General features: G+C 67.7%; 54 protein-coding genes, 4 tRNA genes and 2 pseudogenes. 39 read left to right on the top strand and 21 right to left on the bottom strand.

Annotated elements, in window-relative coordinates; translation table 11 throughout:
• Positions 1–123 precede the first annotated feature (123 nt).
• From AC4D2R_RS06065 to AC4D2R_RS06045, 5 genes are all read right to left on the bottom strand, one after another.
• Positions 124–200, bottom strand: a tRNA-Gly gene (locus AC4D2R_RS06065).
• A 272-nt stretch (positions 201–472) separates the two neighbouring features.
• Positions 473–1,195: a hypothetical protein gene (locus AC4D2R_RS06060; RefSeq protein ID WP_490938500.1), complete on the bottom strand. Its 723-nt coding sequence runs from the start codon at positions 1,193–1,195 to the stop codon at positions 473–475.
• A 207-nt stretch (positions 1,196–1,402) separates the two neighbouring features.
• Positions 1,403–1,474, bottom strand: a tRNA-Val gene (locus AC4D2R_RS06055).
• Positions 1,475–1,500: 26 nt separating this feature from the next.
• A tRNA-Cys gene (locus tag AC4D2R_RS06050) sits at positions 1,501–1,574 on the bottom strand.
• A gap of 51 nt (positions 1,575–1,625) precedes the next feature.
• Positions 1,626–1,699: transfer RNA gene (locus AC4D2R_RS06045), tRNA-Gly, on the bottom strand.
• 162 nt (positions 1,700–1,861) lie between these two features.
• Here AC4D2R_RS06045 and AC4D2R_RS06040 point away from each other — a divergent pair.
• The 5 genes and pseudogenes from AC4D2R_RS06040 to rpe all read left to right on the top strand — a co-directional run.
• Positions 1,862–2,722: pseudogene (locus tag AC4D2R_RS06040) on the top strand (cytochrome); the annotation flags it as partial.
• A 252-nt stretch (positions 2,723–2,974) separates the two neighbouring features.
• Positions 2,975–3,586, top strand: coding sequence for a peptide deformylase (def, locus tag AC4D2R_RS06035; protein ID WP_490938498.1), 612 nt, complete (start codon positions 2,975–2,977; stop codon positions 3,584–3,586).
• Complete coding sequence (locus AC4D2R_RS06030) at positions 3,583–4,539, top strand: methionyl-tRNA formyltransferase (protein ID WP_490938496.1); 957 nt, start codon at positions 3,583–3,585, stop codon at positions 4,537–4,539. Before def ends, AC4D2R_RS06030 begins: the two co-directional genes overlap by 4 nt.
• Positions 4,536–6,059, top strand: a complete 1,524-nt coding sequence (locus tag AC4D2R_RS06025) for an RsmB/NOP family class I SAM-dependent RNA methyltransferase (RefSeq protein ID WP_490938494.1) — start codon at positions 4,536–4,538, stop codon at positions 6,057–6,059. Before AC4D2R_RS06030 ends, AC4D2R_RS06025 begins: the two co-directional genes overlap by 4 nt.
• A gap of 59 nt (positions 6,060–6,118) precedes the next feature.
• Positions 6,119–6,784, top strand: coding sequence for a ribulose-phosphate 3-epimerase (gene rpe / locus AC4D2R_RS06020; protein ID WP_490938492.1), 666 nt, complete (start codon positions 6,119–6,121; stop codon positions 6,782–6,784).
• 104 nt (positions 6,785–6,888) lie between these two features.
• Here rpe and AC4D2R_RS06015 read toward each other — a convergent pair whose 3' ends face one another.
• Positions 6,889–7,560, bottom strand: a complete 672-nt coding sequence (locus tag AC4D2R_RS06015) for an acVLRF1 family peptidyl-tRNA hydrolase (protein WP_490938490.1) — start codon at positions 7,558–7,560, stop codon at positions 6,889–6,891.
• A gap of 223 nt (positions 7,561–7,783) precedes the next feature.
• Here AC4D2R_RS06015 and AC4D2R_RS06010 point away from each other — a divergent pair, with 223 nt between their 5' ends.
• From AC4D2R_RS06010 to AC4D2R_RS05940, 15 genes are all read left to right on the top strand, one after another.
• Positions 7,784–9,205: a replication-associated recombination protein A gene (locus AC4D2R_RS06010; RefSeq protein ID WP_490938487.1), complete on the top strand. Its 1,422-nt coding sequence runs from the start codon at positions 7,784–7,786 to the stop codon at positions 9,203–9,205.
• Between the two features lie 222 nt (positions 9,206–9,427).
• Positions 9,428–10,054: a 30S ribosomal protein S4 gene (gene rpsD, locus AC4D2R_RS06005; protein WP_307083131.1), complete on the top strand. Its 627-nt coding sequence runs from the start codon at positions 9,428–9,430 to the stop codon at positions 10,052–10,054.
• 155 nt (positions 10,055–10,209) lie between these two features.
• The gene (locus AC4D2R_RS06000; RefSeq protein ID WP_490938485.1) at positions 10,210–10,584 is read left to right on the top strand and encodes a DUF948 domain-containing protein; all 375 of its coding nucleotides are present in this window, start codon (positions 10,210–10,212) and stop codon (positions 10,582–10,584) included.
• Positions 10,585–10,651: 67 nt separating this feature from the next.
• A complete protein-coding gene (locus AC4D2R_RS05995) occupies positions 10,652–10,912 on the top strand; it encodes a DUF6167 family protein (RefSeq protein ID WP_490938483.1) in 261 nt (86 codons plus the stop codon).
• Between the two features lie 66 nt (positions 10,913–10,978).
• Positions 10,979–13,657, top strand: a complete 2,679-nt coding sequence (gene alaS / locus AC4D2R_RS05990; RefSeq protein WP_490938481.1) for an alanine--tRNA ligase — start codon at positions 10,979–10,981, stop codon at positions 13,655–13,657.
• A gap of 12 nt (positions 13,658–13,669) precedes the next feature.
• Positions 13,670–14,248, top strand: a complete 579-nt coding sequence (gene ruvX / locus AC4D2R_RS05985; RefSeq protein ID WP_490938479.1) for a Holliday junction resolvase RuvX — start codon at positions 13,670–13,672, stop codon at positions 14,246–14,248.
• 477 nt (positions 14,249–14,725) lie between these two features.
• Positions 14,726–15,574: an endolytic transglycosylase MltG gene (gene mltG / locus AC4D2R_RS05980; RefSeq protein WP_490938477.1), complete on the top strand. Its 849-nt coding sequence runs from the start codon at positions 14,726–14,728 to the stop codon at positions 15,572–15,574.
• A 12-nt stretch (positions 15,575–15,586) separates the two neighbouring features.
• Positions 15,587–16,489, top strand: a complete 903-nt coding sequence (locus tag AC4D2R_RS05975) for a shikimate dehydrogenase family protein (protein WP_490938475.1) — start codon at positions 15,587–15,589, stop codon at positions 16,487–16,489.
• 32 nt (positions 16,490–16,521) lie between these two features.
• Complete coding sequence (gene aroC / locus AC4D2R_RS05970) at positions 16,522–17,721, top strand: chorismate synthase (protein WP_490938473.1); 1,200 nt, start codon at positions 16,522–16,524, stop codon at positions 17,719–17,721.
• Entirely contained in the window at positions 17,721–18,275 is a 555-nt protein-coding gene (locus AC4D2R_RS05965; RefSeq protein ID WP_490938471.1) for a shikimate kinase, read from the top strand. Before aroC ends, AC4D2R_RS05965 begins: the two co-directional genes overlap by 1 nt.
• The gene (gene aroB, locus AC4D2R_RS05960; RefSeq protein ID WP_490938469.1) at positions 18,265–19,356 is read left to right on the top strand and encodes a 3-dehydroquinate synthase; all 1,092 of its coding nucleotides are present in this window, start codon (positions 18,265–18,267) and stop codon (positions 19,354–19,356) included. Before AC4D2R_RS05965 ends, aroB begins: the two co-directional genes overlap by 11 nt.
• Positions 19,357–19,475: 119 nt before the next feature.
• Entirely contained in the window at positions 19,476–20,039 is a 564-nt protein-coding gene (gene efp, locus AC4D2R_RS05955; RefSeq protein ID WP_490938467.1) for an elongation factor P, read from the top strand.
• Positions 20,036–20,446 carry a transcription antitermination factor NusB gene (gene nusB / locus AC4D2R_RS05950; RefSeq protein WP_490900079.1) on the top strand — a complete coding sequence of 137 codons (411 nt, stop codon included), beginning with the start codon at positions 20,036–20,038 and terminating at the stop codon, positions 20,444–20,446. Before efp ends, nusB begins: the two co-directional genes overlap by 4 nt.
• A gap of 70 nt (positions 20,447–20,516) precedes the next feature.
• Positions 20,517–20,789: a hypothetical protein gene (locus AC4D2R_RS05945; protein WP_490938465.1), complete on the top strand. Its 273-nt coding sequence runs from the start codon at positions 20,517–20,519 to the stop codon at positions 20,787–20,789.
• A gap of 131 nt (positions 20,790–20,920) precedes the next feature.
• Positions 20,921–21,619, top strand: coding sequence for a TetR/AcrR family transcriptional regulator (locus tag AC4D2R_RS05940; protein ID WP_490938463.1), 699 nt, complete (start codon positions 20,921–20,923; stop codon positions 21,617–21,619).
• Between the two features lie 48 nt (positions 21,620–21,667).
• On the opposite strand, the gene AC4D2R_RS05935 is transcribed toward AC4D2R_RS05940, so the two are convergent.
• The 4 genes from AC4D2R_RS05935 to AC4D2R_RS05920 all read right to left on the bottom strand — a co-directional run bounded on the left by AC4D2R_RS05935 (position 21,668) and on the right by AC4D2R_RS05920 (position 26,306).
• Positions 21,668–23,308, bottom strand: coding sequence for an ABC transporter permease (locus AC4D2R_RS05935; protein ID WP_490938461.1), 1,641 nt, complete (start codon positions 23,306–23,308; stop codon positions 21,668–21,670).
• Positions 23,305–24,219, bottom strand: coding sequence for an ABC transporter ATP-binding protein (locus AC4D2R_RS05930; RefSeq protein WP_490938459.1), 915 nt, complete (start codon positions 24,217–24,219; stop codon positions 23,305–23,307). The genes AC4D2R_RS05935 and AC4D2R_RS05930 overlap by 4 nt, the downstream gene beginning before the upstream one ends.
• Positions 24,220–24,313: 94 nt before the next feature.
• Positions 24,314–24,994, bottom strand: a complete 681-nt coding sequence (locus tag AC4D2R_RS05925) for a TetR/AcrR family transcriptional regulator (RefSeq protein ID WP_490938457.1) — start codon at positions 24,992–24,994, stop codon at positions 24,314–24,316.
• Between the two features lie 58 nt (positions 24,995–25,052).
• Positions 25,053–26,306, bottom strand: coding sequence for a PrsW family intramembrane metalloprotease (locus AC4D2R_RS05920; protein WP_490938455.1), 1,254 nt, complete (start codon positions 26,304–26,306; stop codon positions 25,053–25,055).
• 96 nt (positions 26,307–26,402) lie between these two features.
• Between AC4D2R_RS05920 and pyrR the strand changes: the two genes are divergently transcribed.
• From pyrR to AC4D2R_RS05850, 14 genes and pseudogenes are all read left to right on the top strand, one after another.
• Positions 26,403–26,990, top strand: coding sequence for a bifunctional pyr operon transcriptional regulator/uracil phosphoribosyltransferase PyrR (gene pyrR / locus AC4D2R_RS05915; protein ID WP_490938453.1), 588 nt, complete (start codon positions 26,403–26,405; stop codon positions 26,988–26,990).
• Positions 26,987–28,021, top strand: coding sequence for an aspartate carbamoyltransferase catalytic subunit (locus tag AC4D2R_RS05910; RefSeq protein ID WP_490938451.1), 1,035 nt, complete (start codon positions 26,987–26,989; stop codon positions 28,019–28,021). The genes pyrR and AC4D2R_RS05910 overlap by 4 nt, the downstream gene beginning before the upstream one ends.
• A complete protein-coding gene (locus tag AC4D2R_RS05905; RefSeq protein ID WP_490938449.1) occupies positions 28,018–29,382 on the top strand; it encodes a dihydroorotase in 1,365 nt (454 codons plus the stop codon). Before AC4D2R_RS05910 ends, AC4D2R_RS05905 begins: the two co-directional genes overlap by 4 nt.
• Positions 29,370–29,897 carry a PH-like domain-containing protein gene (locus tag AC4D2R_RS05900; RefSeq protein WP_490938447.1) on the top strand — a complete coding sequence of 176 codons (528 nt, stop codon included), beginning with the start codon at positions 29,370–29,372 and terminating at the stop codon, positions 29,895–29,897. Before AC4D2R_RS05905 ends, AC4D2R_RS05900 begins: the two co-directional genes overlap by 13 nt.
• Positions 29,894–31,075 (top strand): glutamine-hydrolyzing carbamoyl-phosphate synthase small subunit, encoded by a 1,182-nt coding sequence (carA, locus tag AC4D2R_RS05895; RefSeq protein WP_490938445.1) that lies wholly within the window; start codon positions 29,894–29,896, stop codon positions 31,073–31,075. Before AC4D2R_RS05900 ends, carA begins: the two co-directional genes overlap by 4 nt.
• A complete protein-coding gene (carB, locus tag AC4D2R_RS05890) occupies positions 31,075–34,386 on the top strand; it encodes a carbamoyl-phosphate synthase large subunit (protein WP_490938443.1) in 3,312 nt (1,103 codons plus the stop codon). The genes carA and carB overlap by 1 nt, the downstream gene beginning before the upstream one ends.
• Entirely contained in the window at positions 34,376–35,263 is an 888-nt protein-coding gene (gene pyrF / locus AC4D2R_RS05885; RefSeq protein ID WP_490938441.1) for an orotidine-5'-phosphate decarboxylase, read from the top strand. Before carB ends, pyrF begins: the two co-directional genes overlap by 11 nt.
• Positions 35,264–35,372: 109 nt before the next feature.
• The gene (mihF, locus tag AC4D2R_RS05880) at positions 35,373–35,711 is read left to right on the top strand and encodes an integration host factor, actinobacterial type (RefSeq protein ID WP_490938439.1); all 339 of its coding nucleotides are present in this window, start codon (positions 35,373–35,375) and stop codon (positions 35,709–35,711) included.
• Positions 35,712–35,719: 8 nt separating this feature from the next.
• Positions 35,720–36,289 carry a guanylate kinase gene (gmk, locus tag AC4D2R_RS05875; protein ID WP_490938437.1) on the top strand — a complete coding sequence of 190 codons (570 nt, stop codon included), beginning with the start codon at positions 35,720–35,722 and terminating at the stop codon, positions 36,287–36,289.
• A gap of 45 nt (positions 36,290–36,334) precedes the next feature.
• Positions 36,335–36,595: a DNA-directed RNA polymerase subunit omega gene (rpoZ, locus tag AC4D2R_RS05870; protein WP_120165450.1), complete on the top strand. Its 261-nt coding sequence runs from the start codon at positions 36,335–36,337 to the stop codon at positions 36,593–36,595.
• 21 nt (positions 36,596–36,616) lie between these two features.
• A pseudogene (gene coaBC, locus AC4D2R_RS05865) lies at positions 36,617–37,849 on the top strand (bifunctional phosphopantothenoylcysteine decarboxylase/phosphopantothenate--cysteine ligase CoaBC); the annotation flags it as partial.
• A 58-nt stretch (positions 37,850–37,907) separates the two neighbouring features.
• Entirely contained in the window at positions 37,908–39,122 is a 1,215-nt protein-coding gene (gene metK / locus AC4D2R_RS05860; RefSeq protein WP_490938435.1) for a methionine adenosyltransferase, read from the top strand.
• Between the two features lie 33 nt (positions 39,123–39,155).
• A complete protein-coding gene (locus AC4D2R_RS05855) occupies positions 39,156–41,273 on the top strand; it encodes a primosomal protein N' (RefSeq protein WP_490938433.1) in 2,118 nt (705 codons plus the stop codon).
• Positions 41,274–41,491: 218 nt separating this feature from the next.
• A complete protein-coding gene (locus AC4D2R_RS05850; protein WP_490938431.1) occupies positions 41,492–42,355 on the top strand; it encodes a pentapeptide repeat-containing protein in 864 nt (287 codons plus the stop codon).
• 16 nt (positions 42,356–42,371) lie between these two features.
• Here AC4D2R_RS05850 and AC4D2R_RS05845 read toward each other — a convergent pair whose 3' ends face one another.
• Positions 42,372–42,830: a GNAT family N-acetyltransferase gene (locus AC4D2R_RS05845; protein ID WP_490938429.1), complete on the bottom strand. Its 459-nt coding sequence runs from the start codon at positions 42,828–42,830 to the stop codon at positions 42,372–42,374.
• 111 nt (positions 42,831–42,941) lie between these two features.
• Positions 42,942–43,676 (bottom strand): hypothetical protein, encoded by a 735-nt coding sequence (locus tag AC4D2R_RS05840; RefSeq protein ID WP_490938427.1) that lies wholly within the window; start codon positions 43,674–43,676, stop codon positions 42,942–42,944.
• A 130-nt stretch (positions 43,677–43,806) separates the two neighbouring features.
• On the opposite strand from AC4D2R_RS05840, the gene AC4D2R_RS05835 reads away from it, so the two are divergent.
• On the top strand, positions 43,807–45,537 hold the full coding sequence (locus AC4D2R_RS05835; protein WP_490938425.1) for an ABC-F family ATP-binding cassette domain-containing protein: 1,731 nt from the start codon (positions 43,807–43,809) through the stop codon (positions 45,535–45,537).
• An 80-nt stretch (positions 45,538–45,617) separates the two neighbouring features.
• Here the strand turns inward: AC4D2R_RS05835 and AC4D2R_RS05830 are convergent, their stop codons facing one another.
• On the bottom strand, positions 45,618–46,157 hold the full coding sequence (locus tag AC4D2R_RS05830; protein ID WP_490938423.1) for a TetR/AcrR family transcriptional regulator: 540 nt from the start codon (positions 46,155–46,157) through the stop codon (positions 45,618–45,620).
• A gap of 74 nt (positions 46,158–46,231) precedes the next feature.
• On the opposite strand from AC4D2R_RS05830, the gene AC4D2R_RS05825 reads away from it, so the two are divergent.
• From AC4D2R_RS05825 to AC4D2R_RS05815, 3 genes are all read left to right on the top strand, one after another.
• Positions 46,232–47,146, top strand: a complete 915-nt coding sequence (locus tag AC4D2R_RS05825; protein WP_490938421.1) for an oxidoreductase — start codon at positions 46,232–46,234, stop codon at positions 47,144–47,146.
• Positions 47,147–47,269: 123 nt separating this feature from the next.
• Entirely contained in the window at positions 47,270–47,611 is a 342-nt protein-coding gene (locus tag AC4D2R_RS05820) for a PadR family transcriptional regulator (RefSeq protein WP_490938419.1), read from the top strand.
• Positions 47,608–48,609, top strand: a complete 1,002-nt coding sequence (locus tag AC4D2R_RS05815; RefSeq protein WP_490938417.1) for a permease prefix domain 1-containing protein — start codon at positions 47,608–47,610, stop codon at positions 48,607–48,609. Before AC4D2R_RS05820 ends, AC4D2R_RS05815 begins: the two co-directional genes overlap by 4 nt.
• Here AC4D2R_RS05815 and arr read toward each other — a convergent pair.
• From arr to AC4D2R_RS05780, 7 genes are all read right to left on the bottom strand, one after another.
• Positions 48,596–49,021 (bottom strand): NAD(+)--rifampin ADP-ribosyltransferase, encoded by a 426-nt coding sequence (gene arr, locus AC4D2R_RS05810; RefSeq protein WP_490938415.1) that lies wholly within the window; start codon positions 49,019–49,021, stop codon positions 48,596–48,598. The two genes, AC4D2R_RS05815 and arr, sit on opposite strands and share 14 nt — an antisense overlap.
• Positions 49,022–49,311: 290 nt before the next feature.
• Positions 49,312–50,763: a GMP reductase gene (gene guaB1 / locus AC4D2R_RS05805; RefSeq protein WP_490938413.1), complete on the bottom strand. Its 1,452-nt coding sequence runs from the start codon at positions 50,761–50,763 to the stop codon at positions 49,312–49,314.
• A 264-nt stretch (positions 50,764–51,027) separates the two neighbouring features.
• Entirely contained in the window at positions 51,028–52,182 is a 1,155-nt protein-coding gene (locus AC4D2R_RS05800; protein WP_490938411.1) for a fatty acid desaturase family protein, read from the bottom strand.
• Positions 52,183–52,202: 20 nt separating this feature from the next.
• Entirely contained in the window at positions 52,203–53,315 is a 1,113-nt protein-coding gene (locus tag AC4D2R_RS05795; RefSeq protein ID WP_490938409.1) for a ferredoxin reductase, read from the bottom strand.
• A gap of 283 nt (positions 53,316–53,598) precedes the next feature.
• Entirely contained in the window at positions 53,599–54,057 is a 459-nt protein-coding gene (locus tag AC4D2R_RS05790; protein WP_490938407.1) for a DUF4383 domain-containing protein, read from the bottom strand.
• Between the two features lie 339 nt (positions 54,058–54,396).
• A complete protein-coding gene (locus AC4D2R_RS05785; protein ID WP_490938405.1) occupies positions 54,397–54,951 on the bottom strand; it encodes a dihydrofolate reductase family protein in 555 nt (184 codons plus the stop codon).
• A 119-nt stretch (positions 54,952–55,070) separates the two neighbouring features.
• Positions 55,071–55,433 carry a nuclear transport factor 2 family protein gene (locus AC4D2R_RS05780; protein ID WP_490938403.1) on the bottom strand — a complete coding sequence of 121 codons (363 nt, stop codon included), beginning with the start codon at positions 55,431–55,433 and terminating at the stop codon, positions 55,071–55,073.
• A gap of 24 nt (positions 55,434–55,457) precedes the next feature.
• Between AC4D2R_RS05780 and AC4D2R_RS05775 the strand changes: the two genes are divergently transcribed.
• The gene (locus tag AC4D2R_RS05775) at positions 55,458–55,850 is read left to right on the top strand and encodes a hypothetical protein (protein WP_490938401.1); all 393 of its coding nucleotides are present in this window, start codon (positions 55,458–55,460) and stop codon (positions 55,848–55,850) included.
• Positions 55,851–56,040: 190 nt separating this feature from the next.
• On the opposite strand, the gene AC4D2R_RS05770 is transcribed toward AC4D2R_RS05775, so the two are convergent.
• On the bottom strand, positions 56,041–56,397 hold a 357-nt coding region (locus AC4D2R_RS05770), incomplete at its 5' end, for a GVDTG sorting domain-containing protein (protein WP_490938399.1).

The following is a 56,397-nucleotide window of genomic DNA, read 5'->3' as shown; positions in this document are numbered from 1 at the left end:
GGCCGCTGGAAGGAGTCCTCCCAGGCCGAGTTCGCAGGTCGCCACGGTTTGGGCGGGGTTTGGCGTGGTGTGCTGCAGTTTCGCGGGGAGGGAGGGGCTTTCCCGGCTGAGATCGGGAAGCGATGGAGCGGACGACGGGATTCGAACCCGCGACATCCACCTTGGCAAGGTGGTGCTCTAGCCAGCTGAGCTACGTCCGCAGCAGGGCGCCCCCGAGGAGGGGCCCGGTATGGATTGCACTTGTTCCGGTCGGATTCAGGGGCGGAAACTCTTCCACGCTCCGTGAAACCGACTCTGACCAGTGCCTTCGCTCAACGATATCGCGCAGTGAAGGGGGGGGCCAAATCCTGGGCTGCACGCCGTGGTGCAAGCGGATCCAAGCGCGCGCACGGCCGCAGTGGGTGCTGCAGGTGGAGCTGCCCGGCGGGGTGGTCAGCCGGAGGGGAGGTTCGGTCTCCCCTCCGGAGGGGCATCACACGATCTTGATGTCGCTCAGGTCGAGCTCGATCGGAATCCAGGAGAGATCGGGGGTCCGGTCGTCGTTGCGGATGTGGATGTGGCGTTTCGCCGGGATGACAAGTCCGTCGACCTCGGCCTCGTCCCGGATGTAGTGGGCAACGGGAGTGTCGCCGTTGACCGCCGGCTGGTAGTCCATCCGGCGCAGGTGCCCGGCGGCATTGAAGTAGTACAGCTGCGTGGTGCTGTGGGTATCGATTGAGGAAGGGAAAGTGACGCTGAGTACGCGCCAGGTCTCGCCGTTCTCGTCCCAGGGATCCACTTCCTGCGTCTCGACGCCGGGCCAGGTGAAGATATATGGCTCGACGAGGTAGTGCCAGGTGGCGTAGCTGCGGAAGTAGGCAATTTGCGCGAGGGACCACTGCGTGTCGGGGGTGTAGCCCTCAAAGCTGGCCCGCGGGTTGTTCAGCTCCTCGATGAGCGTGCCGTCGGCGGCGGTAACAGTGACGCGGTCAGCCTTCCTGTCGTATTCGACGACCTGGCCGGTGCCCTCCTGAACGTGGCGGGTGCGCTCCTCCTGCAGGCTCGCCTCCACCAGATCGGTGCCGACAACGTCCGGCTGGCCCTTGAACTCCCAGAACGGTCCGCCGTAGGTGATCCGGGCGGTGAAGGTGGTGAGGCTCTTCCAGCGATCGAGACCGCCGTTGGCCGCTACGACCTGATCGAGCAGTGAGCCCATTACGTTACTCCTAATTAGGACTGGTGGGTATGACACAGCTATCAACCTGTGGGCGGGAGGGATAATTGCCCGAGAAGAAACATTTTCTGGAAGGCGCGGTTCCGGTAACCGGCGCGCTGGCCCGCCGCCCTTGGGACGATCGGGCCGGGAAACACGAAAGGCACCTTCCCCGAGGGGAAAGTGCCTTCGAACGTGCTGTTTCTTTAGTGGGCGATACTGGGATCGAACCAGTGACCTCTTCCGTGTCAGGGAAGCGCGCTACCGCTGCGCCAATCGCCCATTTTCATGGTTTGCAACTCACCTACTGGAGGTGGGGACGGGATTCGAACCCGCGTGCACGGCTTTGCAGGCCGCTGCCTAGCCACTCGGCCACCCCACCGCTACCCAACAAACAGACAGCCGAATGAATCCGGCCATGCAGTGACTTGCGAGCGGACGACGGGATTCGAACCCGCGACATCCACCTTGGCAAGGTGGTGCTCTAGCCAGCTGAGCTACGTCCGCAGAGGGAAACTTTCCAACACCAAAACCGTTGAGTTCGTTGTGTTTTTTCGTTTTCCAACGAGAAAAAACTCTATAGGACTATTTGAGGTTCGTCCAATCGGCCCAGCCGTCCGCTGCACCGCGCGGCACGGGAGTGTCGGCGGAGGGTGACAGACTTAAGCCATGACTGAACCGCTGCTTGCACATTCCACCGCTCACGGACGCATGTATGCGAGGTCGACGTCGGAGGAACCGACAGTGCCGTCGATCACGACGGTCATCGCTCAGGCGCCCACCTCCCTGGGCGGGTGGTTCGGGCACATGGCAGCCAATGCGCTGGCCAGTGATCCCCGGCTTCCCGGTTCCCTCGGCAAGCCCGCCGAACTGCGGGTAGCCGTCCGTGACGCATCCCAGGCAGCAGAGCGGTACCGTGACGATGCCGCGCTGCGCGGCACCCGGGTGCACAACTACTGCGAACAGGTCTCACTGCGCGCCCTCGGACGGGAGCACACGCTCGACGCGGCGCGGCTTGCGCTGGTGGAGAACGGCGAGGAAGGATTTGCGCAGCGCTTCGACGAGTGGTGGGAGCTCTACGATGTGCAACCGCTGGCGCCGGAGCTGACCGTCTGGAACACCGAGCTGGGGTATGCCGGAACCCTCGACCTCGTTGCAACGATCGGCGGCAGGATCTGCCTGATCGACTACAAGACGAAGAACACCGACCGCGATGGCTTCGTCAAGGGCCTCGACGACAAGGTGGTCATGCAGCTTGTGGCGGGCATGAAGGCCCAGGAAAGCCTTATTGATCCGCACACGGGGCAGTGGGAGCCCTGGCGCTACGGAGAGGAGCCCCTGCTTCTCGGAGTGGCAGTGGGACAGACCGAAGTGCGCGCAATGAGGGCGAACCCGGCCGTTCTGCGGGAGCACTGGTTTCGATTCGTTGCCCTCCGGCGCGCATGGGCCGCAGGCATCGCCGCCGAGACCGCGGGAAGGGCGCTGCTGCCTGTCGGGCCGCCGCCCGCACACCCGGCAGCCGCGCCGGCCCCTGCCGACGCTGACCGCTCTCCGGCGGAGCCGGCCCCTGCGGATGGAGAGCCCGCGAAGGCACCCGGCCTGGGAGGGGAGCCGGATGCACCGGGTCTGACTTCAGCTCCCGCGGAGGGCGGCACTTCAGTGGCAGCGGGCCGGGGGAACCCTTCTCCGATCTAGAATGGCTTGAGGACCAGCCGGCCGTGAGGCCGGCACATCCACCGCGGCCCAGGTTCCGCGTTCCCCAGGTTAAGGATTTCCATCTCGATGGCTGTACTCAGTATCCGCATTATCGGAGACCCAATTCTGCGCACCCCCGCGGCCAAAGTCACCGACTTCGGCCCCGAGCTGGAAAAGCTGGTGGCGGACATGCGCGAAACCATGATCGACGTCCAAGGCGCGGGCCTTGCCGCCCCGCAGGTGGGCATCGGCCTCCAGGTCTTCACCTACCGCGTCGACGGGGTTGAAGGGCACATCGTCAACCCGGTTCTTGAGGTTGGAGACGAGATCCAGGGCGACCACGACGTCGAAGGATGCCTTTCGGTCCCCGGACTTGGGAACCACCTTCCCCGGGCGGAGTGGGCGCGGGTCACGGGACAGGACGCAACCGGCAATCCCGTGCAGGTCGAGGGAACGGGAATGCTGGCCCGGTGCTTCCAGCACGAAACCGACCACCTTCGGGGCACCCTCTACATCGACCGCCTCACCGGCGAGGACCGGAAGTCGGCAATGAGGGCCATCCGCAGCGCCGGCTACAACGAGGTCGCCGGACAGACCGAGGCGCAGCGCGCCAGGAGCCTTGGCTCAAGCTTCACCCGCCCCGCAGGGCACGGCGGTTCCGCCGACCGGCCCCGGAACCCGCAGGGCCGGTCCCTGTGAGGATCCTCTTCGCTGGAACTCCCACGGTCGCCGTTCCTTCACTCGATGCGCTTGCCCAGGCCGGGTTCGAGATCGCAGGCGTACTCACCCGCCGCGACGCGCCCGTCGGGCGGAAGAAGGTCATGGCTCCCAGCCCGGTGGCGGTGAGGGCCGCCGAACTGGGACTGCCGACCATCAAGGCCAACCGCTTCGACGACGCCCTGACGGCGCAGCTCGCCGACCTCCACCTCGATGCCGCAGCGATCGTCGCCTACGGGGGTATTGTTCCCGAAGCCGCGCTCGCCCTCCCGCGGCACGGATGGATCAACCTGCACTTCTCGCTCCTGCCGGCCTGGCGCGGTGCGGCGCCGGTGCAGCACGCAGTGCTCAACGGGGATGACATCACGGGAGCCTCGACCTTCCGGCTCGAGCGGGGCCTCGACACCGGGCCGGTCTTTGGAACGCTCACTGAGACGCTTTCGCCGTCGGACACCAGCGGCGAAGTGCTCGCCCGGCTGGCCGACAGCGGGTCGGTGCTTCTCGTCCAGACGCTCAGCGCCCTGGACCAGAGGCGCATCGACGCCGTTCCCCAACGCGGAGACGTCTCACTGGCGCCCAAACTGACAATTGACGATGCCCGCGTCGACTGGAGCCAACCGGCACTTGCCGTGCGGCGGAGGATCAACGCCGTGACCCCCGAGCCCGGGGCCTGGACGCTCCTGAACGGGCAGCGCATCAAGGTGGGGCCCGTGCGGACGGTGGAGTTCGAACCGGCCGGCTCCCAGCCCGGAAACGGGGCTTCAGTACGGGAGCTGGCGCCCGGGGAAGCGGCGCTCGAGGGCGGCAGCGTCCTGATCGGTACGGGGTCGGCCCCCGTTGTACTCGGTGAGCTGCAGCCGGCAGGTAAGAAAAGTATGGACGCCCGCGACTGGGCAAGGGGCGCCATGGCGCGCGGGAAGTTGGTTTTCGAATGAGTGCTGGGGAAGTCTCGGGGCAGCGCGGAGGACCGCCGCGGCGCCGCAATGAGAAGGGCCGCGAACGCAACCGCTCCGGCGAACGGAAATTCTCGCAGTCCGCGCCCTCGGAGCGGACCCGCCGGGCGGACCCTGCGCGGCTCGTGGCCTTCGAGGTGCTGCGCGCCGTCGCGGCCGACGACGCCTACGCGAACCTCGTGCTCCCTGCGAGTATCCGCAAGCACCGGCTCGACCGCCGCGATGCCGGCTTCGCCACCGAACTCGCCTACGGCGCACTGCGCGGGCAGGGAACCTACGACGCCGTGCTCGCCCGGTGCGTGGACCGGCCGCTCGACCAGCTCGACCCGGCGGTGCTCGACGCCCTCCGCCTCGGAGTTCACCAGCTGCTGGCCATGAGGGTTCCGGCCCACGCGGCCCTCGACCAGACCGTGGGCCTTGTCCGCGCCGTCATCGGTGCCGGGCCGGCCTCCCTGGTGAACGCCGTCCTGCGCAAGGTTTCGCAACGGACCTTCGCGGAGTGGATTGCCGAGCTCACAGCCGGCCAGGAGGACGCGGTCAAGGTCGCCTCGATCGCCCACAGCCACCCCGAGTGGATCATCCGCGCCCTCCGGCAGTCCCTTGCCGCGCACGGACGCGATCCGGCCGAGATCGACCAGCTCCTCGAGGCGGACAACGCCGCCCCCGTGGTGAACCTCGTGGCCCTGCCCGGGCTCGGATCCCTGGATGAGGCGCTTGAGGCGGGCGCCGAGCCCGGACAGCTCGCCGAGGGATCGGCCTACTTCGCAGGCGGCGACATCGGCCGGCTCGCCGGAGTCCGTGAAGGGACCCTGCGCGTTCAGGACGCCGGATCCCAGCTCGTGGCCCGCGCCCTGGCAGCCGTAACGCTCGGCGGTGGCGGCTCCGCAGGTGAAGCCCCGGCCCACGAGCGCTGGCTCGACCTCTGCGCCGGTCCGGGTGGGAAGTCCGCCCTGCTCGCCGCCCTCGCGCAGCCGGCCGGGGCCACCCTTGTGGCAAACGAACCGGTTCCGCACCGCGCGCAGCTCGTGCGCAACGCGCTGCGGCCCGTGAACAGTGAAACCTGGACCGTGCGCGTCGGCGACGGACGCGAGATCGGCCAGGAGGACCCGGAAAGCTTCGACCGCGTGCTTGTCGACGCGCCGTGTACCGGCCTGGGCGCCCTCCGCCGCAGGCCCGAGGCGCGCTGGCGGCGCTCGCCCTCCGACCTCGTCGCGCTCGCCCCGCTGCAGCGCGGCCTGCTCGAATCGGCGCTCGACGCGGTGCGGCCAGGCGGCGTCGTCGCCTACGTCACCTGCTCCCCGCACCACGCCGAGACTTCTGCGGTGGTTGAGGACGTGTTGCGGAAGCGCAAGGACCTTGAGCTCCTCGACGCCGGCGCGGCACTCGACGCGGTGAGCATCGGCGGACCGCTCTCCGCCGGCCACGGCCAAACAGCCCAGCTGTGGCCGCACGTGCACGGCACCGACGCCATGTTCCTCGCCCTGATCCGCAAACCCGCCTGACCGGAACCGACCCTCGCCCGCGAGGACCGGTTCGCCCGCCACCGACCCGAAGGACCGCCATGGGAGCCTGCTCCATCAACCCCAGCATTCTTTCCGCCGATTTCGTGAACCTGCAGTGTGAGCTCGAACGCATCGCCACCGCCGACGCCGTGCACGTCGATGTCATGGACAACCACTTCGTGCCGAACCTGACCCTGGGACAGCCGGTGGTGAAGCGCATCCGGGAGGTCAGCCCGCTGCCCCTGGACGTGCACCTGATGATTGAAGACGCCGACCGGTGGGCGCCGGCCTACGCCGAACTGGGGGCCCAGTCGGTGACGTTCCACGCCGAGGCGGCAACGGCACCGGTGCGGCTCGCCCGGGAACTGCGGTCCGGCGGCGCCCGCGCCGGAATGGCACTGCGGCCGGCCACGCCCGTCGAGCCCTACCTCGATATGCTCGGTGAACTGGACATGCTGCTGATCATGACGGTGGAGCCGGGATTCGGGGGCCAGTCATTCCTTGAGCTCACCCTGCCGAAGATTCGAAAGGCAGCCCGGGCGATCGGCGACGCTTCCCTTCCCGTGCGGGTCCAGGTTGACGGCGGCGTCACCGAGGAAACCATCATGCGGGCGGCCGAAGCCGGGGCAACCGTCTTTGTTGCGGGATCCTCCGTGTACGGGGCCGATGACGCTGCGGAGGCCATCGGCCGGCTGCGGCGCGCTGCCGAATCGGCGCAGCCCTAGGCAGGAGTTCCGAAAGGCTGATCACGGTTAGCCGCTGGCGGCGCACCGGTGACTGTGCCGGGGCGGGCCCGTCCGCGCAGGCCTGAGGCGGGCACGCAGGCGGTTCACCCGGGCGGGCCGGCCAGCGGCGGCGCGTCGGTGATGGTGATGCGCACCGACATCGCGTCGGCGGCGGTCCGGCGCAGCACTTCGAGGCGCGGGTCGGGAACGGTTATGAACTGCAGCATCGGAAGGGCCACGTAGCGCGCAAGACCGGGCTGGTGGAGCGCCTCGAGGGCGAGCTGCCGGTCGCCGCCAAGCTGCAGGCAGTCGACGGGATGCCCCGCCCAGACCGCGGCCGCCTGCTCCGCGGCCGTTGAAACGAGCGCGGAGGCCTGGTTGGCCCTTCGCCGCGCGAACCGCTGCTGCGACCAGCCGCCGGCCGCTGTGCGCGACTGAACGTACCGTGTTCCCGTCTTCGTCGCGAGGAGCGACCCGCCCCGCGCTGCACCGACCGAATAGCCGCCGCGGCGCACCAGGAGCAGTCCCACGGTGCGGGGCGCCGACGCCGTGAGGGCCAGTGACTCAAGGGATGCCGGAGCGGTGGCCGGGGTGCCGGTCAGCGGGGGAGTGAGCACCGCGCGGCAGCTGTTCGCTGCCGTGAGCACCAGGCTCCCCTCGGGTTCATTCCCACCACCTCCTGCCGCTGCGGTGTAGCCGCCGTTGCGCTCGGCGAACCGTTCAACCCACCCCGCCAGGCGTTGCCCCGGGACAAGGACCCTTCGTGTATCAGCCATCGGGCCCTTTCCTCTGCGCCGGTTGAGCGGACGTGGCTGCCTTGGCCCAGGTCCTGGGTCCGACTTCGGCCCGCAGGCCGGTCGGTCCCGGAGTCATCCCCAGCCCGGTTCCGTCCCGGCGTCATCTTCAACCCAGCCCGTAAATGTCAGGGCTGGCGTGGGCGCCCTGCGGCCACGGGCGCCGGCGCTGCCGGTGTCCGTGCTACACAGTAGCCTTGGCGGTGTGAATGATCTATTCAGCGTGGACATGGAGGACCCGTCAGGTTCCGATGACTCCACGGTGCCGGCGGACCGCCAGGGACGTTCCGGGGCCGGCACTCCGGCGCAGCGCCCCCGCAGCCCGCTCGCCGTGAGAATGCGTCCGCGGTCCCTCGACGAAGTGGTGGGCCAGCAGCACCTCCTGGGCCCGGGCTCTCCGCTCAGGACCCTCGCGGGCGACGCCGCCGCCGGAGGGCCGGCCGGGCCGTCGTCGGTCATCCTCTGGGGCCCGCCAGGCACCGGCAAGACGACCCTCGCCCACGTGATCGCGCGGGGGCAGGGCCGGCAGTTCGTTGAACTTTCCGCAATCACCGCGGGCGTGAAGGATGTCCGCCGGGTCATGGACGAGGCCCTCACCGCACGCGACCTCTACCGCAGGACCACTGTCCTCTTCCTCGACGAGATCCACCGGTTCAACAAGGCCCAGCAGGACGCCCTGCTGCCGGGCGTGGAGAACCGCTGGGTTGTCCTCATTGCCGCAACAACCGAGAACCCTTCCTTCTCCGTCGTTTCACCGCTGCTCTCACGCTCGCTGCTCCAGACCCTGCGGCCGCTCACGGAGGCCGACATTGCAGGGCTGCTCACCCGTGCCGCGGCCGACGAGCGCGGGCTGGCCGGCACGGTCACCGTGAGCGAGGAAGCCCTCGCGCACCTCGTGCGCCTTGCCGCCGGCGACGCCCGCCGGGGCCTGACCGCCCTTGAGGCCGCGGCGGGAGTAGCCACCTCGGCGCAGCAGGAACCGGACGGGCCGGTGATCGTTGAGCTCGAGCACGCTGAAAAAGCGCTCGACGTCGCCGCCCTGCGGTACGACCGGGCCGGGGACCAGCACTACGACGTCGCAAGCGCCTTCATCAAGACCCTTCGCGGATCCGACGTCGACGCCGCGCTCCACTACCTCGCCCGGATGCTCGAGGCGGGGGAGGACCCGCGCTTCGTCGCGCGGCGCCTGATGATTTCGGCATCGGAGGATGTGGGCATGGCCGATCCCACCGCGCTTCAGACGGCCGTGGCGGCGGCCCAGGCGGTGCAGCTTGTTGGAATGCCCGAGGCACGGATCATCCTCGCCGAGGCGGTCGTCCACATCGCGACGGCGCCGAAGTCGAACGCCGCCTACAACGGGATCAACGCTGCCGTTGCAGACGTCCGCGCCGGACGCGGCCAGGGCATCCCTGCCCACCTGCGCGACGCCCACTACCCCGGCGCCTCCCAGCTCGGCCACGGCAGGGGGTACATCTACTCCCACGATGAACCGCACGGAATCGCGGCCCAGCAGTACGCGCCCGACGACCTCGTGGGCAAGGACTACTACAAGCCGACCGACCGCGGCGCCGAGCGCGACATCGGCACGCGGCTCGCCAGGCTCCGGCGCATCCTGCGTGGCAAGTAAGCGCCTCCGGGGACTGCTAAGATAGCTGGTTGACTGGCAAGTAGCGCTGCGCTTGTGCCCATCCCCTCGGTTACCGGAGGGTCGGGCTGTGCGCTCCGCTGACTGTAGTACCGGGACGCGGCTACTCCCGGCTCTCCGCAAGAGGAGGCCAGCAACACAAAGAAAGTGCCCGGACGCGGAAGCGGCCCAGGCTCTTTGCCGCAGAAACAGTGAAAGGTAAACGTGGCTAACAACACACGTGCCCGCCGGAAGGTCCGCATTTCGCGTGCCCTCGGCATTGCTCTGACCCCCAAGGCCGAGAAGTACCTCGAGCGCCGGCCGTACGCGCCCGGACAGCACGGACGCGCCCGCCGCAAGCAGGACAGCGACTACGCCGTACGCCTGCGCGAAAAGCAGCGTCTGCGCGCCCAGTACGGTATCCGCGAAGCGCAGATGACCCGCGTGTTCGAGGAAGCCCGCCGCACCGCGGGCCTGACCGGTGAGAACCTCATCGAGCTGCTCGAAATGCGTCTCGATGCCCTCGTGCTCCGTGCCGGCTTCGCCCGCACCATCGCCCAGGCCCGCCAGCTTGTTGTGCACCGCCACATCATGGTTGACGGAGCCCGCGTTGACCGCCCGTCGTTCCGCGTCGCCGAAGGCCAGCTCATCCACGTCCACTCCCGCAGCGAGACCATGGTCCCGCTGCAGGTTGCTGCAGCAGGCGCCCACCGCGACGTCCTGCCCGCAGTCCCGGGCTACCTCGACGTTCAGCTCGACAAGCTCCAGGCCCGCCTGGTCCGCCGCCCCAAGCGCTCCGAGGTCCCCGTGACCTGCGAAGAGCAGCTCGTGGTCGAGTACTACGCACGCTAACCCGTGCGCCGGCGGAGGAATCCGCCGGACCTAACTGAACAGCTTGGCTCAATAGCCCGCGGCGAACGCCGCGGGCTATTGAGTAGGTAAGGTACATAGAGAAACCGGCCGCCCCATGGCGGCCCCCCATTTTCCCTGTCTTAAGGAGACCGAACATGTCCGGTGGAGATATTGCTGGCCTCATTGCCGCCGGAGTGTTCGCCGTGCTCGTCGCCCTGCTGGCCATCCCCGTGTGGAAGCTTGGCAAGGTGTTCGACGAACTGCGCGCGGCAATCCGCACGGTGAGTGACGAGACAACGCCCCTGATCGCCGAAGTGACAAGCACCGTAGGCACAACACACCAGCAGCTGAAGAACGTCGACGGGATCACCTCGAACGTCTCGGATGCCTCCGCCAACATCTCGGCCCTCTCATCGCTTTTCGCCGCGACGCTCGGCGCGCCCCTGATCAAGGTCGCCGCGTTCTCCTACGGCGTGCGCTCGGCCTTCGCCGGACGCAAGTCACCGGTCCGGCGCCGCCGCAGCCGCTGACACCTTCGACGCCGGTCCGAGACAGGCCGGCGGTTATCCGACCAGAGCACCGCCCGAGGAGGCACCCATGATTAGAAGAGCCCTGTGGATGGCAGCAGGTGTTGCCATCGGTGTTCTCGCCGTGCGCAAGGTCTCGGCCGCCAAGTCCGCGATCGGCCCCCAGGGGATCAACCGTGCCGTCGGTGAACTTTCCGACAGCATCGCCGACTTTGCCGACGCGCTGCGCTCCGGCATGCTCGAGCGCGAGTCGGACCTGCGCGCCGCACTCGGGATCGCAGCCGACGAACCCGCTGCGCCGTCGTCCGCAGCGAGCGCCGTCCGCCGCTGAGCCGGCTCCCGCGAACCGGAGCCCCCGCCCGCATTCCCCCGCCTGACGAGAAGGATCTCCACCCCCATGAAGTCCCACGAGATTGCAAGCCGCTGGCTGAGCTACTTCGAAAAGAACGGCCACACCGTCGTGCCGTCGGCGTCGCTCGTCTCCAGCGACCCCTCGCTGCTCTTCACCGTGGCCGGCATGGTGCCGTTCATTCCGTACCTCACCGCCCGCGAGCAGGCGCCCTACGACCGCGCCACGAGCGTCCAGAAGTGCATCCGCACCGCCGACATCGAAGAGGTCGGCAAGACCGCACGCCACGGCACGTTCTTCCAGATGGCCGGCAACTTCTCCTTCGGTGACTACTTCAAGAAGGACGCCATCGCGATGGCGTGGGAACTGCTCACCTCCGGCGTCGACCAGGGCGGTTACGGCCTGCCGCCGGAGAAGCTGTGGATCACCGTCTATCACGAGGACGACGAAGCCCTTGCCATCTGGCGCGACGAGGTCGGCGTGCCGGCCGACCGGATCCAGAAGCTGGGCAAGAAGGACAACTACTGGTCAACCGGCCAGCCCGGCCCGGCCGGCCCCTGCTCGGAGATCTTCTACGACCGCGGACCGGAGTACGGCGCCGAAGGCGGGCCCGAGGCCGACGACTCCCGGTACGTGGAGATCTGGAACCTGGTCTTCATGCAGTACCAGCGCGGCGAGGGAACCAGCAAGGACGACTTCGAGATCCTCGGTGAGCTGCCCAAGAAGAACATCGATACGGGCCTCGGCCTCGAGCGCCTCGCGATGATCCTGCAGAACGTCGAGAACATGTACGAGACCGACCAGGTCCGCCCCGTCCTCGACAAGGCGGCCGAACTGAGCGGCCGCGAATACACCAGCGCCGAATCGGACGACGACCCGCACCACACCGACGACGTCCGGATGCGCGTAGTCGCCGACCACATCCGCTCCGCGCTCATGCTGATCGCCGACGGCGTTTCCCCCTCGAACGAGGGCCGCGGGTACGTGCTGCGCCGGCTGATCCGCCGCGCCGTGCGCGCCATGCGCCTGCTCGGCGTCGAGAAGGCCTGCCTGCCGGACCTGCTCCCGGTCTCGCGGGACGCCATGAAGGGCGTCTATCCGGAGGTCGAACAGGACTTCGCACGGATCAGCCGCATCGCGTACGCCGAGGAGAAGGCGTTCCTGCGCACCATCGCCTCAGGCACCGCGCGCCTCGAGGAGGCAGTCAAGGAATCCAAGGCCGCCAACCGGCCGCTTTCGGGCTCGGATGCCTTCGCCCTGCATGACACGTACGGTTTCCCCATCGACCTCACCCTCGAGATGGCGGAGGAGGCCGGACTCGCCGTCGACGCCGAGGGTTTCCGCTCGCTCATGCTCGAGCAGCGCCAGCGTGCTCAGGCCGACGCCCGCGGCAAGAAGGCCGGCCACGCCGACCTTTCGGTGTTCAACGACATCCTCGCGGCCGGGGAGACCATTTTCACCGGTTACGAGGAACTCACCACCGACGGCGTGGTCACCGGACTGCTGCGCAACGGACAGGCATCTCCCGTCGCCACCCAGGGTGAGGAGATTGAACTCGTCCTGGACCGCACCCCCTTCTACGCCGAATCGGGCGGCCAGGCCGCCGACGTCGGCCTGATCACCGGCGACGGGTTCGTCGTCGAGGTCCTTGATGTGCAGCGCCCCGTGAAGGGCCTCAACGTGCACAAGGCCGTCGTGCGGGAAGGTGAAATCACGCGCGGTGCTGCCGTCACCTCTGCCGTCGACCGCCAGCGCCGTAACGCGGGGGAGCAGGCCCACTCGGGAACCCACATCGTCCACGCTGCGCTGCACCAGATCCTCGGCCCCGAAGCCACCCAGCGCGGATCCTTCAACAAGGCCGGCTACCTCCGCTTCGACTTCGCCTGGGGCGAGGGGATCAGCGCCGCAGCCAAGAGCGAGATCGAGGAGGTTTCGAACCTCGCCATCCGCAGCAACCACACCGTCGAAACCAAGATCATGCCCCTGGCCGAAGCCAAGGCGCTCGGGGCGATGGCCCTCTTCGGTGAGGCGTACGGCGACAAGGTGCGGGTCGTGGAGATCAACGGAGACTGGTCCCGTGAACTGTGCGGCGGAACGCACGTCGATTCAACGTCGCTCATCGGATCATTGACGCTGCTCGGGGAGCAGTCGGTGGGTTCGGGAAACCGCCGCGTCGAGGCCCTCGTGGGCATGGACGCCTTCCGCCACCTCGCGGCCGAGCGCGCGCTCGTCACCGAGCTCTCTGAAATGCTTAAGGTTCCCTCGAACCAGCTCCCCGAACGGCTTTCCCTGACCCTGCAGAAGCTCAAGACCGCCGAGAAGGAACTTGAGCGGCTGCGCAACGAACAGCTCACCGCGGCAGCGGCTTCACTCGTCGACACGGCGGTTGACGTCGACGGGGTGCGCCTTATTGCCCACGACGCCGGAGCGGTCGGCGGCGCTGACGCCCTTCGGACGCTCGCCCTCGACCTGCGCGGACGCCTCGGCTCCGCTCCCGCCGTCGTCGCCGCCGCGGGCACCTCCAACGGGCGCCCGCTGATCCTCGTCGCAACCAACGAGGCGGCGCGCGCCGAAGGAGTCAAGGCAGGGGCGCTAGTGCGCACCGCGGCCGGAGTGCTCGGCGGCGGCGGAGGCGGGAAGGACGACGTCGCCCAGGGCGGCGGAGCCGACCCGGAAAAGGTGTCCGACGCCCTCGCAGCGATCCGCGCCGCAGTAGCGGCGCGCTGACCGGGCCGTCCCATGCCAGGAGACCACCCCGCGGGCCCGAAGCTGGGCGTCGACGTCGGCATGGTGCGGGTAGGGCTGGCCGGCAGCGACCGTGACGGCGTCCTCGCAACCCCCATCCGGACCCTGAAACGGGACGCCAAGAGGAACAGCGACATCCGGGTCCTCGTCGAGGAGGCCCGCGAACGCGGGGCCGTCGAGGTGTTCGTCGGGCTGCCCCGCCAGCTCAGCGGGCGGGAAGCGGAGTCGGCCGCGATGGCCCGCGGCTACGCCCAACTGGTGGCCGACGCCCTCCAGGCCGCCGGCACGGACATCCCGGTTCGGCTCATCGACGAGCGGCTCAGCACCGTTTCGGCACACCGATCGTTGCGTCAGGCTGGATTGAGCAGCCGGGAACATCGTAAGGTAGTTGATCAGGTGGCTGCGGTTGAAATACTCCAGCATGCCATCGACATGCAACGTTCACTCGGACGGGACGTGGGGGAGCATGTCACCGCGCGTCAGCACAGCACACCTTCGGTTCCCTTGTTGGCCTCAATGGAGGAACCCGTCATTTCGGATAGCACATTGAGTGGGAAGGACCAGGAACTGTGAGTTCCCGTTACCCGCAGTCCCCGGCAGCCCATGACCCGGATGACCGGCACGCGGAAGGCGTCACCTATGAAGAGGAGCCTACGCTGGCTGAGCCGGTCGAGCAGTTTTTCCAGAACCAGGAATTGAGCCGCCGCGACCGGAACCGGAGGCCCTCCAAGTCCCGGCAGCGGCGCCGCCGCCGCCGGACCGTCGTCATGCTCGTCGTCGTCCTCGTCTTCGCCGGCGTTGTCTTCGGTGCCGCGATGATGCTGCGCGACGTCCTCGGACTCAATGACGTCAAGGACTACCCCGGGCCGGGAACCGAGGAAGTGGTCTTCACCGTCGCCGAAGGCGCCGGCCCCCTTTCCATTGGCGAGGGCCTTGAGGCGGCAGACATCGTGGCTGACTCCGGGGTGTTCGTTTCGGCGCTCCAGGGCAAACTCGAGGGCAGGGAAGTGCAGCCAGGCGACTACGAGATGNCTTGAGGCGGCAGACATCGTGGCTGACTCCGGGGTGTTCGTTTCGGCGCTCCAGGGCAAACTCGAGGGCAGGGAAGTGCAGCCAGGCGACTACGAGATACGCCAGCAGATGTCTTCCGCCGACGCCGCCGCGGCGCTCCTCGACAGCGAATCGACGATGGTCTCCTACGCCGCCGTGGCCCGCGACCTGCGCCAGGGCGAAGTGTTCGCGATCCTCGCCGAGTCGACGGGCCTGCCTGCCGCCGAGTTCGAGGCGCTCAGCGCCAAGCCCGAGCAGTTCGGCCTGCCCAAGCAGGCACGCAGCCTTGAAGGGTACCTCCACCCGGGCGAATACCGGTTCGACGTCGAGGCAACCGCTCCGGAAATCATCAAGGAAATGGTCGCCAGGACCTTCGCCCAGCTCGAAGAGGACGGCATCACCGATCCCGCCGAGCAGTACCGCATCCTCACGATCGCGAGCATCATCCAGGCCGAAGCCGGAGAAGCCGATTATGCGTCGGTGGCCGGATCGATCATGAACCGGCTGAAGCCGGACAACACCGAAACCTCGGGCCTGATCCAGTCCGATGCGACGGTGACCTACGGGCTCAACCGCAAGAGCTACGACATCACGCCGGAGGAAAAGGCGGACAAGAAGAACCCGTACAACACCTACGCGAACCCGGGCCTGCCGGTCGGACCGATCGGTTCCCCCAGCGAGGAGGCAATCGACGCAGCCGTCTCGCCGGCGGACGTGCCGTACTACTACTGGGTGACCGTCGACCTCGACACCGGGGAGACGAAGTTCTCAGAAACCCTCGCCGAGCACGCCCGTTACGTGGCCGAGTACCAGGCGTGGTGCGCCGACAACGCCGGACGCTGCGAGTAGGGGCCGCACCGGATGGGGAACGCCACCGGGGCGCCGGCCGCCCGGGCGGCGGTGATCGGGCACCCGATCGCCCATTCCAAGTCCCCGCTGCTCCACGCCGCCGCCTATGACGCCCTGGGCGTCGACTGCGACTACACGGCGCGTGACGTGGCACCTGAGGATCTGGACCGCTTCGTGTCCTCGCTCAGGAGCGAGGACGGGTGGCGCGGGCTTTCGGTGACAATGCCGCACAAGGCGGCGGTCGCCGCAGCCACCGACTCGAACTCCGAGCTGGTGGAAACCCTCGGCGTGCTCAACACCGTCACTTTCAGCGGCGGCCCCGGAGCCGTGCGGCTCACCGGTCACAACACCGACGTCGCGGGTGTGGCGGGCGCGCTGCGCCACGCTGGTGCCGGCGTGCCGCGCGAGGCCGTCATTCTCGGCGGCGGCGGGACAGCCGCCGCGGCGGTCGCGGGCCTGCGCGACCTGGGCGCGCGGAGCGCGAGGGTCTACGTCCGCCGGGACGGCGCCGCGGAAGACCTCGAGCGCATTGGCTCCCGCCTCGGCATCCACGTCACCGGCCACCCCTGGGACGGCGCGGTGGAGGGGATCCGGGCCGCCGACGTCGTCATTTCCACCCTTCCACCGCACGCCGCGGACCCCCTTGCACGCTCCCTCGCCGCATCGCTTGGGGCCGCGCCGGCCGACCGGGTGGCCGGCACACCGCCGCGGCTGCTGCTTGACGTCGCCTACGACCCGTGGCCGAGCGAGCTCGCCACGGCGTGGTCGCGTGCCGGAGGGCTCACCGTCCCTGGCCTTGAAATGCTCCTGTACCAGGCGGTCGAACAGGTTCTCCTGTTCTTCCCCGAGGTTCCCGCCCTCGATGAAGGGGTCATAAACCGCATGTGTGACGCAGTCGGCGCACCCCGGCGCTGAACCGGTCCCCGCCGCATGGCAGTATTGGAGACATGTTGCGTTGGTTGACGGCCGGGGAATCCCACGGCCCCGCTGGAGTTGGAATCCTTGAAGGCATGCCCGCCGGAGTACCGGTGACCACTGCCGATATACAAGCGGCCCTGGCGCGCCGACGCCTGGGCTATGGTCGCGGTGCCCGGATGAAGTTCGAGCAGGACACGGTGAGGCTGCTCGGCGGAATCCGCCACGGGCTTACCCAGGGCGGGCCCATCGCCATCGAGGTCGCCAACTCGGAATGGCCCAAATGGGAACGTGTCATGTCCGCCGACCCTGTCGATCCCGACGAACTCGAATCCCTCGCCCGCAACGCCCCGCTCACCCGGCCGCGCCCGGGCCACGCCGACTTCACCGGCATGCAGAAGTACGGGTTCGGCGAGGCCCGCCCGGTCCTCGAAAGGGCAAGCGCCCGCGAGACCGCAACCCGGGTGGCCCTCGGCACCGTTGCCGCACGGTTCCTCGGGGAACTCGGAGTGCACATGGTGAGCCACACGGTCTCGATCGCCTCGGTGTCGCTGCCCACGAACTCCCCGGTGCCCCTACCCTCCGACGTGTTCGCCCTCGACCAGGACCCCCTGCGCTGCTTCGACCGCGACACCTCCGAAGCCATGGTCGCCGAGGTGGACGCGGCCCACAAGGACGGCGAAACCCTCGGCGGCGTCGTCGAAGTTGTCGTGTACGGCCTTCCGCCGGGACTTGGCAGCTATGTCCACTGGGACCGCCGGCTCGACTCGCGTCTGGCTGCAGCGCTCATGGGCATCCAGGCCATCAAGGGTGTCGAGATCGGTGACGGGTTCCTTACCGCCTCCCGCCGCGGAACCGTTGCCCACGACGAGATCCTGCGCAACGACTCGGGCCGGATCGTGCGCGGGACGAACCGCGCCGGCGGAATAGAAGGCGGAATGAGCATCGGCGACACGCTGCGCGTGCGTGCGGCGATGAAACCGATCGCCACCGTTCCACGCGCCCTCTCCACGATCGATGTGAGCACCGGCGAATCGGCAAAGGCCCACCACCAGCGCTCGGACGTCTGCGCCGTCCCCGCCGCGGGCGTCGTCGCCGAGGCGATGACCGCCCTCGTGCTCGCCGAAGCCGTCACCGAGAAGTTCGGCGGCGACTCACTTGGCGAAACGGCGAGGAACCTCAAGAGCTACCTCGACAACATCCCCGAGTCCCTAGGGTCGGCTGCCTACTGATGCCCTCTCCAACGCGTCGCTTCGTGTTCACGGGGCCAATGGCGACGGGGAAATCCGCTGTGGGGCGGGCCGTCGCGGCCCGGCACGGAATGACCTTCATCGACACCGACCGCAGGATCACCGAACGGCACGGCCCGATCCCCGGGATCTTCGAGCGCGGCGGCGAGGAACTGTTCCGGCGGATCGAGGCGGACATCGTGCGCGAAGTGCTCGACACCGACGCCGGCGCGCTCGTTGTCTCGCTCGGCGGGGGAGCGGTCCTCGACGCCGGCACGCGGTCGCTGCTGCGCGCCGAGTGCGTGATCCTGCTCGACGCCGACCTCGCGACGGTGCTGCCACGGATCCGCGGCGGATCCTCGCGGCCCATGCTCAGCGGCGACCCCGGCCGGCGCTGGACCGACCTTTACGCCCAACGACACCCTCTCTACCTCGAGGTCGCCGACATCGTCGTCGACACCCGCGGACGCACCCTGCGGCGCGTCATCGCCGCGGTGGAAGAGCTTCTTGACCTGAACGAAGACCCAATGAAAAGGACGCCCGGACATGGCACCTGAGCCCACGATCATCCCGGTAACCGGGACCACCCCCGAGGCCGCCTACGACGTCGTCGTGGGCCGCGGGCTCCTCGGCCGGCTCCCCGGAATCCTTGGCGAGCGGGTGCGCCGGGTGCTGGTCATCCACCCCCGGGCGCTGCGGGCGACCGGTGACACGGTGCGAGCCGAACTCGCCGACGCCGGGTTCACCGCGGTCACGGCGGAAATCCCCGACGCCGAGGAGGGCAAGCACATCCAGGTGGCTGCCTTTTGCTGGCAGGTCCTCGGCCAGAACGACTTCACCCGCTCGGACGCCGTCGTCACCGTTGGCGGTGGCGCCGTGACCGACCTGGGCGGCTTCGTCGCCGCCACCTGGCTGCGCGGGGTCAAGGTTGTGCACCTTCCCACCAGCCTGCTGGCCATGGTCGACGCCGCGGTCGGAGGCAAGACCGGCATCAACACGGCCGAGGGCAAGAACCTCGTCGGCGCCTTCCACCCGCCGGCCGCAGTGCTGGCCGACCTCGACGCGCTCGACACCCTCCCGAAGAACGAACTCGTCACCGGCATGGCCGAAGTCGTGAAATCCGGATTCATCGCCGATCCGGTCATCCTCGACCTCATCGAGGCGGACACCGAGGCCGTTTCCGACGCCCGTTCCGAGACCGTGCGGGAACTGATCGAGCGGAGCATCGCCGTGAAGGCCGCGATCGTCTCGGAGGACCTGCGCGAATCGGGACGGCGGGAGCACCTCAACTACGGCCACACGCTCGGCCACGCCATCGAACTCGCCGAGCGGTACTCCTGGCGCCACGGGGCCGCCGTGTCCGTGGGCCTTGTCTTCGCCGCCGAACTCTCCCGCATGGTGGGCCGGCTCAACGACACCGACGCCGACCGGCACCGCACCATCCTCGAATCCCTGGGTCTTCCGGTCACCTACCGCAGGGACCGCTGGGCTGCCCTGCTCGATGGAATGCGCCGCGACAAGAAATCGCGCGGCGACCTGCTGCGCTTCGTGGTGCTCGACGGCATCGCCCGGCCGGGCATGCTCGAAGTCCCGGACACGTCGCTCCTGTTTGCCGCCTACCAGGAAATCGCTTCTTAAGGGCCTTCCAGCGACGCATTGCGCCCAGAGGGTAGACTTGTCTCTGGACTTTCACCGGACTGCCCCGTGCCTGAGGCCAGACGCAGCCCTCCATTTCTCCGATCGACGAAAGTGAACCTGTGGCGACCACGAACGACATCAAGAACGGCACCGTGCTCAAGCTCGAGGGCAACCTCTGGAACGTGCTCGAGTTCCAGCACGTCAAGCCGGGCAAGGGTGGTGCGTTCGTGCGCACCAAGATGCGCAACGTCCTCTCGGGCAAGGTGGTGGACAAGACGTTCAACGCCGGCCTGAAGATCGAGACGGCAACGGTCGACCGCCGTGACTACCAGTACCTGTACAAGGACGGCGAAGACTTCGTCTTCATGGACACCACGGACTACGACCAGATCACCGTGCCTGGCAAGACCGTCGGCGACGCCGAGAACTTCATGCTCGAAAGCCAGATGGTGACCATCGCCATGCACGAAGGTTCGGCCCTCTACATCGAGCTGCCGCCGTCCGTCGTCCTCGAAATCACCTACACCGAGCCGGGCCTGCAGGGCGACCGCTCCACCGGCGGAACGAAGCCGGCCACCGTCGAAACCGGCCACGAAATCCAGGTTCCGCTGTTCCTGGTCACCGGCACCAAGGTCAAGGTCGACACCCGCACCGGCGATTACCTGGGACGCGTCAACGAGTGAGTGCACGCAGCAAGGCCCGACGCCGGGCGCTGGATATTCTGTTCGAGGCCGAGCAGCGCTCGGTCACCCCGGTCGAGGTGATCAAGGCCCGCCGGGAAAAGACGGACATGATCATCGCCGACTACTCGGTCGACGTCGTTGAGGGAGTGCTCTCGCACGCGGAGGAGATCGACGAGTACCTCAGCACCTACTCGCAGGGCTGGACCCTTGACCGGATGCCTGCCGTCGACCGCATGATCCTGCGCATCGGCACCTGGGAGCTGCTGTTCAACGACGACGTCCCGGACGGCGTGGCAGTGAGCGAAGCGGTTGAGCTTGCCAAGATCCTCTCAACCGACGAATCGCCCGTGTTCATCAACGGACTGCTGGGCAGGCTTCAGCAGCTCAAGCCGACGCTGCTCGCCTAGGCGCTGAGCGGGCAACACGGCGCGCGGGAGAATTTCCGGCGGCTGCCCGCGACGTATGAGAGGCTGAGCCATGGCCACAGTCGACCAGCAGCCCTCTGCCACAGCCGCGCCTTCCGGGGCCGCCGATCTGGAGAGGGCCCGTCACCGAATGGTGCAGGCGGTCCTGACCGCCCGACTCGACTGCGAGAACGCTGAACCGAACGCCGATCCCGGGCGCTACGCCGAGGCGCAACTGCGCCTCTCCGCAGCAGTACGGAGCCTTGAGCAGATCGACGAGCGCCTCCACGAGGAGCGGCTGCTGCGGCTGCAGGGGGCCTCGGACGGCGTTCTCGAGTTTTCCTGAACCCACGCCTGCCGTACAAGCGCGGTGCTTGGCCGGGTCATGCAGTTCACCCCACGTGGCAGGTGCGGGCGCCCGGGTGTAGGCTCCACGGCTACAAGCGTTGGATAGCGAAGAAGGCCTGAGGTTGTCTGATGAGCGCAGACAGCGATGCGGTGGACAGTCCGGTCGCCGGTTCGGGCGGGCCCGGTCTTCGGGTGGTGCCGCGCAGCCGGGCCGATCCAGCCCATCCGCTGATCGCCTCGCACGAGGCCGAGGTGCGGCTGCGGGTCCTCAAGGCCGCACGCGTCCTGATCGACCGGCGAACGTACGACGCCGTCACAATTGATGCGGTTGCGAGGGCATCCGGGGTGAGCAAATCAACCCTGTATCGGTACTGGCCGTCGCGTCAGCTGCTGGTGCTCGAAGCATTCACCTACAAGACGAACCTCCTGACCAACGTCGACGACACCGGCGATGTTGCACGGGACCTGCATGCCTACCTTGTCGCCTTGACCTACTGCCTCAGGGTCGGCGGGGCCGCATCGACGGTCGCCAACCTGCTGGCCGAAGCGATCCGCAGCGAGGAGTTCGCGGCCCAGTTCAAGCAGACGCTGCTGCGGGAACGACGCCAGGGGTTCCTGGCGATCCTGCACCGGGGACGGGGCCGTGGACAGATCCGCGACGACGTCGACCTTGTCGTGGTGATCGACGCCGTCTACGGAGCCGTCCACCACCGGCTCATTGCCACCGGGCAGCACATTGACGGGCCGTTCCTGCGGAACCTCACCCGCTTCGCAATCGACGGGACGGCGACCCCGGAATACCTGGAGAGCTACCGGACACGGAAGTGAGTTCGGCCGTCACGCGGGACGGCGGCCCGGAGTGCCGGTCCCGCTGCCTCACGCATTGAGGTCGCGCCTCCTCAGCGCCGCCGCGGCGGTGCCCACCAGGACAGCTGCCAGGAGTGCCATCCAGGCCAGCGGCACCGGATCGAAAGCCTCGCCCGGCACCTGCGGCACCAGTCCGAACGGTTCGGCCTCAAGCATGAACTCCGGAAGGTTGAGCACCGTGCCGTAAAGGCCGGTGAGCAGCGAGAGGACAACGACCGCCCACACCCACCAGGTGCCCGCGGCGAGCCCGTAGGCGAGTGCCGCGAGCCCGGCGAAGCACACGACCAGCGGCAGGTAGGCGAGCGATGAGGCGGTGAGCTCCCAGGTGAGCGGCTCCCCGGAGCTGAGCGAGGCACCGGCGCCGAGCCCGAAGCCCGACGCCACAAGCAGGAGCACCCCCGAAGCCACGGTCACGAGCAGCGAGCTCAGGAGCACACGCGTGCGCCCTGCTCCGGCGGCGAGCAGGAGCGCCGTGCGTCCCTCGGACTCCTCCTTGCGGAGCCTGCCCACGCCCACCACCGCCTGGACCGCGACGGCCATGGCGAAGTACTTCAGGAACGCGGCGAGAGCGCCGCGGAGGACGTCACCGCCGTCGACGCCACCGATCACCTCGGCGAGCTGGGGCTGGGACTCGAAGCTCTTGACGATGGAACGGGCCATCGTGCCGGTCAGGAAGGCGAAAACGAAGAGGCCGGTGCACCAGCTGGTGATGCTGCCCCGCTCGAGCCGGGCTAGGAGGCCTGCCGGACCGGTGAGGAACCGGGTGCCTTCGCGGCGTCCGGGCCGGGCGGCGATGAGGCCTTCACCTATGTCGCGCCGGGCTGCCAAAAGATAGGCGGCTACGACGAACACGGCGGAGAGGCCCAGGCACAGCAGCAGGGGCCACCACCGCAGCTCGACAAAGGCCCGGGTCTGCTGAACCCAGCCGATGGGCGAGGCCCAGGACAGCGCACTCCCACCGAGCTGCCGGGCATCACCGATCCCGCGGAGGAGGAAGGCGGCCCCGATTACTGTGCCGGCCATCCCTGTGGCCGTTCTGGCGCTTGCGGAAAGCTGCGCGGTGACGGCCGCCGCCGCCCCGAACACGACCCCGGCGAGTCCGACACCCAGCGCGAGGGCCGCCGAGTCCACCGGCCGCAGGCCGTTGGCGGCCATCGCCGCGAACAGCGCTACCGCAACGGCCAGGTTGGCTCCGGCCAGGACGGCAAGTGCCACCGTCAGCTGGGCATGGTGGCCGACGATACCGGCCCGGACGAGCTCGGCGCGCCCGGTTTCCTCCTCCGCCCGGGTATGCCGGACGACAAGGAACACCGACATGAGCCCGACCGCGATGGCGAGCATTCCCGCCACTTCGTTGGCAAGCATGGTTCCGAGCGTGTAGTTCTCGAGGCCGTAGCCCGGGCCGGAAAGGAGGGCCCCCGCCGGGTCCTTCATGATCGCAGCGCGTGTCTGGAGCGCCTCCGCGCTTCCGTAGGCGAGCGGGATGACGGCTCCAAAGTAGCCGACGACGCCTCCCACGCAGAGCGCCCATACGGGGATGCGCACCCGTTCGCGGCGCACGGCGAAGCGGATCAGCCGCACCGCTCCGGTCAGCGGGCCGGGATCGGCAGCGGAGCGGTGGGCAGCAGCGCGGGAGACGGCGCGGCTCACCGCGTGCTCCCTGCCACCGGCGCCGAGCCACCCACGCCGTAGTGGTGGACGAACAACTCCTCGAGCGTGGGCGGGGTGGTGGTCAGGGCCGTGATGCCCAGCGGCAGCAGGTGCTCAAGCACGCCGGGGAGTGCGTCGTTCTCAACGGTGAAATGCACCCGGTCTCCCTCGCGCTGAACGTCATGGACCCCTCGAAGCAGCGCAACGCTTGTAGCGTCGCCGTCGCAGGTCACCGAAACCGCCGCGCGGGCCAGGTGCCGCATCTCGCTGAGTGTTCCCGACTGCACCGTGCGGCCCTGCCTGATGATCGTCACCTTGTCGCACAGCGCTTCGACCTCGGCCAGGATGTGGCTCGACAACAGCACCGTCCGGCCATGCGCGGCGGCCTCGCGGATGCACTCCTGGAAAACCCGTTCCATCAGCGGGTCGAGGCCGGAGGTCGGCTCGTCGAGGATCAGCAGTTCGACGTCGCTGGCCAGCGCCGCGACGAGCGCCACCTTCTGCCGGTTGCCCTTGGAGTAGGAGCGGGTCTTCTTCGACGGATCGAGCTCGAACCGGAGCAGCAGCTCGTCCCGGCGCCTCCGGTCGGCCCCGCCGCGCAGGCCAAGGAGGAGATCGATCGCCTCGCCGCCGGTGATTTTGGGCCAGAGATTCACCTCTCCGGGTACGTAGGAAAGGCGGCGGTGCAGGTTCACCGCCCTAGCCCACGGGTCCTCCCCAAACAACAGGGCAGTGCCAGCATCGGCCCTGAGTGCCCCGAGCAGCACCCGGATCGTCGTCGATTTCCCCGCACCGTTGGGGCCGAGGAATCCGTGGACCTCGCCGGCCTCAAGCCTCAGGTCGAGCGCATCGAGCGCACGGACCGCCCCGAAATTCTTGGTGAGTTGCTGTACTTCAACGACTGGAGGCATCGCCAGCTCCTGAAGGAAAGGAAAAAAATGAGGGAGGTGGATCGCCAGGTAGGCGATGGGGCGGCAGCTTCATCCGCCAGCGCCGCGCAGCCGTCTAGGGGGCGGGTTCTTCCGGCGGCGGATGCGGCAGCCGCGCCAGGTAAGCCTGAAGCATTGAGCGGTCTGCCAGCAGACCCTGCGAATACAGTTCCAGGGCGGGCACCGCGTTGCGGGCGAGGTAGCCCCGGAACGTTTGAGTGAAATCAGCCGACGGACCCGGCGCGTCGAGGTTCAGGTCGAGGAGCATCGCTCCGAACCCCTGCACTGTCAGATAGCGGGCGCGTGCCTTCTCATCCACGGAGGGAAGGATGGTTCCAGCACTGACCCCCGCGGAGATCCACGCCTCGGCGTCCTCCGTGAAATGGTCAAGGAAGGCTCTGGCGCCCTGCCCGCCCTCCTGAAGGCAGCGCAGGGCGTAGGCAGCCAACGGTGCCGATTCCTCAAGGGCGGCCAGATCGAGCAGGCGTTCGGAGGGCCCGCCGGGAGCAACGGCTTCTCGCTTGTAGTCCCGGATCCGGCCCAGGACATAGTCGTCGCAGGCAGCCCGCAGCCCGTCCTTGGACCCGAAGTGGTGAAGGATAAGTCCCGGGCTGACGCCTGTCTCGCGGGCTATGGCCCTGACGCTCACCTTGAAGCCATCGCGCCCGAACAGCAGCACGGCGACGTCCCTGAGCCGTGCCCGGCTCGTCCGGTCATCAGTGGCCGCTTCCACCCGCCCCGCCTGTGCTGAACACATGTTCAGTATTTTAAACGGTTGTTCACCCGGTGCCAAGAGGCATTGGGACCGGTAGGAGCTACCGCCTTCCCGAGGTGATCGAAAAGATCCGCGCGCGGTGGAACGCCGCCTGGTCGAGAAGGCTCCGCTCTTCCTGAACCGCGTCCCGTGCTGCGCCGCGGCCGCTGAGAATGCGCTGCCGTGTGAAGGCCAGCCGTGCCGCCGTCGTGATGAACGCGGCCATCTCCGCACCGGCGCCCACGCTTCCGGCCCACGACAGCGCCTGCCGGCGTCCGGGGCGGGTGGCGAGCATGTGGACCTCCTGCGGGCTGAACCATCCGGCCGACGCATAGTCGCCAAGCCGGGATTCGGTAAGTCGGCGCTCGGCCCGGCGCAGCATCAGAACGAAGAGGACAGCCGCGATGAACAGCGGCACCTGGACGAACAGGTAGAACGAGAAGAAATCGTCGAACAGCAGAACGGTCCCGCCGTTCCAGAGCATGTGCCCGGCGATCGCGGGGAGCAGGCCGAGGACGAAGGCCGGAAGGATCCGCCCGGCACCCCCTCCGCGGCTCACAGCGAGTCCCAGCACGAACCCGAGCGCCGCGGTGAACATGACGTGGGCGAACGGCGAAAACAGGCCCCGCAGCACGAAGACCCCAACCAGCCCGCCCAGGCTTCCCGACTCCTGGACCGCCGAACTGAAGTAGAGGATGTTCTCGGTGAACGCGAAGCCGGCGGCCACCGTTCCCGAATAGACGATTCCGTCGACAGGCCCGTCGAAGTGGCTCCGGCGGGAGAAGACGAGGATGAGCACGCCCAGGCCCTTGGCGAATTCCTCGACCAGCGGCGCCTGCAGCACCGGCCCGATGATATTGGTGTCGGTTGAGTTCAGGGCCGCGCCAAGCAGCCCCACAACGTAGCTTCCCAGCAGCAGGGTCACCAGCACCGAAACCCCGGCGCCCCACAGGAAGGCGAACCACAGGGCGCCGCGCGGTTCGGGATCCCACCGGTCGATCCAGCGGAGGCCCAGCACGCAGATGCCCAGCGGAATAAGGGCCAGGACCGCGCAGACCACCAGCGCCGTCGTCCCGAGCGAGAGGGAAAGGAACCAGACCAGCGCGGCAAGCACGAACCCGGCGACAATGATGAGGGCGATGTTCAGGGCGCCGGGCCCGCGCCGCACGGGTGCCTTCCACACCGGAGCAAGTGCCTCGGGGGAATTGTGCGGCGGCCCGGGCTGCCCGGGATGGGTTGTGGAACGCTCCCACCAGTCGTTCCTCTGAAACTGATCTGTGCCCGAGCGGGCTTCCAACGGGTCATTCATCGACATAGGAACACCCTATTCGGCATCGGCGCTGTGATAGTTTTGAAAGCGCAACCACCCTTTAAGTTCCGTCCAGTGAGGCGGGGAAGGAGGAAGCGTGTTATGACCGTGCCTGCACCGCATTCCGGAGCCGCACCGCGCGTTGTTCTCGCCGAAGCCGATATAGACCGCGCACTTACCCGCATCGCCCACGAGATCCTCGAGGCCAACAAGGGGCCCGCCGACCTCGTGCTCCTGGGGATCCCCAGAAGGGGCTTCCCCCTGGCACAGCGGCTCGCCCGCAAGATCGCTGCGGTGAACCCCGGTGTCGACCCCGCAGCCATCACCGGCCAGCTCGACGTCACGATGTACCGCGACGACCTCCAGCGCAATCCCACACGGCCGCCGCTGGCCACCCAGCTGCCGCCGTCGGGCATTGACGACAAGGTCGTGGTCCTCGTCGACGACGTGCTCTACTCCGGCCGCACCATCCGCGCCGCCCTCGATGCGATAGTGGACCTGGGACGGCCCCGCATCGTCCGCCTGGCCGTCCTCGTTGACCGCGGGCACCGGGAGCTGCCGATCCGCGCCGACCATGTGGGAAAGAACCTCCCCACGTCATCCTTCGAGCGGGTCCGCGTGTACCTCGAGGAAATCGACACCCGCGACGGGGCCCCCGTCAACGAGGTCGTCATCGAGGCGGCCGCGTGAGGCACCTGCTGACCACCCAGGACCTCTCCTACATCAACGCGCTGCGCCTGCTCGACGTCGCCGAGGAAATGTCGGCCGTCGGGGAGCGCGAAATCAAGAAACTTCCCGCCCTGCGGGGGCGCACGGTGGTGAACCTCTTCTACGAGGATTCAACCCGCACCAGGATCTCCTTCGAGGCGGCCGCCAAGCGGCTCTCCGCCGACGTCATCAACTTCGCAGCCAAGGGCTCCTCGGTGTCCAAGGGCGAATCCCTGAAGGACACGGCGCAGACCCTCGAGGCGATGAGCGCCGACGCCGTGGTGATCCGGCACTCCGCCTCCGGCGCACCGGCCCGCCTCGCGGCGTCGGGATGGATCGACGCCGCCGTGCTCAACGCCGGTGACGGCACCCACGAGCACCCCACCCAGGCTCTCCTCGACGCCTTCACGCTGCGCCGGCACTGGGCCCGGCTCGCCGGGCACCCCTCGAAGGGGACCGACCTGGCCGGGATGCGCGTGCTGATCGTCGGTGACATCCTTCACTCCCGCGTTGCGCGGTCCAACGTATGGCTGCTCAAGACGCTGGGCGCCCACATCACCCTCGTCGGCCCGCCGACCCTGCTGCCGGTGGGCATCGGATCGTGGCCGTGCACGGTGCGCTACGACCTCGATGAAGCGCTCGCCGAACGGCCCGACGCCGTCATGATGCTCCGGCTCCAGGCCGAGCGCATGAATGCGGCATTCTTCCCCTCCACCCGCGAGTACTCGCGGCGCTGGGGTTTCGACGAGGGCCGGCTGCACGCACTCGACACCCTCGGACTCGACGACACCGTCATCATGCATCCGGGGCCGATGAACCGGGGGCTCGAAATCTCCTCGGCCGCCGCCGATTCGCCCCGCTCCACGATCCTCGCCCAGGTGCGCAACGGGGTCTCGGTGCGGATGGCCGCCCTCTACCTGCTCCTGTCCGGAGACCACCACGCCGACGGGCCGGCCGGGAACGCCACAACCCCCGCCGCCCAGATTCCCAGCACGAAGGAGCCAGCACCATGAACGGCACACAACCGGCCCCCCGCGGCCAGTACCTGGTGAAGGGTGCCTCGGTGCTCGGCGGAGCGCGGCAGGACCTGCTGGTCAGCGACGGCGTCATCGCGGCGGTCGGCGCTTCAGCGGCTGCCGGGGCGAGCGGCGGAGACGTCAGCGTTGTCGATGCGGCCGGCCTCATTGCCCTGCCCGGGATGGTCGACCTTCACACCCACCTGCGGGAGCCGGGCCGGGAGGACGCCGAAACCGTGGAGACCGGCTCGCGCGCCGCGGCCCTCGGCGGGTTCACCGCCGTCCACGCAATGGCCAACAGCATGCCGGTGGCGGACACCGCCGGCGTGGTTGAGCAGGTGTACAGCCTCGGCCGGAAGGCCGGCTGGGTTGAGGTCCGGCCCGTGGGGGCGGTGACCGTCGGCCTCGCCGGCGAACGCATGGCCGAGCTCGGCGCGATGGCCGAATCGCGTGCCCGGGTGCGGGTCTTCTCCGACGACGGCATCTGCGTCTCCGACCCGGTGCTCATGCGGCGCGCCCTCGAGTACGTCAAGGCGTTCGACGGCGTCATCGCCCAGCACGCGCAGGAACCCCGGCTCACCGAGGGAGCGCAGATGAACGAAGGCGAGGTGTCCGCCGTCCTCGGGCTTGCCGGATGGCCGGCCGTCGCGGAGGAGAGCATCATTGCCCGCGACGTGCTCCTCGCCCAGCACGTGGATTCCCGGCTCCACGTATGCCACGTCTCGACGGCGGGCTCCGTGGAGATCCTTCGCTGGGCGAAAGCCCGCGGCATCCGCGTCACCGCCGAAGTCACCCCGCACCACCTCCTGCTGACCGACGAGCTGGTCCGCAGCTACGACCCGGTGTACAAGGTGAATCCGCCGCTGCGCACCTCAACGGACGTCCAGGCGCTGCGCGAGGCGCTCGCCGACGGCACTATCGACATCGTCGGAACCGACCACGCCCCGCACCCGAGCGAGCACAAGGAGTGCGAGTGGGCGCAGGCCGCGATGGGCATGACGGGCCTTGAAACCGCGCTGTCGGTGGTGCAGCACACCATGGTCGAAACGGGCCTGCTCGACTGGGCGGGGTTCGCCCGCGTCACCTCCGTCGGCCCCGCCGAGATCGGGCGCCTCGGGCACCAGGGCCGGCCGCTGGAGCAGGGCGAACCGGCGAACTTCACATTGGTCGACCCGAATGCGCGCTGGACGGTCGACCCCCATAAAATGGCAACAATGGGACGCAACAGCCCGTTCGCCGGGCTCGAACTTCCCGGCCGGGTCGTCGCCACGTTCTACCGCGGGCACCCCACCGTCCTCGATGGAGCCCTCAACACACCGTTCGTTTCAGCTGCAGAGGAATCCGCGTGGATTGGTTAGGACCGGTCGCAGCCGCGGCAGGAATCATAGTGCTCATCGCCGGCCTGATGGCGCTGGGCTGGCGTGGGCGGCTGCGCCGCCAGTCAGCGGTTGCCGCCCCTCCTCCGGTGCCGGCCGACCCGGGCCGCGTCCTCTTCGAGGCCGAGGGCCAGTACGTTGCAACCACCACCGCCGGGGACTGGCTCGACCGGATCGCCGTGCACGGGCTGGGACTCCGGTCGGAGGCAGTAGCCACAGTGCACCCCACCGGAGTGCTGCTGGCCCGCAGGGGCGCCCCCGACGTCTTCATCCCCCGCGAGGCGCTGACCGGCGTGCGGTTCGAGCGCGGCATGGCGGGCAAGTTCGTCGAGAAGGACGGACTCGTCCTGCTGACCTGGCTGCTCGGGGGGCAGAAGGTCGACACGGGCTTCCGCACCCGGCACGCCTCCGACAAGACCCAGCTGCTCGCCGCGGTGGCGGCACTCGCACCTGGCATAGACACAACCGACGTCATCAAAGGCAGGAAGTCCAAGTGACACTTACGAACTCGTCCGCCAGCCCCGCGCTGCTCGTCCTTGAGGACGGACGGACCTTCCGGGGCAGCAGTTACGGCGCCGAGGGAACGGCCCTCGGCGAGGCGGTCTTTGCCACGGGCATGACCGGCTACCAGGAAACCATCACCGATCCTTCCTACGCACGGCAGCTCGTGGTGCAGACGGCACCCCACATCGGAAACACGGGCGTGAACGCCGACGACGCCGAGTCCCGCCGCATCTGGGTTGCCGGGTACATCGTGCGCGACGCCGCCCGCCGCCCTTCGAACTGGCGTTCGGAACAGAGCCTTGACGATCAGCTGCGCGAGCAGGGGGTCGTGGGGATTGAGGGAGTCGACACGCGCGCCCTGACCCGGCACCTGCGTGAACGCGGCGCGATGAAGGCGGGAATCTTCTCGGGGTCCGCCGCCCTGGCTCCGGAAGCCCGGCTCCTCGAAGAGGTGCAGTCCCAGGACTCAATGGCCGGTGCCCGCCTCGCCGAGGAGGTCAGCGCCGGCTCGGCCTACACCGTCGAACCGTCCGATCACGGCTGGACGGAGGAACCACGCTTCACCGTCGCCGCCCTCGACCTCGGTATCAAGACGATGACGCCGAAACACTTCGCCCAGCGCGGGGTGCGCACAGTCGTCTTCCCCGCCGACACCGCCTTCGAGGAACTGACGAAGGCCGGGCCCGACGGCGTGTTCATGTCGAACGGGCCTGGCGACCCCGCCACCGCCGACGTCCAGGTGGATCTGCTGCGGAAGGTCCTTGCGGCGGGCATCCCGTTCTTCGGCATCTGCTTCGGCAACCAGATCCTCGGCCGGGCCCTCGGCTTCGGCACCTACAAGCTGCCCTACGGCCACCGCGGCATCAACCAGCCGGTGCTCGACCGGCGCACCGGCAGGGTCGAAATCACCTCCCAAAACCACGGTTTCGCCGTCGACGCGCCCCTTGACGGACCCGTCGAAGCGCCCCAGGGCGGGTTCGGCCGCGTGGAGGTCAGCCATATCAGCCTCAACGACAACGTGGTGGAGGGCCTCGCGTGCCTCGACCTTCCCGCCTTCTCGGTGCAGTACCACCCCGAAGCCGCCGCCGGACCGCACGATTCGGCCTACCTCTTTGACCGCTTCATCGAGCTGATGAGCGCCACGCAGCGCACCACCCAGGAGAACAACTGATGCCCCGCAGAATCGACCTCAAGAGTGTCCTGGTCATCGGCTCCGGCCCGATCGTCATCGGGCAGGCAGCCGAATTCGACTACTCCGGAACGCAGGCCCTGCGGGTCCTGAAGGAGGAGGGCCTGCGGGTCATCCTCGTGAACTCCAACCCGGCGACGATCATGACCGATCCCGAGTTCGCCGACGCCACCTATGTGGAGCCGATCACCCCGGAGGTGGTAGCCAAGATCATCGAGAAGGAGCGCCCCGACGCCCTCCTTCCCACCCTCGGCGGGCAGACCGCGCTCAACACCGCCATCGCCCTGGACAAGAACGGCATCCTTGAGAAGTTCGGCGTCGAGCTGATCGGCGCGAACATCGCCGCAATCGAACTGGGGGAGGACCGCGAAAAGTTTAAGGGCGTCGTTGAGCGCTGCGGCGCCGAATCCGCGCGCTCCGTGATCATCCACACCCTCGACGAGGCGCTCGCGGCGGCCGATGACCTGGGCTACCCGATGGTGGTCCGCCCCTCGTTCACCATGGGCGGACTCGGCTCCGGCCTTGCCTACACCGAAGCGGACCTGCGCCGCATCGTGGGCCAGGGCCTCCAGTACAGCCCCACCAGCGAGGTCCTCCTCGAGGAGAGCATCCTGGGCTGGAAAGAGTACGAGCTCGAGATGATGCGCGACAAGAACGACAACGTGGTGGTTGTCTGCTCCATCGAGAACGTCGACCCCGTTGGAGTCCACACCGGCGACTCGATCACCGTCGCCCCAGCCCTGACCCTCACCGACCGCGAGTACCAGCGGCTGCGCGACATCTCGATCGCGGTCATCCGCGAGGTTGGCGTCGACACCGGCGGGTGTAACATCCAGTTCGCCGTCGAACCGGCGACGGGGCGCGTCGTCGTCATTGAAATGAACCCGCGCGTCTCGCGCTCCTCGGCGCTCGCGTCGAAGGCCACCGGGTTCGCGATCGCGAAGATCGCCACCAAGCTTTCCCTTGGCTACACCCTCGATGAGATTCCGAACGACATCACGCAGAAGACCCCTGCCTCCTTCGAACCGACGCTCGACTACGTCGTGGTGAAAGTCCCGCGCTTCGCCTTCGAGAAGTTTCCGGCAGCCGACACGACGCTGACCACCACGATGAAGTCCGTGGGCGAGGCGATGGCCATGGGCCGCAACTTCACCGAGGCGCTGCAGAAGGCGCTGCGCTCACTCGAGCAGAAGGGCTCCCAGCTCTCGTTCGCGCCGGTCCCGGAGTCCGAGGTTGCGGGCCTCATCGAGGCCGCCCGCCGCCCGACGACCGAGCGGCTGTCCCAGGTCCAGCGCGCCCTGCTTGGCGGGGCGTCGGTCGAGGAGGTCTTCGAGGCAACGGCCATCGACCCCTGGTTCCTCGACCAGCTCGTCCTTCTGAACGAGATCGCCGAGCAGGTCCGCTCCGCCCCCGCGGTGACCGAAGCGGTGCTCCGCCTCGCCAAGCGCCACGGCTTCTCCGACGAGCAGATCGGGCAGCTGACCTCAACCCCCGAGGCAGTGGTGCGCGGCGTCCGGCACGCGCTGGGCGTGCGCCCCGTCTTCAAGACCGTCGACACGTGCGCCGCCGAATTCGCCGCCTACACCCCGTACCACTACTCCTCCTACGACGAGGAGGATGAGGTTGCGCAGCACGAGAAGCCCTCGATCATCATTCTCGGTTCCGGACCCAACCGGATCGGGCAGGGCATCGAGTTCGACTACTCGTGCGTCCACGCCACGATGGCCCTGCGGGCCGCCGGCCACGAGACCGTCATGATCAACTGCAACCCCGAGACGGTCTCCACCGACTACGACATCTCCACCCGGCTCTACTTCGAACCGCTCACCCTCGAGGACGTCCTGGAAGTGATCGCGGCCGAGCAGCGCACCGGCGGCGTCATGGGCGTGTTCGTCCAGCTCGGGGGACAGACGCCGCTGAAGCTGGCCCAGGAACTGGCCGACGCCGGCATCCCCATCCTCGGCACGTCGCCGGAGGCCATTGACCTCGCCGAGCACCGCGGCGCCTTCAGCCGGGTGCTCGACACGGCCGGACTCATCTCGCCGAAGAACGGCACGGCGGTGTCCTTCGAGGACGCCAAGAAAATCGCCGACGAGATCGGCTACCCCGTGCTGGTGCGCCCCTCCTATGTCCTCGGCGGGCGCGGCATGGAAATCGTCTACGACGAACCGAACCTCTCCCGATACATCGCCAACGCCACGGAGATCACCCCCGACCACCCGGTGCTGATCGACCGGTTCCTCGAGGACGCAATCGAGATCGACGTCGACGCCCTGTACGACGGCACCGAGATGTACCTCGGGGGCATCATGGAGCACATCGAGGAAGCCGGAATCCACTCCGGCGATTCGGCCTGCGTCCTGCCGCCGATCACCCTCGGCGCCGACGTGCTCGAGCGGGTCCGCACCGCCACCCTCGCCATCGCCGAAGGCGTTGGCGTGCGCGGACTGATCAACATCCAGTTCGCCCTGGCCTCCGACGTGCTGTACGTCCTCGAGGCCAACCCGCGCGCCTCCCGGACTGTGCCCTTCGTGTCGAAGGCCACCGGCGTCCAGCTGGCGAAGGCCGCCGCCCTGATCGGGACCGGTGTCAGCGTCTCCGACCTGCGCACCGTGCACCACCTCCTGCCCGAGCACGGCGACGGCGGCTCGCTGCCGTTCGACGCACCGGTATCGGTGAAGGAAGCGGTCCTGCCGTTCAGCCGGTTCCGCACCCCGGAAGGGACCGTTGTCGATTCGCTGCTCGGCCCGGAGATGCGCTCCACCGGCGAGGTGATGGGCATCGACAAGTACTTCGACACCGCCTTCGCGAAGAGCCAGGCCGCCGCCAACGCGGCGCTGCCCATCGAGGGGAAGGTCTTCGTCTCGGTTGCCAACCGTGACAAGCGCTCAATCATCATGCCCGTCAAGCGCCTCGTCGACCTCGGCTTCGAGATCGTCTCAACCGGCGGAACCGCCGACGTGCTGCGCCGCAACGGCATCTCGGCCACCACCGTACGCAAGGTTGCCGAGGGCACCGGGGCGCACGGCGAGGGAACCATCGTCGACCTGATCACCAGCGGCGGCATCGACATGATCATCAACACGCCCTCGGGCGGGCAGGCGCGCGGCGACGGCTACGAGATCCGCGCCGCGGCAACCTCCTACGGGCTCCCCGTCATCACCACGGTGCCGGAGGTCGGGGCAGCGGTCCAGGCGATCGAGGCGATGCGCTCCTTCGAATGGTCGGTGACCAGCCTGCAGGAGCACGCGGCGAACCTCCGCACCTCCACGGCGGCCCAGCATGCCTCCTAGCCCGCAGCCGCGCGAGCCGTTCGGGGTTCGGCTCGCCCGGGCGCGCGGCCTCAAGGGCAGCCTCTGTGTGGGAATCGACCCGCACCCCTCGCTCCTGGCGGCGTGGGGGCTCCCCGACACCCCGGAGGGCCTGGAGCGGTTCTCATTGACCGTCCTCGACGCCGTCGGGCCGGTCGCCGCAGCGCTCAAGCCCCAGGTCGCACTGTACGAACGGCACGGCTCCCGCGGCATCGCCGTGCTCGAAACCCTCCTGGCGCGCGCCGCAGAGCAGGATGTGCTCACCATCGCGGATGCCAAGCGCGGCGACATCGGCTCGACAATGCAGGCGTACGCGGAAGCCTGGCTTGGGGAAGGATCACCGCTCGCGGCCGACTCCGTCACCCTCAACCCCTACCTCGGGTTCGAATCCCTGCGCCCGGCACTCAGGCTCGCCGCTGCCACCGGACGAGGCGTTTTCATCCTCGCGCTCACCTCGAACCCCGAGGGGGCATCGATCCAGCACGCCGGCGGCAGCGACTCGGTGGCCCTGTCGGTCCTGCGGGCCGCCGCAGCCGAAAACGCGCCGGACGGTAACCGGCCGGACGCGGAAGCCGCCGGGCCGGCGGCGACGGGATCCGTGGGCCTCGTCGTCGGCGCGACCGTCGGTGCGGCGGTGCGCTCGCTCGGCCTGAACCTGGCGGCACTGAACGGGCCGATTCTCGCCCCCGGAGTCGGCGCCCAGGGGGCCGGTGCCCGCGAACTCGAAGAGACCTTCGGTGCTGCGCTACCCGCGGTGCTTCCGACGTCGAGCCGGGCAGTGCTCGCCGCGGGTCCGGACGGGACAGCCCTGCGGGAGGCGGCACGTAGCGCGGGTCGGCAGCTGGAGTCCAGCGCCTAACCCGATTGATTTTCCGCCGCATGAGCCGATAGGTTCAGGAGGAGCCCGCATCCACGAGACCAGCGGCAGCCGGTACGTTCCGGCCGCCGCCTACTGCAGGGGAGCCCTTGTGAGCCTGAAGCCATTGACGGACGTCGAAAGAAAACAGGCTCGCGAGAAGGCCACCGCGGCCAGGACAGTCCGTGCCGACATTAAGAGCCAGCTCAAAACAGGTAAGGTCTCAGTAGCCGAAGTTATTGAAAGCGGTTCGGACGATGAAGCTGTCGGCCGGCTCAAAGTGCTCGATCTCCTGAAAGCCCTGCCGGGCGTGGGGGAGGTCCGGGCCTCCGCGATCATGACGAATCTTGGCATCGCCGCCACGCGGCGCGTGCGGGGCCTCGGCATCCACCAGCGCAAGGCGCTCATTGATCACCTGAACGAACAGCATTCTGGCCCGGCCAGTAAGTGAGGAACCACGTGTCGCAGCCGCGGCTGACAGTATTGGCCGGACCGACGGCCGTCGGCAAGGGAACAGTGTCAACCTACATCCGGGACAACTACCCCGACGTCTGGTTGTCCGTCTCGGCCACCACCCGCCCGCCGAGACCCGGAGAAATCCACGGAGTCCACTACTACTTCGTCTCACCCGATGAGTTCGACGCCCTGGTCGCCGACGGCGAACTGCTCGAGTGGGCCGTGGTCCACGGACGCAACCGCTACGGGACTCTCCGCAGCACCGTGCAGGAGGCAATGGACGAGGGCCGGTGTGTGCTTCTGGAGATCGATCTCCAGGGCGCGCGGCAGGTCAAGCAGACGATGCCCGAGGCGAATTTCGTCTTCCTGGCCCCGCCCACCTGGGAGGAATTGGTGCGCCGTCTCGTGGGCCGGGGCACCGAAACCCTCGAGGAACAGCAGCGGCGGCTGGAAACCGCTAAACTGGAACTTGCCGCCGAACCTGAATTCGACCACACCGTGGTCAACGACAGTGTCGAGCATGCGGCGGACGAGCTTGTTTCACTGATGGGACTCCGCCCTTTGCAGCGCTGACGCGCACGCCGAGGGACGAGGAACAAACAAATTTTTGGAGATTCTGTGTCTACACAGCCTGAAGGCATCATCAACCCGCCGATCGACTCCCTGCTTGAGGCGTCGGACTCGAAGTATGCCCTCGTGATCTACGGCGCCAAGCGCGCCCGGCAGATCAACGCCTACTACTCCCAGCTCCACGAGGGCCTGTTCGAGTACGTCGGCCCCCTTGTCGACACCCGCCTGAACGAGAAGCCCCTGTCGATCGCCCTGCGCGAAATCGACGAGGGAATGCTCGTCGCCGCTCCCATGGAGCAGGCCGAGTAGCAACCGGCAGAGACAGCTGAGCAAAGAAACTCCGTGCGGATAATCCTCGGCGTTGGAGGAGGGATCGCGGCCTACAAGGCCGCATCCCTCCTTCGCCTCTTTACGGAGGCCGGCCACAATGTCACTGTCATCCCCACCGAGGCGGCAACGCGGTTCGTTGGCACCGCCACCTGGGAGGCGCTCTCCGGGAATCCGGTGAGCAACAGCGTCTTTGACGACGTCGACAAGGTCAACCACGTGCGGCTCGGACACGAAGCCGACCTGGTGGTCGTGGCTCCCGCCACCGCGGACCTGATGGCGCGCGCCGCGTCTGGCCTTGCCAACGACCTGCTCACAGGAACCCTGCTGATGGCCTCCGGACCGGTTTTCATGGCCCCCGCCATGCACACCGAAATGTGGCGCCACCCCGCAACGGCCGCGAACGTCGCGCTGCTCCGCGCGCGGGGCGTCACGGTCATGGAGCCGGCATCGGGGCGCCTCACCGGGTCCGATACCGGCCCGGGCCGGCTCCCAGAGCCCGCCGACATCTTCGCCGCCGCGATGGCCGCCTACGAGGCCGCCACGGGCTCCGGGCTGCTCGCCGGGCGCACCGTGACCATCACGGCCGGCGGAACGCGCGAACCGCTCGACCCGGTGCGCTTCCTCGGCAACCGTTCCTCCGGCAAACAGGGGATGGCCCTGGCCGCCGCGGCCCTCGCCGAGGGCGCGACAGTCCGGCTGATCGCAGCCTCAACCGAGGTGCCCCCGCCCTCCGGCGTCGCGCTCACCCGCGTTGAGACAGCACTTGAGCTGCGGGACGCCGTGCTCGCCGCACTGCCGGAAACCGACGTACTGATCATGGCCGCCGCCGTCGCCGACTTCCGCCCCGCCGAGGTCGCGGACACGAAAATCAAGAAGAGCGCGGACGGCGTCGACCCGGTCATCACCCTGGTCCGCAACCCTGACATCCTGCGCGAAGCCGTCGAGGTCCGCGACGCCGGCACAACAGGAACCCCCGGCGTCATTGTGGGATTCGCCGCCGAAACCGGCGATGCCGGATCCGATCCCCTGACCCATGCCCGGGCCAAGCTCCGCTCCAAGGGCTGCGACCTGCTGGTGCTCAACGTGGTGGGGCGGGACAAGGTGTTCGGCCAGGACGAGAACTCGGTCATCCTCCTTGGGGCCGACGGCACCGAATCGGAGCCCGTCAACGGAACCAAGCGCGAGGTGGCGGCCGCCGTCGTTGCCCGTGCGGCCAAGGCCCTCAAACCCTGACGCCCGGGCGCCGGAACGAATTTCGAGCGCCGGCCAACGAACCAAGTAGAGTGAATACGTGAATTCAGCCAGTTCCAATCCTGCCGCGCTGCGGCTCTTTTCCTCCGAGTCGGTCACCGAGGGCCACCCCGACAAGATCTGCGACCAGATCAGCGACGCCATTCTCGACGCCCTGCTCGAGTCCGACCCCGAATCCCGGGTCGCCGTGGAAACCCTGGTGACCACCGGTCTTGTACACGTGGCGGGGGAGGTCACGACCGAGGCGTACGTGGAGATCCCCGAGATCGTCCGCAACACCATCCTCGGCATTGGCTACGACTCCTCGGCCAACGGTTTCGACGGCGCCCGCTGCGGGGTTTCGGTCTCCATCGGCCAGCAGTCGCCGGAGATCGCCTCGGGAGTCTTCACCTCGGTCGAGGTGCGCGAAGGCAAGGGCATCGACCCTTACGACGCCCAGGGCGCAGGCGACCAGGGCATCATGTTCGGATACGCCAGCGATGAGACGCCGGTGCTGATGCCCACCCCGATCTGGCTGGCCCACCGTCTCTCGGAGCAGTTGACCGCGGTGCGCAAGGACGGGACGCTTCCGTACCTGCGGCCCGACGGGAAAACCCAGGTCACCATCGGTTATGACGGCGACATCCCGGTTTCGGTCGACTCGGTCGTCATCTCCTCCCAGCACGCGGCGGAAGTGTCGCTGGATGAGCTGCGGGCCGACCTCGTCACCCACGTCATCAACCCCGTGCTTGAAACCTCGCACCTTGACAGCTCCTCGGTGCGCCACATCCTCAACCCGGGCGGCGAGTTCATTATCGGTGGACCGGTTGGCGACGCCGGGCTCACCGGACGGAAGATCATCGTGGACACCTACGGTGGCAGCGCCAGGCACGGCGGGGGCGCCTTCAGCGGCAAGGACCCGTCGAAGGTTGACCGCTCCGCCGCGTATGCGATGCGCTGGGTCGCCAAGAACGTCGTGGCGGCCGGGCTGGCCCGCCGCGCCGAGATCCAGATCGCCTATGCGATCGGCATGGCCCACCCCGTCGGAATCTACGTTGAGACCTTCGGCACCGAAACCGTCGACCCCCTGGCCATCGGCAAGGCGATCCGCGAAATCTTCGACCTCCGCCCTCTGGGCATCATCAACGCCCTCGACCTCAAGCGCCCGATCTACCAAAAGACCGCTGCCCACGGGCACTTCGGCCGCGAAGATGCAGGCTTCAACTGGGAACTGACAGACCGCGTCGATAAGCTGAGGAGCTACTTCAACGCCTAAACGGCAAGAGCTACGACAGCGGGTACAACGGCAATGAGCAGCACTGCGGGGACGGACGGCGGCCAGCTGTCGCTGCTTCACGGTTTCGGCGCGCCCCGGCTGCCGTCGGCCAGCCCGGGGGCCGCCGCAGTCAACCCTGTGGCGCAGGTGCTGCTCGACTCGCCGCTGCCCCACCTCGACCGAGCCTTCGACTACTACGTGCCCCAGGAACTCGATGCCGACGCGCAGCCCGGCGTCCGGGTCAAGGTCCGGTTCGCCGGCAAGGAGCAGACCGGCTATCTTGCCGCACGCCTGCCCGCCTCAGAATCCACGGCCAAGCTCCTGCCCCTCGGGAAGATCATCTCGGCCCAGTCGGTGCTGACCCCCGAGGTGCTCAAGCTCGCCCAGTCCGTGGCGCTGCGCTCGGCTGGCACCGTCAGCGACGTCCTCCGTGTAGCCGTGCCGCCGCGGGCCGCCCGCGTCGAGAAGGAGTTTGAGCCGCCTGCACCGGGCGCCGCCCTCCCCGCAGCGGCACCGGGCCTGCCCCCCATGACCGTCCTGAAGGGCGCCGCCTCCGGCAGCTACAGCCGCTACGTCCACGGAGAAGCGTTCCTGCTGCACCTCGCAGCGGGAGGGTCCCCTCGCGCGGTCCTGACGTCGGTGGGAGGGTACGGGCCACGGGCCTGGCCCGAGGAAATCACCGACGCCGTCGCCGCCGTCGCCCTCAGCGGGCGCGGCGCCATCGTTGTCGTACCCGACCAGCGCGACCTCGCCCGGGTCGAAGCGGCGCTGGTGCGCCGGCTCGGCGACGAGATGGTGGCCCGGCTCACCGCCGAAGACGGCCCCACCCCGCGCTACCGCAATTTCCTGCGCCTGCTGCACGGACACGCGCGGGTCGCAGTGGGGACACGGTCGGCGGCCTACGCACCGGTGGCCGACCTCGGGCTCGTCTGCGTGTGGGATGACGGCGACGACTCCCACTTCGAACAGCGCGCCCCCTACCAGCACGTGCGCGACGTCCTACTGCTTCGAGCCGACCAGGAAAACGCCGGCGTTCTGGTCGCATCGACGTCCCTCAGCACCGAGGCGCACCGGCTCGTCGAAACGGGCTGGGCCCGGTCGATCCACGCCGAACGCCCCGAGATCCGCAGGAGCGTGCCGCGGGTCCAGCATGCGGCCGATGCCTTCCACCGCGAACGCGACCCGCTCGCCACCCAGGCGCGCATTCCGTCGTCTGCGTGGAAAGCCGCCCAGGACGGGCTCACCCGCGGACCGGTGCTCCTTCAGGTCGCGCGGACCGGCTTCTCACCGGCAATCGCCTGCGCCGACTGCCGGCGGCCCGCCCGCTGCGTCAACTGCACCGGCCCGCTCGCCCAGCACAGCAGGGGAGGGATCCCCCAGTGCCGCTGGTGCGGGCGCCCCGATCCGCGCTGGCACTGCGCCTCCTGCGGCGGCACCACCATCCGGGCGGGCATTGCCGGGGCAACCCGGACGGCCGAGGAGCTGGGGCGTGCCTTCCCGGGTGTTCCGGTCGTCTCCTCGGCGGGTGAACACGTCGTCGACGCCGTTCCTGACACCCCGGCCGTCGTTGTGGCGACTCCGGGCGCTGAACCCGTTGCCGCCGGCGGGTATGCCGCGGTGATCCTGCTCGATGGAAGCGCTATGCTCAGCCGCGAGTCGCTGCGCGCGGGCGAAGACACCCTCCGGCGCTGGTTCTCCGCGGCGGTGCTTGCCCGGCCCGCGGCCGAAGGCGGGCTTGTGGTCGTCACGGCCGACGACGACGCAGCGGTCGGGGCGCTGGTGCGGTGGGATCCCCGCGGTGCCGCGTCCCGGGAACTCGCCCTCCGGCAGGAACTTGGCCTTCCACCAGCCGTCCGGTACGCCGCCCTGACCGGCAGCCGCGAAGCGCTGGCCGCGTTCACCGAGGGAATCGACACCTCCGGGTTCGTTCGGACCGTCGGTCCGGTTCCGGTTGCGTCAGCCGGGGGCCGCGGACCCGAGCGGGAGAACGGCCACCTTGCAGGAGAGGGAACCCACCGCCTCCTCGTCTTCTTCACCTACCGTGCCGCAGCCCACGCCGTGGGCCAGCTGAGGACCAGGCGCGCCGTCCTTTCGGCGAAACGCACCACCGAACCGGTGCACATCCGCTGCGACGCGCTCGACCTGCTGTAACGCCCGCGCAGCAGCCCTCAACGTACGGATAAAACGCTGCCACATGCCGGTGAGGGCGTATATCCTGATGCCAGTGACGCTTTCTTCTTCTCTGTGACCCAGAGCTTCTACAGCCATTCCAGTTCGCTCCCACCGGGAGCGCTGATCCCGTGTGACCGTGCGGGGGACCAAGTTCCCCGACTCCCGGCCCACCACAGCACACCTCACTGGAAGATCACATGGACAGCACTACTACCCCCGTACCCTTTGCCGCCCCTGGACGGCGTTCCCTCCGCCCCGATTGCGGCAATTGCTTTGCCCTCTGCTGCACCGCCTTCGGGTTTTCCCGCTCTACGGAGTTTGCCCTCGACAAACCGGCCGGGTCGCCATGCCGGAACCTCGCGCCCGACTTTTCCTGCACCATCCACGACACCCTGCACCCCAGGGGCTTCCGCGGCTGCTCGGTCTTCGATTGTTTCGGCGCCGGCCAGAACGTATCCCAGCGCTTCTTTGGGGGAACGAGCTGGATCGAGGATCCCGGCACAAGGACTGAAATGTTCGACGCGTTCAAAGCGGCACGGCAGCTTCACGAGATGCTTCGGTACCTGGCAGAGGCACGGACGCGTACATTCGATCCCGATACCGCAGACCGCGCCGCGCTGCTGACGAGGACCATCGAGCACGCGGTAGGCGGAGACAGGGAGGCACTGCTCTCCCTCGACGTCGAGGGCCTCCGCCTCGAGGTGCGGTCTGTGTTGATTGAGGTCAGCGAAGAAGTGCGTGCTTCCTACTTCGCCGAAGGTGGGGACCATCTGGAGCCCGCACTGCATCCCGGTGCGGATCTGATGGGGAAAAATTTCCGGCGCCGCCGCTTGTGCGGGGCGGACCTCAGAGGCGCCTATCTCATTGCCGCGGACCTGCGGGGGAGTGACCTGTCGGCGGTTGACCTGCTCGGAGCGGACCTCAGGGATGCGCAGCTTGAGGGCGCCGATCTCGCGGAAGCCCTGTACCTGACCCAGCCGCAGCTCAACGCCGCGATCGGCAGCCAAAGGACACGCATACCCACGGACCTGGTGTTCCCGCCGCACTGGTCGAGTGAATGAGCAGCCCTGCTGTGGCTTAAGCGGTGCCTCCATCGATGGTTCTGGGGCTGCGTTCGCGCGCGAGCCACCGGCCCGGATCGGAGAGGGCCTTGAAGCCGAACCGGCCGTAGAGGCCGTGGGCATCGTCGGTCACCAGGACCGTCCGCTTGACCGCCAGGCCGTCGAGGTCGCCTGCCACACCGGCGATCAATGCCTTGCCGACGCCAACGCCCCGGACCGATTCCGCCACGAAGACGTCGCAGAGCCACGCAAAGGTGACGCCATCGGTGATCACGCGTGCGTAGGCGACCTGGTCTCCGGTGCCCCTTCGGTACATGCCGTAATTCCGCGACGCGTCAATGGCCGCGTCCTGAACCTCACGGCGGCGTCCCAGCGCCCAGTACGCTTCGGTGCTGAGCCAGGCGTGAACCCGTGCCCGATCGATCCGTTGCGTGTTCTGGTCGAACTCATAGGGTTCAGAAGAGGGAATCACCATGCAACCCTAAGCCGGTCGCGTGGTCCATCTCCGCACTCCTGGCCGGACCCTCCTCGAGTTCTGCCACTTTCGGTCAGGTTCCACGATGTTTTCGGGTTCCCGGCGGTCGGCTCATCGATGTTGCAGCCAGATGCCTGGTTCGTTGTAGATGCCGTGGTCACGTTCGGTGTTGATGATCAGTGGGGAGAGGCCGCCATCGATGACGTAGGCGCCACTTTCCGGGAAGGCCAAATTTGTCCAGGTCTCCCATTCGGTGACGGTTCCGGTCATTGTCTGGGAAACCTCGGTGGAGGAGAGCACGGCCGCTCCCATTCGAACGTGGGTCCGCAGCCACGGATCAACGGGCAGCCCGTCGTTGCGGGTCCAGCCGGCGTAGTCGCTGATCGGCGTCAGCGGGTAGCGGTGCTTCAGGGTTGGCCTCAGTGGAACGATCACGGATCCCAGCCCCCACGCAGGGGCACGGTCGACGAACGCGCTGAGGAGCTCTGTGGCTAGCCCTGTTCCCTGGAGGCCCGGTTGGACTTGAGCTGCGCAGACAACGAGCGTGTTGGGTGCCGCGTTCTCGTCGAGATTCTCGAGCGCCCGCACGAGGGTTCCGGTGTACCCGCCGGGCAGGTCCTCGCGGGTCCCATCCCAGCACACCGGCACGGCCCAGCCGTTCGCGGCCAAGGCAGAACCATCGACCGCGGCGAGTTCGAAGTGCGCGAACTCGGCGCGCACCCGATCCCAGCAGGCGGCAACCACTTTGTCTGCAGAAATGAATGCGGGCCACGCCCCCTCGGAAAGCGCGTCCAACTCGGCATCCGAGCGAGGGCGGGCGTCGAGGCGTTCAATCGTCACTGGCATGACGCGAGTCTATTGTCATGCCCGCTTCGGGCGGCATGCGTATAGTTGTGCCATGTTCTCGTGATCCTCGCTCCTCTCCTGCGTCCGTGGCCGGTGCCCGGCAGGAAGTCGACCGAACCCGGGGATACTCATGGCTACTTCTTCCAGCCCGACGCGCGCTGCGACGCACCTGCGTGTGGACGGCATATCGATCTCATTCGGAACACGACTCGTCCTGACCGATGTGTCGTTCACCGTCACGGCGGACCGCACCGGAGTGATCGGTGAAAACGGTTCCGGCAAGAGCACGCTGCTGCGCATCATCGCGGGCTTGATAGCGCCTGACGGGGGAACAGTGTCGGCAACGCTTCCCGGTGGTGCGCCGCCGCGCATCGGACTGCTGCGTCAGGAACCACCCTTCCCGGCAGCGGCGTCAATCGCCGACGCGCTGGAGTCCGCGGTTGCCCCGGTGCGGGCGGCGGCCGATGCCGTGGCAGCCACAGGCACCGCTTTGGCGGACTCACCCGACGACCAGGCAGCAGCAGCGGGCTTCGCTGCAGCACTGGAGACCGCGGAGCGGGTTGGCGCCTGGGATGTCGACGCCCGGATCTCCTCAATGGTCGCCGGACTGGGCCTGGCTGATCTGCCATTCGACCGGAAGACCGGTCACCTCTCCGGCGGGCAGCGCTCACGGCTGTCCCTTGCGTGGGTGTTGCTGAGCGCACCGGACGTCCTCCTGCTCGACGAACCGACGAATCACCTTGACGACGCTGCTGCCCAGTACCTGCGCGGCCTCCTCGTCTCGTGGCGGGGACCGGTGCTTATCGCCAGCCATGATCGTGCGTTCCTCGACGATGTGGTGACGTCGCTTGTGGACCTCGATCCTGCGCCGCTGCCGCAGGCAGTCGCCGGGCCGCTCGTCGGGGATGGTGACGGCACGGCGATCGGAGCCGTGCGCTTCACGGGCACCTACACCGACTATCTTCGCGCCCGGCTCGATGCGAGGGACCGGTGGGAACGCCAATACCGCGATGAACAATCCCACCTGAGGCGGCTGCGCGCTGCCACCCCCGGCAACTACCTCGTGGGACACGAGCACTGGTCACCGCGGTCCGAGGCCCGCATCTCCGCCAAGTATTACGCCGACCGGAATGCCAGGACGGTGTCCCGCCGGGTCAATGACGCGCGGGCCCGCCTGGAGGACCTGGAGGAGGCGCAGATCCGCAAACCGCCCGAAGTGCTGCGTTTCCGAGGCCTTACCGCCGGCGGCGGCATACCCGCGTTGAACGGCAGCGGTTCCGGGCCGCTCCTCATCGTGTCGGGTGCCGCCGTCGCAGGCCGCCTCGCCAGTACGTTGGTGACGGTTGGCGCGGGGGAGAAGTGGCTGATCACCGGACCTAACGGTTCCGGGAAGTCCACGCTCCTGCACCTGCTGGCAGGACGGCTTCTCCCCACGTCCGGGACAATGACTTCGGTTCCGTCCCTGCGGGTTGGCCTCCTGACCCAGGAGATTCACCTGCCCGACCCGCATCAGCGGGGGCCCGGACGCACGGCGCGGCAGGCGTACACGGATTTGGTGGGGGACACGCTGTCGGAACAGATACCCCTCGGGGCGTTCGGACTCATAGCGCCCCGGGATGAGAACCGTCCGGTCACCGCGCTCAGTGTCGGTCAGCAACGCCGGCTTGCGCTCGCCGTGCTGCTTGCGAGCCCGCCGGATGTGCTGCTGCTCGATGAGCCAACGAACCACCTCTCCCTGCTTCTGGCTGCCCAACTGGAGGCAGCCATCCCCGAATATCCAGGAACCGTCGTCGTCGCCTCCCACGATCGGTGGCTCCGCCGCAGGTGGAAGGGCCATCGGATCGACCTCAGCGGCGCATGACCGGCCAGTCATACCCTTTCGCGTCGAGGATCCCGATCCGCTGATGTGAGAGCCGGATCAAGCGAGGTAGCTCCTGGCCGTCAGGCTCGCAAGCCGGCCAGGACTACGAGCAGGTAGGTCGGCAGCCGAGCAGCGTCGTCCGGGGCGCCGGCAAGAAGCACGGCCAGATCGCTAACGTCGATGTCTCGGCGAATCTCCCCGGTCGCCTGTGCCCGATCGAGCAAGGATGCGACGGCGCCCCACGCGCGTGCCGCATCGGTGTCGGCGGGCGGCTCGTCTGCGTAGGACTGCGCCGCACCGGCGGCTTGCTTGAACACGCGATCGTCGACGTGGGCGCGGACGATTTTTTCCGTCAACCGGGCGAGCTCTTGCCCCGGTGGTGATCCTTCATCTGTGCGGCGCAGCGCAGCCTCCGCCTCGTCGATGATGTGGCGCACGGAGTCGGCAGCCACCGCCGAGATTAGGTGCTGTTTGGTGGGATGGTGGCGGTAGAGCGTGCCGACGGCGACTCCCGCCCGATCGGCAATTTCCGCCATCGACGCAGACAAACCGCGCTCGGCGGCCACCTCGCGGGCGGCGCGAAGAATCGCCTGGGCGTTACGGGTGGCATCAGATCTCACACTCCTATTATGAACGAACGCTCAGGTTATGGGCTAACATGAACCTACATTCATTTTGCGCCGAGAAAGGAAACATGATGGGCTGGTCCCTCGTAGATATCCCCGACCTGAGCGGGCGCCGCGTGCTCGTTACCGGAGCCAATGCCGGATTGGGCTTCGAAACAGCGCTCGAACTGAGCCGTGCCGGCGCCGAAGTGGTGCTCGCCTGCCGCAACCCGGCTAAAGCTGAGTCTGCGCGTGAGCGCATCGAGCATGCAGTGCCGGGCAGCCGACCAACTGTCGTGCCGCTCGACCTCGCTGATCTCAACACGGTGCATGATCTCGCCGGACGGCTCCTGTCCGAGGGCCGGCCGCTCGATGTGCTGATCAACAACGCCGGCCTCATGGCCCTTGATGAATCCCGCACCGTTCAGGGTTTCGAAATGCAATATGGCGTCAATCATCTGGGTCACTTTGCGCTCACCGGACTGCTGCTTCCCCTGCTCAAGCGAGCAGAGACGGGCCGGGTCGTCAACGTTTCGAGCATGGGCCATCGGGCGGCAAGAGGCTTGCCTGACCCGCGAATCGAGCGGGCCTACGATCGGTGGAGTGCCTACTTCCACAGCAAGCTCGACAACCTGCTGTTCACCGCTTCGCTCCATGAGGAGTTGAGTGACGCCGACTCGCACGTCACCGTTGTGGCAGCCCACCCCGGTGGCTCGCGTACCGACCTCGGCACCGAGGGCAGCGGCGTATCCAACCAGTTCATGCGGTTCATTGTCCCGCTGGTCACTCAGCCGGCCGCAGCCGGGGCGCGACCGATCCTGCGCGCCGCCACCGATGCCTCACTTCCCGGTGGAGCGTTCGTCGGTCCCCGATTCGTGGTGCGCGGCCGGACACCGGTTGTCGAAAAACCGAGCCGAAGAGCGCGCGACCGTTCTGCTGCGCAGCGTCTCTGGAAGGAATCAGTAGAGCAGTCCGGCGTTGACCTGGTCGCCGCCTTGGGGTGACCCGAAACTGCGGTTTCAACGATGAATCGACCGGTGCGGGAGCAGCCGCGCTGTGCGGGAATTCACGAACTTCTCCACGCTGCCCCCTTGCAATAGTGTGTTACGCACACTATCGTATGGGATGTGGATGAAGACGCGCTGATTTCCGCACACCTTCAGGAATTACGCCGTGGCACCGTCGTCCTCGCTTGTCTCGCCCGCCTCAGGACTCCCGACTATGGGTACGCCCTTCTCGAGTCCCTCGGGGCGCTCGGCATCCACGTCGACGCGAACACGCTGTATCCACTCCTGCGGCGCCTTGAGAAACAGGGCTTGCTCACCAGCGAGTGGAATACCGCCGAGTCCCGGCCGCGCAAGTTCTACAGGACGAGCCCGGCCGGTGACGCCCTCGCCGCTACTCTGGCCGCCGACTGGGATCGACTGACAACATCGCTCCACCACCTCGTCACAGGGGATAAGCCATGACCACACTCACCGACCGCTACGTCTGGGCCGCAGCGCGGACCGTTCCGGAGTCACAGCGATCCGACATCGAGCCGGAGATCCGGGAAATGATCGAGGACAGCGTGCAGGCCCGTGTCGCCTCCGGCGAGGACGAGTCCGCCGCGGAAAGGGCGGCCCTCCTTGAGCTGGGTGACCCGGAACGGCTCGCCGCCGCGTATGTCGATCGGCCGTTGACGCTTATTGGGCCCAGCTACTACCTTGACTGGCTGCGGCTCCTCAAGACCCTCGCCCTCATCATCGTGCCGATTGCTGCCACCGCCTCATTTCTCGTCCGGCTACTGGTGACAGGTGACGCCGGGAACGCAATCGGTGGTGCTGTATCAACTGCGATCAATGCGGCTGTGCACATCGGCTTTTGGACCACACTGGTGTTCGTCATCCTTGAGCGCAGCAGCGGCACGACAGGCACCGCGGAGTGGACGCCCGAGCGGCTGCAGGACCTGCCGGACCGCTCGCGCCAGGGCCGCCTTGCGGAATTCGTTGCGTCGCTGGTGTTCCTGGCCCTCTTCGCTGGTGCCATCATCTGGCAGCACGTGGTCTCCGTGGTCCGGGATCCCAGCGGGAATCCGATCCCATTCCTTGAGCCCACGCTCTGGTCCTTCTGGATTCCATGGTTTCTGGTCCTTCTCGTGGCTGAGATGGTGTTCGCGTGCTGGCTCTACCTGCGCGGGTGGTCCGGTCTGCCCGCGGTGGTGAACCTCGCTCTCAGTCTCGCCTTCACCGCCCCGGCGGTCCTTCTATGGTCCGAGGGCAGATTGCTCAACCCGGCATTCTCCAACGCGGTGGGCTGGGATCCGGCGGCTACGACGGGCACAGCCCGGACCGTCGGTGTCATCGTAGTCGCGGTGATCGTGGCTGTTGCAGCCTGGGACGTCGTCGACGGTTTCCTCAAGGCCAGAAGGCAGTCGCCTCCAACGCCGCCCCATACTGCTCAAAGTGACCGGATCAGTCGTCAATGACGGCCTGGCCCCCGCGCTCCAAGTTGGCCAGGCCGTCTCGCATGCCCTGCACCTGTTGAGGTGTGTGTCCAACCCAATCCACGAGTTCGGCGACGATCTTCACCGGTTCACGGGTACGGTAAGACCGCGTCGGATTGCCGCGGAACTTCTTGTCAGTCACGTTGGGATCGTCCTCGAGTGCGCCTGTCGGTTCCACGATGTAGATCCGACCACGACCCTCACCTGCCGCCAGCTCAGCGCCCCACGCCGCGGCGTCCAGCGTCGCCGTCACGTAGACGTGATTCGCGGTCCTTCCCCCGCCGAAATTCGAACGCCGCCCCGGCACCAAGTAATCGCCCACCGCGAGGTCCGCTTTTGTACCGTGAAACAGCAACCCCAATTCATCCACCTCAAACGGTTTCGGTTCGCTCATGAACCCCACCTCCGTTGGCATACATGTTTATTGGGCACATATTTGCTTTCGTGGGCCAGGGTACCGAGCCACAAGTGCGGCGCGTCCTGCTGCTTGGAGAAGATGCCCAGCACGACGTCATCCTCCACTGGCAAACCTCGACTTTGGATTCAGTGCGGCTCAACCGCGTCACCGAATCCATCCGGAAGGCCAGCCATGATCAGTTGCACCACAGGTGGGGACGGGATGGGCGTCGGTGACGCGGATGGCCATGAAGGGTCAGGGGATCGGATCCCCTCCCGGTGGAACACCTACCAGCTTTGCTGGACGGGGCGGCCTTCTTCGTATCCGGCGGCGGACTGGATGCCCACGACGGCGCGGTCGTGGAACTCGGTCAGGGAGCGGGCTCCGGCGTAGGTCATGGAGCTGCGCAGCCCGGCGGTGATCATATCGAGCAGGTCCTCCACGCCGGGGCGCTGGGGGTCGAGGTACATCTTGGAGGTGGAGATGCCCTCCTCGAACAATCCCTTGCGGGCACGGGCGAAGACGTCCTCGGCCTGGGTGCGGTTCTGCACCGCCCGGGCCGAGGCCATGCCGAAGCTCTCCTTGTAGCGGCGCCCGTCGCCGTCGGAGTGCAGGTCCCCGGGGCTCTCATACGTCCCGGCGAACCAGGACCCGATCATGACCTGGCTGGCCCCTGCGGCAAGGGCCAGGGCGACATCGCGCGGGTAGCGCACCCCGCCGTCGGCCCAGACGTGGGCGCCGAGCTCACGGGCGGCCGCGGCGGCCTCGTGGACGGCGGAGAACTGGGGCCGGCCCACGGCGGTCATCATCCGCGTGGTGCACATGGCCCCCGGACCCACGCCGACCTTCACGATGTCCGCCCCGGCCTCGACCAGGTCCCGCACGCCGTCGGCGCTGACCACGTTTCCGGCCACGACGGGGACCTGCGGGTTGAGGCTGCGCACGATCTTGAGGGCATCGAGCATCTTGCGCTGGTGCCCGTGGGCGGTGTCAACGACCAGGACATCGACGCCCGCCTGAAGCAGTGAGGCGGCCTTGGCCTCGACGTCGCCGTTGATGCCCACGGCCGCGGCCACCCGCAGCCTGCCCTGGGCGTCAACGGCCGGGGCGTAGATGGTCGAGCGCAGCGCACCGGCCCGGGTGATGACCCCCTCCAGGATCCCGCCGCGGGTCACCGGCGCCAGCGGGATCCCGGCGGCCTCGAGTTCCTCAAAGGCCCCCTGCAGGCCCTGCCCGGGGTCCCCGTCGAAGCGGGCCGCGTCGATCGGAGTCGGGTTCAGCCGCATCACCGACTCCAGGGACGCGAAGCGGTCAACACCCTCGCAGTCCGAGGCCCGCACCAGACCCACACAGCCCCCGGCGCCGTCAACGACGACCACCGCGCCGTGGGCGCGCTTGTCGATCAGGTGCAGGGCATCGATGACGGTGTTGCCCGGCCGCAGCTTCAGCGGGGTCTCAAACACCGTGTGCCGGCCCTTGACCCAGGAGGTGACATCGGCGATGACCTCCACCGGAACATCCTGGGGCAGCACCGTAAGCCCGCCGCGGCGGGCAACGGTCTCGGCCATCCGGCGCCCGGCCACCGCCGTCATGTTCGCCACCACCAGCGGAATCGTTGACCCGGTCCCATCCCCGCTGGCAAGATCCACATCAAAACGGGAGATCACCTCCGAGGCCGAGGGCACAAGGAACACATCCGAATACGTCAGATCCGTGCTGGGCTGGTTGATGAAACGCATGATTTCCAATCTGGGTGGGAGGGCCAGCCGTTCTGCCGCAGCACCTTCCGGCCCCGCCTGTCCCTGACGTTGGATCAGGGGAGGTGCGGGCGCGGAATGACCGAAATTGCGGAGAACGGCGTCCCGGACCGCACGCCGAGGGGCACGCCTCTCGCTGCCGGCCCGAGGTCCGGTTTTTGTTCTGCTCGGTCAATATAACGCCAGTAGTGGGATTCTATTCCCGGAGCGGGCCCTGCCGGGGCCCGACTCCGGGCGTCAGAGTACTCAGGCAGCGGGCTTCGTGCGCCTGAACGTGCCTTTGGGCGGAAGGGCGAGCTTGAAGATCTTGGCCCAGGTGGAACCGACCTGCTTGGGCAGTGGACCCGTGGTGTAGGGCAGTTTGTAGCGGTCGCAGATCTCCCGTACCTTCACGGCGACCTCGGCGTACCGGTTGGAGGGCAGGTCCGGGAAGCAGTGGTGTTCGATTTGGTGGGACAGGTTGCCGGTCATCAGGTGCATGAACTTGGAGCCGGAGATGTTCGCCGAGCCGATCATCTGGCGGACATACCAGTCCCCGCGCGTTTCGCCCTCGACCATTTCTTCGGTGAAGGTGTCGGTGCCTTCGGGGAAGTGGCCGCAAAAGATCACGGCGTGCGCCCAGAAGTTGCGGATGGCATTGGCGGCAAGGGTCCCGTAGAGAGCCTGCTTACCGGAGCCGGTGATCATCGCGACGAGGGGAGTGACAGCGTAGTCCTTGGAGAACTGCGTCAGGACCTTCTTGCCCACGGCCTTGAGATCGCGGTTCATCGCCTCCTTTGACTTCAAGCCTTCCTTGTACTCCGGGATTTCGAGGTCGTACAGCGCAATGCCCCACTCGAAGACCGGTGCCAGGACCGCGTTGTAGAGCGGGTTGCCAAGGTTGAACGGGCGCCATGGCTGGTCGGGATCCATGCGCAGCAGGTTGTATCCGACGTCCCGGTCCTTGCCGATGACGTTGGTCCACCGGTGGTGAAGGTCGTTGTGGGTGTGCTGCCAGGAGCGCGCCGGGGTGACGAAGTCCCATTCCCAGGTCGTTGAGTGAATGTCAGGGTCCCGCATCCAGTCCCACTGCCCATGCAGCACGTTGTGGCCGATTTCCATGTTCTCGAGGATTTTTGCGAGGCTCAGCATGGCCGTACCGGCGACCCAGGCGGCCTTGTAGCGGCTGAACAGCAGGGCACCGCGGCCGGTGAACTCCAGGGTGCGCTGAATCTTGATGATGCGACGGATATAGGCGGCATCCGAGGTCCCGCGCTTGGCAAGGACTTCGTCGCGAACGGCGTCGAGTTCGCGGCCCAGCTCCGCGACCTGCTCATCGGAGAGGTGCCGAGCGGCTTCGGGGCGGACCAAGGGGTGGCCGGAAGCAGCAAGGGCACCTGGGCGGGTCAGCGTAGAGGTCATGGGGACTCCTTCAGCGGGGGTTAGAGGTCGAGGTTCACCGGCCCGGCGGCTGCCGAGACGCAGGTCTGGATGAGTTGACCGGGAGCGTTGTGCAGTTCCCCCGTGCGCAGGTCGCGGACCTGCCCGGCGCGCAGCGGGACGAGACAGCTGTGGCAGATTCCCATGCGGCAGCCGCTCGGCATCAGAATGCCGGCATCCTCGCCGATGTCGAGCAGCGGGGTGTCGCCGTCGGCCTGGACCTCGCGGTCCGACTGTTCGAACACGACCAAGCCGCCGTCATGCCCTGCGCCGGCGGTGAGGTCGGTGCTGAAGCGTTCGACAGTCAGGGTCCCGCTGCCTGCGGCCTGTCCCTCGGGCCCGGTCGTGATGTTTGGGACCGTGCGGGCGGCTTCGAGGGCGGCTTCACGGGTCCAGAGGTTCTCGGCGTCGTTCAGGAAACCTTCGGGACCGCAGGCATAGGCAGCCCGCGCGCGCCAGTCCGGGCAGAGGTCGGCGATGGCCTTGGCGGTGAACTCGAGGCGGCCACGGGCGCTGGTGAACCAGTGGCGGACCTTGAAGTTGGGGAACTGGTCGGCGAGCTCTTCCAGTTCCTCGCGGAACAGGCTTTTTTCGGGCGTACTGTTCGAATTGATCAGCACCACGTCGGCGTCGGGCCGGCGGGGGATAAGAGTGCGGATCATCGACATCACAGGGGTGATTCCGCTGCCGGCCGTGAGCATAAGCAGGGGCCGGGGGTGCTCGGGAAGAACAAAGTCACCCTGAGGGGGCGCGAGGAAGAGGACATCACCCGGTTTGGTGTCGCGGACCAGCACATGGGACACCGCCCCGGCGTCCTTCACCGTGATTGCGGGGTCGTGGCCGGCCGCGTTGCTCAACGAGTAAGAGCGCCACTGGCGCACTCCATTGAGCTCGACGCCGATGCGCGCCCATTGGCCGGCCTGGTGTGCATGCCAGCGCGGCCCCGGGCGGAAGTAGATGGTGGCCGAATCCTCGGTCTCGTGGACTACGCGGGTGACGACGCCACGAAGCTGACGGGAGGAATGGACGGGATTGAACAACGCCAGGAAGTCTTCCGGCGAGAGCGGAGTGGTGAGCGCGGAAGCGGCACGCGCCAGCTGACGAAAGAGGGCCATAATCACTACAGTCTAGGAGCCAGATCCCTCACACCGCACCCCCTTGGGCTGCTGCCAGGCCGGATGGAATACCCACCCCTCCTGAACCAGTCCTGTATCGGGCGGAAGCTTGAGAGCCTGCGCAATGTGTTGCTGGGTGCCGGTTCGCGGGCCCCAGGTGTGCAGCGGTGATGTCGCGGAATCTATCACACCGACATCACCGCTGCAGCGCTTACCCATTGCGGTTTGTTGCGGCCGCACCCGGAAACAGAATGAGTCCGGGAGGCGGGTTGAGGGTTGTGGCTTAGACGCGTGCCGTGCCCGTGGTCGTGCGGCGGGTGAGCAGGAGCGCCAGGGCGATCATGCCGACGCCCAGGAGCAGGTGCAGCCAGTTGTCGGCACCGTTGAGCGGGACGAAGTTCCCGGCCGATTCCTGATCGACGACCAGTCCATAGATCCACAGGACCAGGTAGACGATGCCGCCGTACAGGAGGTAGGAGCGCGCGCCGCTGATGGTGCGGGAGAGCAGGACGCCGGCGACACCGAACAGCAGGTGGACGATGTTGTGCAGGACTGACACCTGGAACAGGCCAAGGAGCAGCGCCTCGGAGTGGTGGCCTGCGAAGGCGAGCTGGTCGTACTGGGAGGTGATGCCCGGGACGAAGCCAAGGAGCCCGACGAGCAGGAAGACTGCTCCTACGGCGAGGGCTGCCTTTTGGACGTTGGTGCGTTCCCCAGAACGCGTTGTGTCTGCGGTTGTCATGAAGTGTCTTCCAGTAGGTGCACGAGTGGTGCAGGTTGATTGCGTCGACGACGCGTGAGACCGGTACAGGCCGCCCACCCGGTTCGTTGCCGAAATCCGGAGGGGCACCCCTCTGAGCATAGTAAGCATGCTTCCCAAAAGTTCATGCACCGCGCCGCAGCATCGGCAGGGAAAATCGGAGCCCCCGTCCTTCCCACCCCGACGGGTTTGAGGCCGGTCGAGGCGAGCGACGGGAGCTCGCACGTTCCAGGTCGATGAGCGAGATCGCTCTGCAACCGTCCATGCGACCAGCCTCACCCTCCGGACTCGGGCGCCGGCAGCGTCATCAACCGGCGCGGCTCAGGGGGTCCGGTAGCGCGCGTAGATCAGTCCGCTGTCGAAGGCACGCTCCTCGACCAGCTCGAGATCGAGGCGCACGCCGTTGGGGAAGAACCGCTTACCCCCGCCGACCACGCTCGTGGTGATGAACAGGTGGTACTCGTCTACAAGACCGGCCGCGATCGCCTGGGCCGCGAGGTTCGGGCCGTCGACGCTGAGGTCGTGCTCAGACTCGGCCTTGAGCTTGCGCACCGCCTCAGGGTCGAAGGTCCGCTCGATTCTGGTCTTCGCGCTGGACACCGACTCCAGCGTGGTGGAGTACACGATCTTCTCCGCGGACTGCCAGTCGCGGGCATACTCCAAAATGTGGGGCGGCACGTCGGGCTCGTACTGTATGGTCTCCCAAAAGACCATCGTCTCGTACATCCGGCGGCCGTAGAGGAACGTGCGCACGGGGCGAAAACGGTCGCCGATGAAGGTGTGCACCTCCTGATCTTCGGCCCCGGTGCCAAGGCCGCCCTCCGCCTCGGCGTAGCCGTCGAGCGAGGTGATCATCGAGTAGATGAGCTTTGCCATGCGTCTCCTTCGGGTACGAGCGGGTGAATCTGCGGTCCTGCCGGCCGTGACCTCCGCACGACCCGAGGCTGTCCGATCGGGTGGCCGGCAGGCTCCTGTCCGTCAGGTCGGAATCGTCTTCAGGGGCGCCCGGGATCGAGTTCCACGTTGTAGGAGCGAATTCTTGCCACTCGGCCGTCAACGAAGTCGTAAATATCGCAGGACGCCACCCGGCTGAGGCTGCCATCAGGGCCGGCGTAGCGGGCAACGCTGTCAACGACCACAGAATCGCCAGCGGCCACGACCCTGAACCGCTCGAAATCAGTCTGCACGTCCTTGAGATCCCGCATAAGAGACCGGCAGATATCCGCAACCGCCAGCTTGCCGCTTACGTCCTCACCTCCCACGAGTTCCCACGCAACGTCATCGTTGAATTCCGGAAGGGCGTCCTCAAACCGGTGGCCCGAAAAAGCCCTGGCTATCGACTCCATGGTCATCTGCATAGCGCCCGTTCCCTTCAGCCACCCGTGGACCCGCTGCCCGCCGTCCCCTTATTGAACTCCTTCATTCATTGCGTGGGCTACTGGCGGACTTCGACTTTCCCTGGAACGGGAACCTTCCGAGCAGAAAAATTCCTCTCCACCTTCCCGCTCGCGGGGGCGCGAAGGATGCCCATGCAGTGCAAGACTTCCGCTATGGAGATAGAGGAGTGGTGGCCGAATCTGAGTGAGTCAACGAAGGTATGGCTGATCGCCAACAACGGTGATGCGGTCCCGCCGGCGGTGGTGGACGCGATTGCTGCGGCCGGAGGTGTTGTGCACCCGGAGGCCCGATGGGTTGGAGGGAACGGACCGGATGGCTTTTTTCTTTCGGACCAGGCCACGGACTGGATTGAAGAGGCCGCAAACGACGAATCCTGAGGGAGGGCCCCGCGTCCGTCCCGCGATTCCGGGCGTGAAGCTCAACGCGCGTCCGTGCCGAAACCGTACCCGGTAAACCCCGGACGGGAACGGGTAGGCCACCGCAGGAGCCGAAAAGCTCATGCGGTGGCCTGTGGCGCCGGGCCGGATCAGGGTGATCCGGCCCGGCGCCGATCCGTGCTGGCGTTCCCTATGCCTGATCGGCGCTGCGGCGACGGACCATGTAGGTTCCGCCTGCGGCTGCTGCCAGGACGAGGCCGCCTCCGAGGGCAATGACGCCCATGTTGGAACCGGCCTCCTCGGTAGCCCCGGTGTCGGCGCCGCCGTTGGGCATGGCACCCATCTGCGAAGGGATGAGGGTTCCGCACAGCGCCGGGGAAGTGGCCGCCAGCGGAAGATCCTCGGTCAGGTCGCTCTTGGCCGCCTGGGCCTCGGCGCTCAGGGTGGCCGGGTCGAGGCCGTGCACGACGACGACGGCTGTGCCGGCTTCGAGTGAGGCCTTGGTCTCGGCGTTGATGTCGAAGGTGCGCTCGATGGTGTAGCTGCC

It is taken from the genome of Arthrobacter sp. TJ-217 (assembly GCF_058269255.1).
The sequence above is the reverse complement of the archived record's forward strand: the minus strand, read 5'-3'. Positions and strand labels throughout refer to the sequence as shown.

What these genes read in the sequence shown, in the direction of transcription:
- AC4D2R_RS05905 (WP_490938449.1), top strand. Translation starts at nt 28,018, where the DNA reads ATGAACGGCACACAACCGGCCCCCCGCGGCCAGTACCTGGTGAAGGGT.
- AC4D2R_RS05850 (WP_490938431.1), top strand. Translation starts at nt 41,492, where the DNA reads ATGGACAGCACTACTACCCCCGTACCCTTTGCCGCCCCTGGACGGCGT.
- AC4D2R_RS05790 (WP_490938407.1), bottom strand. Translation starts at nt 54,057, where the DNA reads ATGACAACCGCAGACACAACGCGTTCTGGGGAACGCACCAACGTCCAA.
- AC4D2R_RS05840 (WP_490938427.1), bottom strand. Translation starts at nt 43,676, where the DNA reads ATGCCAGTGACGATTGAACGCCTCGACGCCCGCCCTCGCTCGGATGCC.
- AC4D2R_RS06060 (WP_490938500.1), bottom strand. Translation starts at nt 1,195, where the DNA reads ATGGGCTCACTGCTCGATCAGGTCGTAGCGGCCAACGGCGGTCTCGAT.
- AC4D2R_RS06015 (WP_490938490.1), bottom strand. Translation starts at nt 7,560, where the DNA reads ATGGCTGATACACGAAGGGTCCTTGTCCCGGGGCAACGCCTGGCGGGG.
- def (WP_490938498.1), top strand. Translation starts at nt 2,975, where the DNA reads ATGGCTGTACTCAGTATCCGCATTATCGGAGACCCAATTCTGCGCACC.
- carB (WP_490938443.1), top strand. Translation starts at nt 31,075, where the DNA reads ATGCCCCGCAGAATCGACCTCAAGAGTGTCCTGGTCATCGGCTCCGGC.
- AC4D2R_RS05795 (WP_490938409.1), bottom strand. Translation starts at nt 53,315, where the DNA reads ATGGCCCTCTTTCGTCAGCTGGCGCGTGCCGCTTCCGCGCTCACCACT.
- AC4D2R_RS05965 (WP_490938471.1), top strand. Translation starts at nt 17,721, where the DNA reads ATGCCCTCTCCAACGCGTCGCTTCGTGTTCACGGGGCCAATGGCGACG.
- rpe (WP_490938492.1), top strand. Translation starts at nt 6,119, where the DNA reads ATGGGAGCCTGCTCCATCAACCCCAGCATTCTTTCCGCCGATTTCGTG.
- AC4D2R_RS05920 (WP_490938455.1), bottom strand. Translation starts at nt 26,306, where the DNA reads ATGTCGATGAATGACCCGTTGGAAGCCCGCTCGGGCACAGATCAGTTT.
- AC4D2R_RS05995 (WP_490938483.1), top strand. Translation starts at nt 10,652, where the DNA reads ATGATTAGAAGAGCCCTGTGGATGGCAGCAGGTGTTGCCATCGGTGTT.
- arr (WP_490938415.1), bottom strand. Translation starts at nt 49,021, where the DNA reads ATGAGCGAACCGAAACCGTTTGAGGTGGATGAATTGGGGTTGCTGTTT.
- pyrF (WP_490938441.1), top strand. Translation starts at nt 34,376, where the DNA reads ATGCCTCCTAGCCCGCAGCCGCGCGAGCCGTTCGGGGTTCGGCTCGCC.
- AC4D2R_RS05785 (WP_490938405.1), bottom strand. Translation starts at nt 54,951, where the DNA reads ATGGCAAAGCTCATCTACTCGATGATCACCTCGCTCGACGGCTACGCC.
- AC4D2R_RS05815 (WP_490938417.1), top strand. Translation starts at nt 47,608, where the DNA reads ATGACCACACTCACCGACCGCTACGTCTGGGCCGCAGCGCGGACCGTT.
- AC4D2R_RS06000 (WP_490938485.1), top strand. Translation starts at nt 10,210, where the DNA reads ATGTCCGGTGGAGATATTGCTGGCCTCATTGCCGCCGGAGTGTTCGCC.
- pyrR (WP_490938453.1), top strand. Translation starts at nt 26,403, where the DNA reads ATGACCGTGCCTGCACCGCATTCCGGAGCCGCACCGCGCGTTGTTCTC.
- AC4D2R_RS05930 (WP_490938459.1), bottom strand. Translation starts at nt 24,219, where the DNA reads ATGCCTCCAGTCGTTGAAGTACAGCAACTCACCAAGAATTTCGGGGCG.
- AC4D2R_RS05940 (WP_490938463.1), top strand. Translation starts at nt 20,921, where the DNA reads ATGAGCGCAGACAGCGATGCGGTGGACAGTCCGGTCGCCGGTTCGGGC.
- AC4D2R_RS05855 (WP_490938433.1), top strand. Translation starts at nt 39,156, where the DNA reads ATGAGCAGCACTGCGGGGACGGACGGCGGCCAGCTGTCGCTGCTTCAC.
- AC4D2R_RS05845 (WP_490938429.1), bottom strand. Translation starts at nt 42,830, where the DNA reads ATGGTGATTCCCTCTTCTGAACCCTATGAGTTCGACCAGAACACGCAA.
- AC4D2R_RS05780 (WP_490938403.1), bottom strand. Translation starts at nt 55,433, where the DNA reads ATGCAGATGACCATGGAGTCGATAGCCAGGGCTTTTTCGGGCCACCGG.
- AC4D2R_RS05800 (WP_490938411.1), bottom strand. Translation starts at nt 52,182, where the DNA reads ATGACCTCTACGCTGACCCGCCCAGGTGCCCTTGCTGCTTCCGGCCAC.
- AC4D2R_RS05825 (WP_490938421.1), top strand. Translation starts at nt 46,232, where the DNA reads ATGATGGGCTGGTCCCTCGTAGATATCCCCGACCTGAGCGGGCGCCGC.
- aroB (WP_490938469.1), top strand. Translation starts at nt 18,265, where the DNA reads ATGGCACCTGAGCCCACGATCATCCCGGTAACCGGGACCACCCCCGAG.
- ruvX (WP_490938479.1), top strand. Translation starts at nt 13,670, where the DNA reads ATGCCAGGAGACCACCCCGCGGGCCCGAAGCTGGGCGTCGACGTCGGC.
- AC4D2R_RS06025 (WP_490938494.1), top strand. Translation starts at nt 4,536, where the DNA reads ATGAGTGCTGGGGAAGTCTCGGGGCAGCGCGGAGGACCGCCGCGGCGC.
- AC4D2R_RS05835 (WP_490938425.1), top strand. Translation starts at nt 43,807, where the DNA reads ATGGCTACTTCTTCCAGCCCGACGCGCGCTGCGACGCACCTGCGTGTG.
- AC4D2R_RS05975 (WP_490938475.1), top strand. Translation starts at nt 15,587, where the DNA reads ATGGGGAACGCCACCGGGGCGCCGGCCGCCCGGGCGGCGGTGATCGGG.
- alaS (WP_490938481.1), top strand. Translation starts at nt 10,979, where the DNA reads ATGAAGTCCCACGAGATTGCAAGCCGCTGGCTGAGCTACTTCGAAAAG.
- guaB1 (WP_490938413.1), bottom strand. Translation starts at nt 50,763, where the DNA reads ATGCGTTTCATCAACCAGCCCAGCACGGATCTGACGTATTCGGATGTG.
- aroC (WP_490938473.1), top strand. Translation starts at nt 16,522, where the DNA reads ATGTTGCGTTGGTTGACGGCCGGGGAATCCCACGGCCCCGCTGGAGTT.
- AC4D2R_RS05925 (WP_490938457.1), bottom strand. Translation starts at nt 24,994, where the DNA reads ATGTGTTCAGCACAGGCGGGGCGGGTGGAAGCGGCCACTGATGACCGG.
- AC4D2R_RS05945 (WP_490938465.1), top strand. Translation starts at nt 20,517, where the DNA reads ATGGCCACAGTCGACCAGCAGCCCTCTGCCACAGCCGCGCCTTCCGGG.